Annotated in this window: 55 protein-coding genes (2 of these 55 running past the window's edge); 23 read left to right on the plus strand and 32 right to left on the minus strand. The window is 71.1% G+C overall.

The window, feature by feature from the left end; all coding sequences use genetic code 11:
* The 4 genes in view from ACIGJI_RS03765 to ACIGJI_RS03780 are tightly spaced (at most 41 nt apart) and all read right to left on the minus strand, a layout consistent with a single transcriptional unit that may run on beyond the window.
* Window positions 1-457, minus strand: partial view of a DNA polymerase IV gene (locus ACIGJI_RS03765; RefSeq protein ID WP_363444513.1) — the 5' portion only. It extends 620 nt beyond the left edge of the window; the window shows 457 of its 1077 coding nt (coding positions 1-457); the start codon lies at window positions 455-457; the stop codon falls past the left edge of the window.
* Between the two features lie 39 nt (window positions 458-496).
* Window positions 497-1348 (minus strand): CPBP family intramembrane glutamic endopeptidase, encoded by an 852-nt coding sequence (locus tag ACIGJI_RS03770; protein ID WP_292796729.1) that lies wholly within the window; start codon window positions 1346-1348, stop codon window positions 497-499.
* On the minus strand, window positions 1345-2070 hold the full coding sequence (trmB, locus tag ACIGJI_RS03775) for a tRNA (guanosine(46)-N7)-methyltransferase TrmB (protein WP_187663771.1): 726 nt from the start codon (window positions 2068-2070) through the stop codon (window positions 1345-1347). Before trmB ends, ACIGJI_RS03770 begins: the two co-directional genes overlap by 4 nt.
* Before the next feature lie 41 nt (window positions 2071-2111).
* On the minus strand, window positions 2112-2951 hold the full coding sequence (locus ACIGJI_RS03780; protein WP_363444516.1) for a DUF3097 domain-containing protein: 840 nt from the start codon (window positions 2949-2951) through the stop codon (window positions 2112-2114).
* Between the two features lie 122 nt (window positions 2952-3073).
* Here ACIGJI_RS03780 and ACIGJI_RS03785 point away from each other — a divergent pair, with 122 nt between their 5' ends.
* The 4 genes from ACIGJI_RS03785 (at window position 3074) to ACIGJI_RS03800 (ending at window position 7213) form a co-directional block, all read left to right on the plus strand.
* Window positions 3074-5104 (plus strand): TPM domain-containing protein, encoded by a 2031-nt coding sequence (locus ACIGJI_RS03785; protein WP_363444519.1) that lies wholly within the window; start codon window positions 3074-3076, stop codon window positions 5102-5104.
* A 59-nt stretch (window positions 5105-5163) separates the two neighbouring features.
* Window positions 5164-5907: a PspA/IM30 family protein gene (locus ACIGJI_RS03790; RefSeq protein ID WP_187663768.1), complete on the plus strand. Its 744-nt coding sequence runs from the start codon at window positions 5164-5166 to the stop codon at window positions 5905-5907.
* A gap of 62 nt (window positions 5908-5969) precedes the next feature.
* A complete protein-coding gene (locus tag ACIGJI_RS03795; RefSeq protein WP_363444522.1) occupies window positions 5970-6773 on the plus strand; it encodes an arginase family protein in 804 nt (267 codons plus the stop codon).
* Window positions 6770-7213, plus strand: a complete 444-nt coding sequence (locus ACIGJI_RS03800; RefSeq protein ID WP_363444525.1) for a Fe-S oxidoreductase — start codon at window positions 6770-6772, stop codon at window positions 7211-7213. Before ACIGJI_RS03795 ends, ACIGJI_RS03800 begins: the two co-directional genes overlap by 4 nt.
* 1 nt (window position 7214) lies before the next feature.
* Here the strand turns inward: ACIGJI_RS03800 and ACIGJI_RS03805 are convergent, their stop codons facing one another.
* From ACIGJI_RS03805 to ACIGJI_RS03815, 3 genes are read right to left on the minus strand one after another with little or no spacing between them, the layout of a single operon-like run.
* Window positions 7215-7685, minus strand: coding sequence for a siderophore-interacting protein (locus tag ACIGJI_RS03805; protein WP_259955111.1), 471 nt, complete (start codon window positions 7683-7685; stop codon window positions 7215-7217).
* A 33-nt stretch (window positions 7686-7718) separates the two neighbouring features.
* Window positions 7719-8453, minus strand: coding sequence for a tyrosine-protein phosphatase (locus ACIGJI_RS03810; protein WP_363444528.1), 735 nt, complete (start codon window positions 8451-8453; stop codon window positions 7719-7721).
* Window positions 8450-8926, minus strand: a complete 477-nt coding sequence (locus ACIGJI_RS03815) for a carboxymuconolactone decarboxylase family protein (RefSeq protein ID WP_292796748.1) — start codon at window positions 8924-8926, stop codon at window positions 8450-8452. Before ACIGJI_RS03815 ends, ACIGJI_RS03810 begins: the two co-directional genes overlap by 4 nt.
* Window positions 8927-9103: 177 nt before the next feature.
* Here ACIGJI_RS03815 and ACIGJI_RS03820 point away from each other — a divergent pair, with 177 nt between their 5' ends.
* From ACIGJI_RS03820 to ACIGJI_RS03845, 6 genes are all read left to right on the plus strand, one after another.
* The gene (locus ACIGJI_RS03820; RefSeq protein ID WP_363444531.1) at window positions 9104-10021 is read left to right on the plus strand and encodes an alpha/beta hydrolase; all 918 of its coding nucleotides are present in this window, start codon (window positions 9104-9106) and stop codon (window positions 10019-10021) included.
* 92 nt (window positions 10022-10113) lie between these two features.
* On the plus strand, window positions 10114-11631 hold the full coding sequence (locus tag ACIGJI_RS03825) for an ABC transporter substrate-binding protein (protein WP_363444534.1): 1518 nt from the start codon (window positions 10114-10116) through the stop codon (window positions 11629-11631).
* Window positions 11632-11647: 16 nt separating this feature from the next.
* Window positions 11648-12598: an ABC transporter permease gene (locus ACIGJI_RS03830; RefSeq protein ID WP_363444537.1), complete on the plus strand. Its 951-nt coding sequence runs from the start codon at window positions 11648-11650 to the stop codon at window positions 12596-12598.
* Window positions 12595-13464: an ABC transporter permease gene (locus tag ACIGJI_RS03835; protein ID WP_363444540.1), complete on the plus strand. Its 870-nt coding sequence runs from the start codon at window positions 12595-12597 to the stop codon at window positions 13462-13464. The genes ACIGJI_RS03830 and ACIGJI_RS03835 overlap by 4 nt, the downstream gene beginning before the upstream one ends.
* The gene (locus ACIGJI_RS03840) at window positions 13461-14252 is read left to right on the plus strand and encodes an ABC transporter ATP-binding protein (RefSeq protein ID WP_187663759.1); all 792 of its coding nucleotides are present in this window, start codon (window positions 13461-13463) and stop codon (window positions 14250-14252) included. The genes ACIGJI_RS03835 and ACIGJI_RS03840 overlap by 4 nt, the downstream gene beginning before the upstream one ends.
* Window positions 14249-15037, plus strand: coding sequence for an ABC transporter ATP-binding protein (locus tag ACIGJI_RS03845; RefSeq protein ID WP_363444543.1), 789 nt, complete (start codon window positions 14249-14251; stop codon window positions 15035-15037). Before ACIGJI_RS03840 ends, ACIGJI_RS03845 begins: the two co-directional genes overlap by 4 nt.
* Before the next feature lie 79 nt (window positions 15038-15116).
* On the opposite strand, the gene ACIGJI_RS03850 is transcribed toward ACIGJI_RS03845, so the two are convergent.
* From ACIGJI_RS03850 to ACIGJI_RS03860, 3 genes are read right to left on the minus strand one after another with little or no spacing between them, the layout of a single operon-like run.
* Window positions 15117-15731, minus strand: a complete 615-nt coding sequence (locus tag ACIGJI_RS03850; protein ID WP_366243925.1) for an N-acetyltransferase family protein — start codon at window positions 15729-15731, stop codon at window positions 15117-15119.
* A 4-nt stretch (window positions 15732-15735) separates the two neighbouring features.
* On the minus strand, window positions 15736-16455 hold the full coding sequence (locus tag ACIGJI_RS03855) for a uracil-DNA glycosylase (RefSeq protein ID WP_363444546.1): 720 nt from the start codon (window positions 16453-16455) through the stop codon (window positions 15736-15738).
* The gene (locus ACIGJI_RS03860) at window positions 16452-17234 is read right to left on the minus strand and encodes an SDR family oxidoreductase (RefSeq protein WP_187663755.1); all 783 of its coding nucleotides are present in this window, start codon (window positions 17232-17234) and stop codon (window positions 16452-16454) included. The genes ACIGJI_RS03855 and ACIGJI_RS03860 overlap by 4 nt, the downstream gene beginning before the upstream one ends.
* Window positions 17235-17393: 159 nt before the next feature.
* On the opposite strand from ACIGJI_RS03860, the gene ACIGJI_RS03865 reads away from it, so the two are divergent.
* Together ACIGJI_RS03865 and ACIGJI_RS03870 are read left to right on the plus strand one after the other, a co-directional pair.
* Complete coding sequence (locus ACIGJI_RS03865) at window positions 17394-18716, plus strand: bifunctional o-acetylhomoserine/o-acetylserine sulfhydrylase (protein WP_259955127.1); 1323 nt, start codon at window positions 17394-17396, stop codon at window positions 18714-18716.
* A gap of 106 nt (window positions 18717-18822) precedes the next feature.
* The gene (locus ACIGJI_RS03870) at window positions 18823-20028 is read left to right on the plus strand and encodes a homoserine O-acetyltransferase (protein ID WP_363444549.1); all 1206 of its coding nucleotides are present in this window, start codon (window positions 18823-18825) and stop codon (window positions 20026-20028) included.
* Window positions 20029-20034: 6 nt separating this feature from the next.
* On the opposite strand, the gene ACIGJI_RS03875 is transcribed toward ACIGJI_RS03870, so the two are convergent.
* Genes ACIGJI_RS03875 through ACIGJI_RS03895 form a run of 5 tightly spaced genes read right to left on the minus strand, consistent with a single transcriptional unit; the run spans window position 20035 to window position 24291 of the window.
* On the minus strand, window positions 20035-20640 hold the full coding sequence (locus ACIGJI_RS03875; protein WP_292796774.1) for an NUDIX domain-containing protein: 606 nt from the start codon (window positions 20638-20640) through the stop codon (window positions 20035-20037).
* A gap of 9 nt (window positions 20641-20649) precedes the next feature.
* On the minus strand, window positions 20650-21879 hold the full coding sequence (locus tag ACIGJI_RS03880) for an MFS transporter (RefSeq protein ID WP_187663751.1): 1230 nt from the start codon (window positions 21877-21879) through the stop codon (window positions 20650-20652).
* Between the two features lie 9 nt (window positions 21880-21888).
* Window positions 21889-22221 carry a thiamine-binding protein gene (locus ACIGJI_RS03885; protein WP_292796778.1) on the minus strand — a complete coding sequence of 111 codons (333 nt, stop codon included), beginning with the start codon at window positions 22219-22221 and terminating at the stop codon, window positions 21889-21891.
* A 4-nt stretch (window positions 22222-22225) separates the two neighbouring features.
* Entirely contained in the window at window positions 22226-23464 is a 1239-nt protein-coding gene (locus tag ACIGJI_RS03890) for a hypothetical protein (protein WP_363444553.1), read from the minus strand.
* Window positions 23461-24291, minus strand: coding sequence for an ADP/ATP-dependent (S)-NAD(P)H-hydrate dehydratase (locus tag ACIGJI_RS03895; protein ID WP_363444556.1), 831 nt, complete (start codon window positions 24289-24291; stop codon window positions 23461-23463). Before ACIGJI_RS03895 ends, ACIGJI_RS03890 begins: the two co-directional genes overlap by 4 nt.
* A 56-nt stretch (window positions 24292-24347) precedes the next feature.
* Between ACIGJI_RS03895 and ACIGJI_RS03900 the strand changes: the two genes are divergently transcribed.
* Complete coding sequence (locus tag ACIGJI_RS03900) at window positions 24348-25415, plus strand: NADH:flavin oxidoreductase/NADH oxidase (RefSeq protein WP_187663747.1); 1068 nt, start codon at window positions 24348-24350, stop codon at window positions 25413-25415.
* Window positions 25416-25474: 59 nt separating this feature from the next.
* Here the strand turns inward: ACIGJI_RS03900 and ACIGJI_RS03905 are convergent, their stop codons facing one another.
* From ACIGJI_RS03905 to ACIGJI_RS03915, 3 genes are all read right to left on the minus strand, one after another.
* On the minus strand, window positions 25475-26536 hold the full coding sequence (locus ACIGJI_RS03905) for a hemolysin family protein (protein WP_187663746.1): 1062 nt from the start codon (window positions 26534-26536) through the stop codon (window positions 25475-25477).
* A complete protein-coding gene (locus ACIGJI_RS03910) occupies window positions 26533-27852 on the minus strand; it encodes a hemolysin family protein (RefSeq protein WP_060923227.1) in 1320 nt (439 codons plus the stop codon). Before ACIGJI_RS03910 ends, ACIGJI_RS03905 begins: the two co-directional genes overlap by 4 nt.
* 113 nt (window positions 27853-27965) lie before the next feature.
* Window positions 27966-29420, minus strand: coding sequence for a GuaB1 family IMP dehydrogenase-related protein (locus ACIGJI_RS03915; protein ID WP_363444560.1), 1455 nt, complete (start codon window positions 29418-29420; stop codon window positions 27966-27968).
* Window positions 29421-29581: 161 nt separating this feature from the next.
* Between ACIGJI_RS03915 and ACIGJI_RS03920 the strand changes: the two genes are divergently transcribed.
* Entirely contained in the window at window positions 29582-33265 is a 3684-nt protein-coding gene (locus ACIGJI_RS03920) for a multifunctional oxoglutarate decarboxylase/oxoglutarate dehydrogenase thiamine pyrophosphate-binding subunit/dihydrolipoyllysine-residue succinyltransferase subunit (RefSeq protein ID WP_187663744.1), read from the plus strand.
* A gap of 66 nt (window positions 33266-33331) precedes the next feature.
* Here ACIGJI_RS03920 and ACIGJI_RS03925 read toward each other — a convergent pair whose 3' ends face one another.
* The 3 genes from ACIGJI_RS03925 to ACIGJI_RS03935 are packed head-to-tail and all read right to left on the minus strand — an operon-like array spanning window position 33332 to window position 35588.
* Window positions 33332-34633 carry a GNAT family N-acetyltransferase gene (locus ACIGJI_RS03925; RefSeq protein ID WP_268776523.1) on the minus strand — a complete coding sequence of 434 codons (1302 nt, stop codon included), beginning with the start codon at window positions 34631-34633 and terminating at the stop codon, window positions 33332-33334.
* Window positions 34634-34683: 50 nt separating this feature from the next.
* A complete protein-coding gene (locus ACIGJI_RS03930) occupies window positions 34684-34929 on the minus strand; it encodes a zf-HC2 domain-containing protein (protein WP_025103064.1) in 246 nt (81 codons plus the stop codon).
* On the minus strand, window positions 34926-35588 hold the full coding sequence (locus tag ACIGJI_RS03935) for a sigma-70 family RNA polymerase sigma factor (protein ID WP_025103063.1): 663 nt from the start codon (window positions 35586-35588) through the stop codon (window positions 34926-34928). The genes ACIGJI_RS03930 and ACIGJI_RS03935 overlap by 4 nt, the downstream gene beginning before the upstream one ends.
* 66 nt (window positions 35589-35654) lie before the next feature.
* Between ACIGJI_RS03935 and aroA the strand changes: the two genes are divergently transcribed.
* From aroA to bcp, 3 genes are read left to right on the plus strand one after another with little or no spacing between them, the layout of a single operon-like run.
* Entirely contained in the window at window positions 35655-36971 is a 1317-nt protein-coding gene (aroA, locus tag ACIGJI_RS03940) for a 3-phosphoshikimate 1-carboxyvinyltransferase (RefSeq protein ID WP_259955261.1), read from the plus strand.
* A 3-nt stretch (window positions 36972-36974) separates the two neighbouring features.
* Window positions 36975-38045 (plus strand): ribosome small subunit-dependent GTPase A, encoded by a 1071-nt coding sequence (gene rsgA, locus ACIGJI_RS03945; protein WP_292797962.1) that lies wholly within the window; start codon window positions 36975-36977, stop codon window positions 38043-38045.
* A gap of 9 nt (window positions 38046-38054) precedes the next feature.
* Window positions 38055-38528 (plus strand): thioredoxin-dependent thiol peroxidase, encoded by a 474-nt coding sequence (bcp, locus tag ACIGJI_RS03950; protein WP_259955259.1) that lies wholly within the window; start codon window positions 38055-38057, stop codon window positions 38526-38528.
* A gap of 15 nt (window positions 38529-38543) precedes the next feature.
* Here bcp and ACIGJI_RS03955 read toward each other — a convergent pair whose 3' ends face one another.
* Entirely contained in the window at window positions 38544-38930 is a 387-nt protein-coding gene (locus ACIGJI_RS03955; RefSeq protein WP_187663739.1) for a hypothetical protein, read from the minus strand.
* A gap of 229 nt (window positions 38931-39159) precedes the next feature.
* Here ACIGJI_RS03955 and ACIGJI_RS03960 point away from each other — a divergent pair, with 229 nt between their 5' ends.
* On the plus strand, window positions 39160-39408 hold the full coding sequence (locus ACIGJI_RS03960; protein WP_017203224.1) for a WhiB family transcriptional regulator: 249 nt from the start codon (window positions 39160-39162) through the stop codon (window positions 39406-39408).
* Window positions 39409-39467: 59 nt separating this feature from the next.
* On the opposite strand, the gene ACIGJI_RS03965 is transcribed toward ACIGJI_RS03960, so the two are convergent.
* Window positions 39468-40952, minus strand: a complete 1485-nt coding sequence (locus ACIGJI_RS03965) for a sensor histidine kinase (RefSeq protein ID WP_187663738.1) — start codon at window positions 40950-40952, stop codon at window positions 39468-39470.
* A gap of 24 nt (window positions 40953-40976) precedes the next feature.
* On the minus strand, window positions 40977-41363 hold the full coding sequence (locus tag ACIGJI_RS03970; protein WP_187663737.1) for an Rv3235 family protein: 387 nt from the start codon (window positions 41361-41363) through the stop codon (window positions 40977-40979).
* Between the two features lie 161 nt (window positions 41364-41524).
* Here ACIGJI_RS03970 and ACIGJI_RS03975 point away from each other — a divergent pair, with 161 nt between their 5' ends.
* Window positions 41525-42163, plus strand: coding sequence for a hypothetical protein (locus ACIGJI_RS03975; protein ID WP_363445941.1), 639 nt, complete (start codon window positions 41525-41527; stop codon window positions 42161-42163).
* A 3-nt stretch (window positions 42164-42166) separates the two neighbouring features.
* On the opposite strand, the gene ACIGJI_RS03980 is transcribed toward ACIGJI_RS03975, so the two are convergent.
* The gene (locus ACIGJI_RS03980; RefSeq protein ID WP_363445939.1) at window positions 42167-42445 is read right to left on the minus strand and encodes a helix-turn-helix domain-containing protein; all 279 of its coding nucleotides are present in this window, start codon (window positions 42443-42445) and stop codon (window positions 42167-42169) included.
* Between the two features lie 98 nt (window positions 42446-42543).
* On the opposite strand from ACIGJI_RS03980, the gene ACIGJI_RS03985 reads away from it, so the two are divergent.
* A complete protein-coding gene (locus ACIGJI_RS03985; protein WP_363445937.1) occupies window positions 42544-43164 on the plus strand; it encodes an SAF domain-containing protein in 621 nt (206 codons plus the stop codon).
* Entirely contained in the window at window positions 43161-44441 is a 1281-nt protein-coding gene (locus ACIGJI_RS03990) for a P-loop NTPase (RefSeq protein WP_363445935.1), read from the plus strand. Before ACIGJI_RS03985 ends, ACIGJI_RS03990 begins: the two co-directional genes overlap by 4 nt.
* Here ACIGJI_RS03990 and ACIGJI_RS03995 read toward each other — a convergent pair.
* Window positions 44332-45558 (minus strand): pyridoxal phosphate-dependent aminotransferase, encoded by a 1227-nt coding sequence (locus ACIGJI_RS03995; protein WP_187663733.1) that lies wholly within the window; start codon window positions 45556-45558, stop codon window positions 44332-44334. The genes ACIGJI_RS03990 and ACIGJI_RS03995 overlap by 110 nt on opposite strands.
* Window positions 45559-45625: 67 nt before the next feature.
* A complete protein-coding gene (secA, locus tag ACIGJI_RS04000; protein WP_363445933.1) occupies window positions 45626-48430 on the minus strand; it encodes a preprotein translocase subunit SecA in 2805 nt (934 codons plus the stop codon).
* A 190-nt stretch (window positions 48431-48620) separates the two neighbouring features.
* On the opposite strand from secA, the gene ACIGJI_RS04005 reads away from it, so the two are divergent.
* Window positions 48621-49253 carry a PadR family transcriptional regulator gene (locus ACIGJI_RS04005; protein ID WP_280566171.1) on the plus strand — a complete coding sequence of 211 codons (633 nt, stop codon included), beginning with the start codon at window positions 48621-48623 and terminating at the stop codon, window positions 49251-49253.
* A gap of 72 nt (window positions 49254-49325) precedes the next feature.
* Complete coding sequence (locus ACIGJI_RS04010; RefSeq protein WP_259955246.1) at window positions 49326-50651, plus strand: hypothetical protein; 1326 nt, start codon at window positions 49326-49328, stop codon at window positions 50649-50651.
* A 63-nt stretch (window positions 50652-50714) separates the two neighbouring features.
* Here the strand turns inward: ACIGJI_RS04010 and hpf are convergent, their stop codons facing one another.
* From hpf to mtrA, 5 genes are all read right to left on the minus strand, one after another.
* On the minus strand, window positions 50715-51371 hold the full coding sequence (gene hpf, locus ACIGJI_RS04015) for a ribosome hibernation-promoting factor, HPF/YfiA family (RefSeq protein ID WP_085607163.1): 657 nt from the start codon (window positions 51369-51371) through the stop codon (window positions 50715-50717).
* Window positions 51372-51502: 131 nt separating this feature from the next.
* Window positions 51503-52150 (minus strand): ComF family protein, encoded by a 648-nt coding sequence (locus ACIGJI_RS04020; RefSeq protein WP_363445928.1) that lies wholly within the window; start codon window positions 52148-52150, stop codon window positions 51503-51505.
* A 91-nt stretch (window positions 52151-52241) separates the two neighbouring features.
* Window positions 52242-53960 carry an LpqB family beta-propeller domain-containing protein gene (locus tag ACIGJI_RS04025; RefSeq protein WP_363445926.1) on the minus strand — a complete coding sequence of 573 codons (1719 nt, stop codon included), beginning with the start codon at window positions 53958-53960 and terminating at the stop codon, window positions 52242-52244.
* Entirely contained in the window at window positions 53957-55636 is a 1680-nt protein-coding gene (gene mtrB / locus ACIGJI_RS04030) for an MtrAB system histidine kinase MtrB (protein WP_187663727.1), read from the minus strand. Before mtrB ends, ACIGJI_RS04025 begins: the two co-directional genes overlap by 4 nt.
* Before the next feature lie 7 nt (window positions 55637-55643).
* Window positions 55644-56017: the 3' portion of an MtrAB system response regulator MtrA gene (mtrA, locus tag ACIGJI_RS04035; protein ID WP_025103044.1), read on the minus strand. 307 nt of this gene lie beyond the right edge of the window; only the last 374 of its 681 coding nucleotides appear in the window; the start codon falls outside the window, past its right edge — the gene reads right to left on this strand; the stop codon is at window positions 55644-55646.

A 56017-nucleotide genomic window follows, 5' to 3' on the forward strand; every position in this document is an offset into this window, starting at 1 on the left:
TCGCGATCTTCGCCCGCACCTTGTTGTCGCCGATGCCCACCGAGCAGTGCAGGCCGGTGGCCTCCTCCACCGCCCGCTGGGCGGCCCACGCGACGCCCTCCGGATCATCGGTCGCGACTCCGAGGAAGCACTCGTCCCATCCCACCACCTCGAGCACCACGTCCGGCAGCGCACGCAGCGCGGCCATCACCTCGTCCGATGCCCGCTCGTACTCCGCGTGATCGACGGGCAGGAACACCGCGTCCTCCGGCGCCTTCCGCGCCGCGATCTTCAGGGGCATGCCCGACCCGATGCCGAACGCGCGGGCCTCGTACGACGCTGTCGAGACGACGGCCCGCTCGGTCGGATCACCGCGTCCCCCGACGATGACAGGACGGCCGGCCAGCTCCGGACGGCGCCGCACCTCGACTGCCGCGATGAACTGATCCATGTCGACGTGCAGCACCCACTCGGTCATGCATCGAGTGTGACCGCTGACGACCGCGAAGTCACCCCGTCAGACGAGGAAGATCGGCAGGAGCCCGGGGTTGTGGGCGTGGACGAGGACGGCGAAGACCACCGCATCGAAGAGGAGGTGCACCGTGACGACGTAGGCCAGCGAATGGGTGCGGAGGAAGATGAACCCCTGCAGCAGCGCGAACGGGATGGTCAGCAGCGGCCCCCACTCCCGGTAGCCGAGCTCCCAGAGGAAGGAGACGAAGACGACGGCCTGCAGCACGTTCGCCAGCGCATCGGGGAAATGGCGACGCAGCAGCGCGAAGACGGTGCAGATGAAGAACAGCTCATCCCAGATACCGACCGCGCCGACGCCGACGAACAGCCGCGCGATGAGATCGGGCGTGTCCACCACGGGCCAGTTCTGATAGACGCCGCTGGTGATGAAGTAGAAGGGCAGGATCAGCCAGCCGAGCACCAGCACCGCGACGAGCCAGCCCCAGTGGAGCAGTCCCCAGCGCTGCCCGGTCCGCCAGGGGAACCGGATCGCCCGGTCGCGGAAGACGAACCGCGAGAGCAGATACGGCACGAGCACCGCACCGCCGAGCGCGAGGGTGAAGCGCAGCATGGCCAGGTTGTCGAGCTCCGCCGCGAGCGGGATGACGCTCACGATGAGCATGCCGAGCGCGATCAGCGAGAGGTCACGGGTGAGCGAGGGCCGCCGGGATCCGTCGGCCCCGGTCAGCGGCTCGCCGCGGCGCTCCACGAGCAGGGCGGCACCGACGCCCAGCGCCAGCAGCAGCCAGCCGAGCCAGGGCAGCGCCACGACGAAGAAGGCCGGGGCGGCCGCGCACACCAGCGCCGCGGGGACGAGGCGCACCCCCATGGGCGCACTCGGAGAGGCCTCCGTCATGCACGATCCCGTCGGCGGTACACGAGATCGCGGATGTCGCGGCCCTTCGCACGGCCCTTCCGCTCGAACGCGGTCATGACGCGGCCGTCGAACCGCTCGGCCCAGTCGCCCTCGAAGGCCCGCTCGAACAGAGGCTCGGCGTCGAGCACCTCCCGCATCTGCAGTGCGTAGTCCTCCCAGTCGGTTGCGAGCCGGAGGAGGCCGCCGTCGCGCAGCGCCCTGGCGGCCGTGTCCCCGAACCCCGGGCGCACCAGGCGACGCTTCGTGTGGCGCTTCTTGTGCCAGGGATCGGGGAAGAAGATCCACACCTCGGCCGCCGCTGCCTCCGGCAGGTACGAGGAGAGCACCTCCGGCGCATTGGCCTCCACGACGCGGAGGTTCTGTGCACCCGCGCGGTCGGCGTCGAGCATGGTCCGGGCGAGCCCCGCACGGAAGACCTCCACCGCGAGGAAGTCGTCGTGCGGACGGCTCGACGCGGCGGCGACGATGGCGTGCCCCTGTCCTGACCCGATCTCGACGAAGAGATCGGCCTCCCGGCCGTACTCGGCGGCGACGTCCAGCCGCGCCTCGGGGTGCACGGAGGTCCATGCCACCGCGCGCGGGACATCCAGCAGATAGTGCGGGGCGAGATCGGTGAAGGCGCGCTCCTGCGCCTCGGACATCCGGCCGCTCCGACGCACGAAGGACACCGGTTCGTCGCGGAAGGTACGCGGTTCGGGCATGGATCCAGGGTAGTCGCCGGCGGTCCCGCGGCCGGACGCGGTCACCCCGCGGGCGCGGTGACGAAGTCGATCAACTCCTCCACCCGCCCGAGGAGCGCGGGCTCGAGGTCGCGGTAGGTCGTCACCTTCGACAGGATGTGCTGCCAGGCCCTCGCCGTGTCGGCCTGGGTCTCGTGCGGCCAGCCGAACGCGCGGCAGATGCCGGTCTTCCAGTCGACGCCGCGCGGGATCTCGGGCCATGCCGCGATGCCGAGTGCCCGAGGGGTGACGCACTGCCAGACGTCCACGAACGGGTGGCCCACGATGCGGACGTGCAGGCCGTGCGGGCCGCGGGCGACCGCCTCGGCGATGCGGGACTCCTTCGACCCCGGCACGAGGTGGTCGACGAGGACTCCGTACCGCCGTCGCGCACTCGGGGGCTCAGCGGCGAGGAGCTCGTCGAGCAGATCCACGCCCTGCAGGTACTCGACGACGACGCCCTCGACGCGCAGGTCGGCGCCCCACACCTTCTCGACGAGCTCGGCGTCGTGCCGCCCCTCGACGAGGATGCGGCTGGGCAGCGCCGTTCGCGCCCGCTGATCCGCCACCGCGAAAGATCCGGAGGCCGTACGACGGGGTCCCTGCGCGGACGCCGCCGGGGCGGCGAGGCGGACCGGAGCTCCGTCGATGAGGAAGCCGCCGCCGAGGGGGAACAGGCGCCGCCGGCCGAGCCGGTCCTCGAGCTCCACGGTGCCGCCCTGCACCTTCGTCACGGCCCCGCAGAACCCGTCCGCCGCGACCTCGACCACGAGATCGACCTCCGCGGGCACCTGCGGCACCGGCTTCGCGCCGCGCTCGCGCCAGCCCGCCGCCAGCACGTCCGATCCGTACCTGTCGTCCATGCCTTCCAGCGTATGTGCCTCCGCTGAGGGCGAACGCCGAGACGCGCGCGAGTGCTGTCGCGTGTCGTACCCAGTGCATAGACTCGACACATGGGGCTCGGCTGCCGGTCGGAGGGAACACGATGACGAAACGGTGGCTGACGCTGGGTGCTCTGGCCCTCGCGGTCGCGACGGGTGCGCTGTCCGCCTCGGCGGCGTCCGCGACCGATCCGCTCACGCTCGACTCCGGGTACGTCACCGATCAGGCCGACGTCCTCTCCCCCGCCGAGGAGGAACAGGTCGAGTCGCGCCTGCAGGAGCTCACCGACAACTCCTCCGCCGACCTCTTCGTCGTCCTCGTCGACGACTTCACCGACCCGAGCGACAGCGTCGACTGGGCCGATCAGGTCGCGAACGACAACCGGCTCGGCCCCGAACAGTACCTGCTGGCGATCGCCGTCGAGGGCCGCAGCCTCTACATCTCCGCGGACTCCTCCGGATCGTTGAGCGACGGGCAGCTCGCCACCATCGAGGACGCCATCGCCCCGCTCGCCGGCAGCGGCGACTGGGTCGGCGCCATCACACTGGCCGCGGACGAGATCCAGGGGGACGGCGGCGCCGGAGCGCTCCGCGTCACGCTGATCATCGTCGGGGTGGTCGCGGCCGCCCTGCTGATGTGGCTCGTCGTGGCCCTGGTCCGTCGCTCGCGCCGCAACGCAGCCATCCGCGAGCGGGGCGCCATGCCGGAGACCCCGGACCCCGCCGATCCGTTCTCCACGCTCACCGATGCGCAGGTGGAGCAGCAGGCAGGCGCCGCACTCGTCCGCGCCGACGACGCCATCACCTCGAGCCGGGAGGAGCTGGGATTCGCCGTGGCGCAGTACGGCGAGGGCGCGACCGCGGAGTTCTCTCGCGCCGTCGACGAGGCGAAGGCGAAGATCGCCGAGGCGTTCGACCTGCGGCAGAAGCTCGACGACGAGATCGAGGACTCCATCCACGACCGGCGCGCGTGGCACATCCGCATCATCCGGCTGGCGGACGAGATCGACGACATCCTCGACGACAACACCGAGGCCTTCGATGAACTGCGCAAGCTGCAGGAGAACGCGCCGCAGGAGCTGGAGCGCGTGCGTCGAGAGCGGGACGAACTGATGTCGCTCCTCGCCTCCGCCGCACCCGCGCTCGCTGCTCTCTCCGGAACGTACGACCAGAGCACGCTGGCCACCGTGGCGGACAACCCCGCGCAGGCTCAGGAACGTGCGGCACTGGCGGATCGCTCGATCGATGCGGCGGCTCAGGCCCTGGCCGCCGGCCGCAGCGGAGAGGCCGCCTTCGCGATCCGCACCGCCGAACAGGCGGTCGCACAGGCCGCGCAGCTCGTCCAGGCGATCACCGCCCTCGGCGCCGAGCTGTCCGCCATCGAAGCGCAGGCGCAGGCCCTCGTGGCGGAGCTGGAGGCCGATGTCACCGCAGCCTCGCAGCTCCCCGATCCGACCGGCGCTCTGGCCGCCGCGTCCGGCGCTGTCACCGCGCAGTTGCGGGCGGCGCACCAGGATCTCCTCGGCACGCCGCGGAACCCGCAGCGGGCCCTGGACGCGCTCACCGCTGCGAACGCCCAGATCGACGGCGCGATCGCCCAGGGGCGGGAAGCCGTGGACCGCGCGCGTCGCGCACAGCAGCTCCTCGAGCAGACGCTCGCCCAGGCCGGGTCGGAGATCCGCGCTGCGCGCGACTTCATCGAAACGCGTCGGGGGACGGTGGGTTCCACCGCCCGCACCCGGCTCGCTGCGGCGGACGCCGCCCTCACCCAGGCGCTCACCCTGCGCACGACCGAGGTGGAGCGCGCCCTCGCCGAGGCGCAGCGCGCCCTCGGTCTCGCGCGCGAGGCCACATCCGCGGCGGAGGCCGACCTGCGCGCGTACTCCCCCGGCGCCTACGCGGACGACGGCTGGGGCGGAGTCTTCGGCGGCTCCGGGTCCCGCTCCACCGGCTCCGGCATCGGCGGGGACATCCTCGGCGGGATCATCGGCGGACTGCTCGCCGGCGGCGGGGGCGGCGGCTCCTCGCGGCGCAGCAGCGGCTGGCGCTCCTCGGGCGGCTTCCGCAGCTCCGGGTTCGGCGGCGGCGGATCCCGCGGTGGCGGACGAGGACGGTCCGGAGGTCGACGCTTCTGATCCCTCGCACAGACACATACGCCAAGCTCTCGAAGACGCCCCTCTGAAAGGAACCACGCATGACCAAGCAGTCCATCTTCGGACGGATCTCCACCCTCGTCCGCGCGAACATCAACGCCCTCCTGGACTCTGCGGAAGACCCGCAGAAGATGCTCGACCAGCTCGTCCGCGACTACACCAACAGCATCGCCGACGCCGAGTCCGCCATCGCGGAGACCATCGGCAACCTGCGGCTGCTGGAGCGCGACCACGAGGAAGACGTGCAGGCGGCCACCGAGTGGGGCAACAAGGCCCTCGCCGCCAGCCGCAAGGCCGACGAGATGCGCGGCTCGGGCAACAGCGCTGACGCCGACAAGTTCGACAACCTCGCGAAGATCGCCCTGCAGCGCCAGATCAGCGCCGAGCGGGAGGCGACGAGCGCCGAGCCGCAGATCGCGGCTCAGACCGAGATCGTCGACAAGCTCAAGAGCGGCCTGAACGGCATGAAGGACAAGCTCAACGAGCTCAAGAACAAGCGCAGCGAGCTCCTCGCCCGCGCCAAGGTCGCCGAGGCGCAGACCAAGGTGCAGGACGCGGTCAGCTCGATCAACGTGCTCGACCCCACCAGCGAGCTGGGACGGTTCGAGGACAAGGTCCGCCGCCAGGAGGCTCTCGCCCAGGGCAAGGCGGAACTGGCCGCCTCGAGCCTCGACGCCCAGTTCGAGAGCCTCGAGGACCTCGGGGAGCTCACCGAGGTCGAGGCGCGCCTCGCCGAGCTGAAGGCCGGCGGCAGCGCGCCGCGGCAGGCGCTCGAAGGCAACTGACCCCGTCGCGGATGCCCGGGCGCACGCCCGGGCATCCGCCGTTCCGTCTCCGGGAGGTCTCCATGGTGCGTTTCCTCGTCGTGCCGCAGTGGCAGGGTTCACCCGCCGCCCGCGCGATGCTCCTCATCGACGGCGCGTCGGCCATCGCGGGCGATCTGCCGCGTGCGGCGACGACCGTCCTCGACGTCCCCGTCGAGGCGGGGGAATCGCTGGGCACGGGCGTCCGACGACTCAGCGCGCTCGCGCGGACCCGGGAGCTCGTGGCCGGGCATCTCGGAGCCGGAACCGTGCTGATCGGCGGCGACTGCAGCATCACCGTCGCCGCACTCGACACGCTCCCCGGAGGCACCGACGACCTCGCGGTGGTCTGGTGCGATGCGCACGCCGACCTGCACACTCCGGACACATCACCCTCCGGTGCGTTCTCCGGCATGGCGCTGCGCGCCGTCCTCGGTGAGGGAGAACCGCAGCTCGCCCTCTCCCCCGGCATCCCCCGGGACCGCGTCGTCACCGTGGGCGTCCGGAACGTGGACGACGCCGAGACCGACGAACTGGACCGCCTCCGGGACCTCGGGGTGGCCGACCTGGACGACCCGGGCGCGCTCGCCGACGCCGTGCAGGCCACGGGCGCCCAGCGTGTCTGGGTCCACATCGACGTCGACGTCCTCGATCCCGCGACCTTCACCGGGGTCTCCGCTGCCGTCCCCTTCGGCGTCACCCCGACGTCTCTGAGCACGGCGATCAGAGAACTGCGGGCCCGCGTCCCCTTGGCGGGGGCGACCATCGCGGGCTTCGCGCCCCGTACGCCCGCCGACGCGGTCGACGATCTCGGCGCGATCCTGCGCCTCGTCGGAGCCGTCGCATGAGTCCCAGGGCGGGCTGGGAGAGGATCGCGGCGGAACGCCTCGCCCGCGGGCGCCGGGCGGATCGCCGCATCCCCTCGTTCCTGCTGCGCTCGCCGATCAGCCGACTGGGCTACCTCTGGGGAACGGCCGTCGGCTGGATCTGGGGCACGCTGTGGAGCACCGGTCCGATCGAACGGCGCGGCGGACTCTGGGTCTTCCGCGGCATGCCCCGGTGGACCTTCCACCGCGGCGGCGTCTGCGTCGGCGGGTGCTTCCTCACCGGCGACGCGCGGCCGACCGACGCGGTGCTGCGCCACGAGGCCGTCCACAAGCAGCAGTGGTTGCGCTACGGCTTCCTGATGCCGGTGCTCTACCTGTTCGCGGGACGGGACCCGCTGCGCAACCGCTTCGAGATCGAAGCAGGACTGGAAGACGGCAACTACGTGCGCCCCACCCGCTGACTCAGTTCTCGACAGGAAGCAGACCGAAGCGCTCCGGCACGCGGATGCGGTGCGCGGCGACGCCGAGGCGGTCGGTGAGGTGCTCGACGATGTCGGCCGTGCCGAGGTAGCCGCCGAGCAGTGTGACGTGCGTCTCGACCTCGTCATCCAGCAGCATCTCGTCAGCCCATGCGCACGTGGCTCGGGCCAGCGCCTGACCCGGGGTGCAGCCGCGCCCACTGCCCGGGGCTCCGGAGCGCGCCGAACGCGCGAGCCAGGTGACCGTCATGCGGCCCGGCGCATGGATCACGCCGATGTCGGAGGCATCGGGAACCTCGATGAAGATGCGACCGGACGCACAGAGCGGGAGAGTCGCGAGGAACGCCTCGAGGTCGAGCAGCGAATGCTCGTCGGCGGTGACCAGGTGGTGTGCGCGACGGCGTGCCGCGCGGCGTGCCGCACGCGTGCCCCGGGTGTCGAGCGTGGTGTCCATGGTGATCCCATCGTACACCAAGCGAAGGCTTGCCTAACCTTCGGCGACGGCATCCTCCGACACGGGCTCGACGAGCGCATCGCGCAGAGCGGCGAGCTCGTCATCCGTCATGCCGTTCGCGTGCAGGTAGCCGGCGGCCGACCCCCACCGTTCGTCCACTTCCGCGAGCAGCCGACGCATCACCTCGGCCGGTGAGCGGGTGGCGAGATCCACGGCGTGCACCGCCTCGGGATGCTGGGACCGCAGGTACGCGGCGATGCGCCGTGACCGTTCGGCCGGCAACTGCGACTCGGTGAGAGCGTAATCGGCGATGACGGCTTCCCTGTCGGCGCCGACCGCCGAGAGCGCCAGCGCCACCGTCACCCCCGTGCGGTCCTTGCCCACGGTGCAGTGGACCAGCGTCGGCTCCCCCGCGGCGATCACCCGGACGGCGGCGACCAGCCGCTCGCCGCTCTCCTCCAGAAGATGCAGGTACAGGTCGTCGAGACTCGTGTCGGACTCGAAGAAGGAGCGCACCGACCCGAGGAACAGCGGAAGGTGGGTCGTCTCCGGGCCCTCGATCTCGCTCGGTTCCGCGGCGACCTCCTCGCCGTCGCGGAGGTCGACGATGTGGCGCACCGCCGACCGCAGGCGCGCGGCACCCTTCGTCGTCGCCGTGGAGAGCTGACCGGACCGCAGCAGAACGCCGTGGCGGATGCGTCCACCCGCCGCGGGGATCCCGCCGACGTCCCGGACGTTGGTCACGCCCTCGACGTCGAGGACCGTCACGCGCCCGCCTGAGAGCCGCGCGGGGGCACCGGGTAGCGCCCGGCGATGACGATGCGGTTGAAGGCGTTGATCGACACGCACGCCCAGCTCAGCGCGGCGTACTCCTTCTCTGTGAAGACGCTCCCCACCAGGTCGTAGACCTCGTCCGAGATGCCATCCTCCGCGATGAAGGTGAAGGCCTCGGCCAGCTCGAGCGCGGCACGCTCGCGATCGCTGAACACACCGCTCTCACGCCACACGGCGATCTGGCTGATCGTGTCGGCGTCCAATCCGGCAGCGACCGCGCGGTCCACGTGGATCCGCGTGCAGTAGCTGCACCCGTTCAGCTGCGAGCAGTGGATCATGACGATCTCCTTCAGCCGATCGTCGATCCCGTTCTCGGCACAGATCGTGCCGACCGTCTTCGAGAAGGCGTCGAGGGCCTGATAGGCCGCAGGCTCCGTCTTGGACAGGTGCACGCGCTGTTCGGTCATACCTCCATGATATTCCGGCGATTGCGCGGGAGAGCGGCACCCCGAGGGGAGCTCGAAATGCAGATCGACAAGCATGTTGCGCATAACCTGATCAGAACGCACACCGAATGCCGGTTCTGAATTGTCGATGTGCTCTCGCATTTCCCGTGGTGGCGATTCGGGGCGCAGAATAGCCGCGTGGCGATCGACAGCAGCGAGTTCTCCTATCTTCCCGCACAGGCCGATGCTCTCGGCGTCCCGCTCCCGACGGTGGAGCGACTGACCCTCCCCCTTCCCGACGGCCGGTCCGTGAGCGCGCTGCGCTTCGGCACCGAGGCCCCGCGCATCACGCTCCTGCACGGCGCGGGGCTGAACGCCCACACGTGGGACACGACGGCGCTGGCGCTCGGACAGCCGCTCCTCGCGATCGACCTCGCCGGCCACGGCGACTCCGCCTGGCGTGACGATGCGGACTACTCCCCCCGCACACTCGCCGCGGACGTGGTCGCCGCGCTGGACGCATGGACGTCCCGGCCGCAGGTGCTCGTCGGACAGTCTCTCGGCGGTCTCACCGGCGCCGCTGTCGCCGCGGCCCGACCCGACCTGGTGGCCGCGCTGGTCGTCGTGGACATCACCCCCGGCATCGATGTCTCCGCCGGCCCCGCCGCCCTGCGCGAGTTCTACGCCGGCCCGACGGACTTCGCCAGCCGTGCGGAGCTCGTCGACAAGGCGATGGCCCTCGGATTCGGCGGCACCCGCCCCGAGACGGAGCGCGGCGTCTTCCTCAACACGCGCGTGCGCGCAGACGGGCGCGTGGAGTGGAAGCACCATTTCGCGCACCTCGCGGCGGCCGCGCTGGCCGCTCACGACCCCGGCACCGCGGCGGCCCCCTCGGTGCTGCACGAGACCGGCTGGGATGATCTGGCGGCCGTGGCAGCGCCCGTCACGCTCGTCCGCGCCGAGCGCGGCTTCGTCAGCGCTGCCGATGCGGAGGAGTTCCAGCAGCGGCTCCCCGACGCCCGCGTCGTGGTGCTGGACGCCACGCACAACGTGCAGGAGACGGCACCTCGTGACCTCGCGGCACTCGTCGCCTCCGCGGTCACGGCCGGAATATGACGTTCCGTTCCGCACCCGCCCCGCATACCTCTGCCCGACCCTAGGCTCGTCCCACCGGCACACAGCACCTGCCGCACCGAGAGGAAACACCCATGTTCCGACGTCATCGACGCCTCGCGCTGATCTCCGCGCTCGCGGCCACCGCCGTGATCCTCAGCGCCTGCTCCGGCTCCGCCGCGCCCGCCCCGTCCGCGGGCGGCGAGCCCGACCCCGACGCCACCCTGCACGTCGGTCTCGTGCTCGAACCCACGAACCTCGACATCCGGCACACCAGCGGCGCCGCTCTCGAGCAGGTCCTCATCGACAACATCTACGAAGGACTGGTCAGCCGCACGCAGGAGAACGAGATCGTCGAGCGGCTCGCCTCGGACTACGAGGTGTCCGACGACGGCCTCACCTACACGTTCACCCTCAACGACGGCATCACCTTCCACGACGGCTCGCCCCTCACCTCCGCCGACGTCGTGGCGTCGTACGAGACCGTCCGCACCGACACGACGGTGCAGGGCAACGCGGAGTTCGCGTCCGTCGCCTCGATCTCGGCCCCGGACGCCACGACCGTCCAGATCGTGCTGTCGGAGCCGAACCAGAATTTCCTCTTCTCGCTCACCGGCCCGGCCGGCCTCGTCTTCAAGAAGGGCGACACCACCGACCTCAAGACCGCGGAGAACGGCACCGGGCCCTTCACGCTCACGCGCTGGAACAAGGGCAGCACGATCACCTTCGCCCGCAACGACGAGTACTGGGGCGAGCCGGCCGGCGTCGCCGAGGTCGAGTTCCAGTACATCCCCGACTTCACGGCCGGAGTGAACGCCGCTCTCGCCGGCGACGTCGACGTGCTCACCGCTGTGGACCCCAACCTTGCTCCCCAGCTCGAGGACTCGGGCGACTTCACGCTCACGACGGGCCGCACGACCGACAAGGCCACCCTCGCCTTCAACAACAAGAAGGCCCCGCTGGACGACGTCCGGGTGCGAGAGGCTCTGCGCCTGGCGATCGACCACGACGCGCTCATCGAGGCCGTCGGCGCCGGCACCCCGCTGTACGGTCCGATCCCCGAGCTCGACCCCGGCTACGAGGACCTCTCCGACGTCATCTCCTACGACCCCGACCGGGCGAAGGAGCTGCTCGCCGAGGCCGGCCAGGAGGATCTCGACCTCACCCTGACGATCCCGTCGTTCTACGGCACCACCGTGCCGAAGGTCCTCATCTCGGACTTCGACAAGGTCGGTGTGAACCTCGAGGTCGACTCCGTGGAGTTCCCGACCTGGCTCGAGGACGTCTACACCAACAAGGACTACGACCTCAGCTTCGTCCTGCACGTCGAGCCGCGGGACTTCGGCAACTTCGCCAATCCGGACTACTACTTCGGCTATGACAACGCCGAGGTGCAGGACCTCTACGCGCAGGCGATGGCAGAGGTCGACGCGGACGCCTCCGCGAAGCTCCTCGCCGAGGCGGCCCGCATCGTCTCCGAGGACCACGCGGCCGACTGGCTCTACAACGGCCAGACGATCACCGCCGTGAGCCCGCTCGTCAGCGGCTTCCCTGAGGACTCGATCAACTCGCGCATCGACCTCGCGGGTGTGACCGTCTCCGCGGCGAGCTGACGACGGCCGACTCCCCGTGCTGCGTTACGCGCTCGTCCGAGGGGCCCTGCTGATCGCGGGGCTCCTCGTGTCGAGCGCGCTCATCTTCCTCACGCTGCGGGTCTTCCCCGGCGACGTCGCGCAGCTGATCGCCGGCACGCAGGCCTCGCCCGCCGAGGTCGAGGCCCTGCGGGAGTCACTGGGCCTGAACCAGCCCCTGCTCGAGCAGTACACCGACTGGATCGCCGGCATCCTCCGGGGCGACCTCGGCACGTCGTTGCTGTCCGGCGCATCCGTCGGCGAGGAGCTCCTGCTGAAGGCGCAGGTGACCGTCCCGCTCGGGATCATGTCGCTGGCGATCGCCGTGCTGATCGCCGTCCCCTTCGGGATCCTCGCCGCCCTGCGGCGCGGCCATCGCGACGGTACCGCCCTCAGCGTCGGCGCGCAGGCGCTCGCGGCGGTGCCCGTCGTCTGGGCGGGCATGATGCTGATCGTGGTGTTCTCCGTGTGGCTCGGCTGGCTGCCGCCCCAGGGCTTCCCCCGCACCGGATGGTCCACGCCGGGCAGGGCGATCGAGGCGCTGCTGCTGCCCGCCCTCACCATCGGCATCGTCGAGGGGGCCATGCTCATGCGCTTCGTGCGCAGCGCGACCCTGCAGGCGGCCGGGCAGGACTTCGTCCGCACCGCGGCCGCCAAGGGACTGACCAAGACCCGCGCCCTCATCCAGCACGGCATCCCCGCGGTCGGGCTCTCCATCATCACGGTCCTCGGCCTCCAGGTCGCCGGGATCATCGTCGGCTCGGTCGTGATCGAGCAGTTGTTCACGCTTCCGGGCATCGGCCGCATGCTCGTGACCGACGTCGGCACCAGGGATCTCGTCAAGGTGCAGAGCGAGCTGCTCGTGCTGACCGGCTTCGTGCTGGTGGTCGGCTTCCTCGTGGATCTGCTGCACCGGGCGATCGATCCTCGACAGCGGGAGGCCGCATGAGCGCGCGCTGGTTCCCCCGGCTGTGGCGGACCTCGACCGGTCGCTTCGGGCTGATCGTCATCGCCGTCGTCGCGCTGGCGGCCGTCGTGTCGCTCTTCTGGACGCCGTTCGACCCGCGGGCCTCGAACATCGGCGACCGCTGGCTGCCGCCGAGCTGGCCGCACCTGCTCGGCACGGACGACACCGGTCGCGACATCCTGAGCCTGCTCATGGCCGGGGCGCGGACGACCGTGTTCGTCAGCGTGGGTGCCGGACTCGTCGCGACGCTCGTGGGCATCGCCCTCGCCGCCCTCGGCGCCCTGACCACCCGCCTCGTCCGGGAGACGGTGGCCGTGCTCGTCGACATCCTCATCGCCTTCCCCGTGCTGCTGATCGCGATGATGATCTCGTCGGTGTGGGGCGGTTCGCTCTGGGTCGTGATCTGGGCGGTGGGGATCGGGTTCGGCGTGAACATCGCGCGGGTCACGCGTCCGGAGCTGCGCCGCGTACAGCAGAGCGACTTCGTGCTCGCGGCGCGCGCGTCCGGCCTCACCCCCGCGCAGAACCTCGTCCGTCACCTCCTCCCGAATGTGGCGCCGGTGTTCATCGTGCAGCTGTCGTGGTCGATGGCCGTGGCCGTCCTCGCGGAGGCCGGCCTGTCCTACCTCGGGTTCGGCGCTTCGGTCGTGGAGCCCAGCTGGGGGCTGCTGCTCGCCGATCTGCAGCGTTACATCGGTGTGCATCCCCTCACGGTGATCTGGCCCGGACTCACCATCACCCTCACCGTGCTCGCCCTCAACCTGCTCGGCGACGGGCTCCGCGAGGCCACGGATCCCACGCTGCGGCACCGCGCCGCCGAGACGCACACACCGGCGGTGGTCGCATGAGTCTGACGGTCGAGGATCTCGTCATCGAGATCGACGGACGGCGCGTCGTCGACGGCGTGTCGTTCCAGGTGCCCGACGGCGCGCGCCTCGGCGTGATCGGCGAGTCGGGCTCCGGCAAGTCCCTCACCGCGCTCGCCGTCCTCGGGCTCCTGCCGGACGGGGCGACAGCGCACGGGAGCATCCGGTGGGACGACACCGAGCTGATCGGGATGCCGGACCGCGATCTCGCCCGACTGCGCGGCGACGACATCGGCATCGTCTTCCAGGAGCCGCGGACCGCGCTCAACCCGATCCGCACCGTCGGCCGCCAGATCGCGGAATCCATCCGCATCCACGAGGGCCTCGGGCGGCGCGAGGCGCGCGACCGGGCGATCGCCGAAGCCGCCCGCGTCCGGCTTCCCGACCCGGAGACCATCGTCGACCGGTACCCGCACCAGCTCTCCGGGGGTCAGCGGCAGCGCGTGGCGATCGCGATGGCCCTCGCCTGCCGTCCGCGGCTGCTGATCGCGGACGAACCCACGACCGCCCTGGACGTGACGATCCAGGCGGAGATCCTGTCGCTGCTGCTCCGGCTCGTGGCCGACGAGGGCATGTCGCTGCTGTTCATCACGCACGACCTCGCGGTGCTGTCCCAGGTGGCGACCGCGGGCGTGGTGCTGGAGCACGGTCGCGTCGTCGAGAGCGCCCCGGTGTCGCGGCTGCTGACCGCGCCCTCCTCGCCGGTCACGCAGGGCCTGCTGCGGGACGCGACCGCGACGCTGTGGCGCCCCGACGGAGGCACGGCATGAGCCTGATCGAAGCACGAGGGCTGCGGCGGGACTTCGTCCTGCCGAAACGGACGGCGTTCGAGCGCACACGGCGGCAGACGGCGCTGGAGCCGACCGATCTCGACGTCGCCGAGGGCGCCTCCGTCGGGATCATCGGCGAGTCCGGATCCGGGAAGTCGACCCTCGTGCGGCTCCTGCTCGGGCTCGACCGTCCGACCGCGGGGAGCGTGTCGGTAGACGGCCGGACCGTCGATGCCACTGCCTCCGCACGATCGCTGCACTGGTTGCGCCGGCAGACCGGACTCGTCTTCCAGGACCCCTACGCCTCCCTCGACCCCCGGATGACGGCCGGGCAGATCGTGCGGGAGCCGCTGTGGGCACTCGGCATCGACGGAGATCATCGCGCCAGGGTACGAGAGGTCATCGCCCAGGTCGGCCTCGACCCCGAGATGGGCGACCGCTATCCGCACGAGTTCTCCGGCGGGCAGCGGCAGCGGATCGCCCTCGCCCGCGCGCTCGTCCATCGTCCGCGGATCCTCGTCGGCGACGAACCACTGTCGGCGCTGGACGTCACGGTGCGCGCGCAGATCCTCGAGCTCCTCACGGAGCTGCGGGTCGCGGACGAGTTCACGCTGCTGCTCGTGTCCCATGACATCGGTGTGGTGCAGAACCTCTGCGACACGGTCGTCGTCATGAAGGACGGCCGCATCGTCGAGCGGGGTCCGACCCGCGACGTCCTTCTGCACCCATCGGCGGACTACACCCGCACGTTGCTTTCCGCGATCCCCGTCATCCCCGACGCCTGATCGTCGACCCACCCCCTTGCGTGCCTCCCACCCCGTTGCGCGCGTCCGCAAGGGGCCGGGGCGCACACAAAGGGGTGGGTCAGCGCGGGAAGAGCGAGAGGCGACGGCGGGGGCGGGACGGGCGCAGGGCTCGGCGCAGGTAGACGGTGCCCAGGTCACGACCGAACTTCCGGCCGAGCCGCCCCATGCGCCCGGCCTCCTCGAAGCCGAGCTTCTCGTGCAGCCGGATCGAGGCGTCCGCCCCTTGATCGCTGACGACGGCGACCATCTCGCGCAGCCCGCGCTGTTCGCAAGCGTCGATCAGGGCCTGCAGGAGAGCGGAGCCGAGTCCCTTCCCCGCCGCGCCCGGCCCGAGGTAGATGGAGTCCTCCACCGTGTACCGGTAGGCGTTCTTCCCGGCCCACGGCTGCGCGAGGGCATAGCCGAGGATCGCGCCGGAGGGCGACACCGCCACGAGGAAAGGCAGCCCGAGCCGCTCCAGGAGCGCGAACTTGTCTCTCCAGTACGGGATGCTGCTGCGGCGCTCGTCCAGAGTGACGGCCGAGTTGCTGACGAAGTGGTTGTAGATCTCGCGCACGTGCGGGAGATCTACGGCCCTGGCGGGGCGGATCGCGTACGAGAACGTGTCCGGCGCGGCGGCCGGTCGCAGATGACGCGGGAGAACGCGACGACGGTCCCCGGGCTCGAACTGCATGGGCTCAGCTTAGGGAGCCGGGCCCCTCACCCTCCACCCTCCAGTCCACCGGAGCGCCGCCGAGCTCTTCCAGGAGCGCGTTCGCGCGGGAGAAGGGGCGGGAGCCGAAGAAGCCGCGGCTGGCGGAGAGCGGGGACGGATGCGCCGAGGCGATCACCGGGGTGTCACCGAGGAGAGGCTGAAGGTTCGCCGCGTCACGCCCCCAGAGGATCGCGACGAGCGGCTGGTCGCGCGCGACGAGGGTGCGGATCGCGAGCTCCGTCACCTGCTCCCACCCCCAGCCGCGGTGGGAGGCCGCGGCTCCGGGGCGGACCGTCAGGACGCGGTTCAGCAGCAGCACGCCCTGATCGCTCCACGCCGTGAGGTCGCCGTGCGGCGCGGGCGACAGCCCGAGGTCCGCTTCGCGCTCCTTGTAGATGTTCATCAGGCTCCGCGGCAAGGGGCGCACGTCGCGGTCGACGGCGAACGACAGCCCGATCGGGTGGCCGGGGGTCGGGTAGGGGTCCTGACCCGTGATGAGCACCCGGACATCGGCGAGCGGTCGCTGGAAGGCCCGCAGCACGTTCGGTCCCGCGGGAAGGTACCCGTGACCCGCGGCCTGCTCGGCGCGCAGCCGCTCCCCGAGCGCCGTGATGGTGTCCTGCACCGGGGCCAGCGCCTCCGCCCACCCCGCGTCGATCAGTCCCTCGTCCGCGAGCTCGGCGAGGGCACGTCCTCCGGTCACTCGACGGGCCGGACCCGCAGCGGTCCCCGCGCGAGCAGGTGCTGCGCCGACTGGGCGACCGGCCGCATCGTGATGAGGTCGAGGTTCACGTGAGCGGGGGCCTCCAGGGCATAGGCGATGACGTCCGCCACATCCTCGGCGCGGAGGGGCGCCTCGACGCCCGAGTACACGGCCTCCGCCGCGACGGCGTCGCCCCCGAGCCGGTTCAGCGTGAACTCCTCGGTGTGCACCATGCCCGGAGCGACCTCGGCCACGCGGAGGGGCTCGCCGTTCAGCTCCTGTCGCAGCGCCCGGACGAGCATCGCCTCCGCAGCCTTCGCCGCGTTGTACCCCGCACCACCCGGGTAGGCGGTCTGCGCAGCCGTCGAGGTCACGAAGAGGAGGTCGGCGTGACCGTCCGCGTCCGCGGTGCGACGCAGCAGCGGCAGCAGCCCCGCCACGAGGCGCTGCGTGGCGAGCACGTTCGCGTCGTACATCCACTGCCAGTCGGCGAGCGCGGCGTCCTCGACGCGGTCGGTCCCCCGCGCGCCGCCCGCGACCTGGACGAGGGCGTGGACCGGGCCCGTGCGCTCCAGCTCTCCGACGAGCGCCGTCACCGCGGCGTCGTCGGTCAGGTCGCAGGCGATGGTCGACGCCCCTGTCTCGGCGGAGAGAGCGGCGAGGCGGTCCGCACGGCGCGCGACGCCGACGACGTCCCACCCCCGCGCCCGCAGCACCCGCACCGTCGCCTGACCGATCCCGGAACTCGCACCTGTCACCACTGCACGTCTGTTGGCCATGTCCTCCACCGTACGATGTCCGCGCGGGTTCCGCCCGTTCCGGGCCGCACGCCGTGTTACGTCACATTTCCCGGTCGCTGTTGACACGGCGCGATATTCCGTACTCTCGCTGCAAGGGCACCAGCCCATCCGACCTTCCGACCGTTCCAGGGGGAACACATGTCCGCACCCGAGACCTGGCGTTTCGAGACCAAGCAGATCCACTCGGGCGCCGCCCCCGACCCCGTCACCAAGGCCAGGGCGACACCGATCTACCAGACCACGTCCTACGTGTTCGACAGCGCCGACCACGCCGCGAACCTCTTCGCGCTCGCCGAGTTCGGCAACATCTACACCCGCATCCAGAACCCGACCCAGGACGTCCTGGAGCAGCGCCTCGCCGCGCTCGAAGGGGGCACCGGCGCCCTCGTCCTCTCCAGCGGCCAGGCCGCCTCGACCTTCGCGATCCTCAACATCGCGCAGGCCGGCGACCACTTCGTCGCGTCGAGCTCGATCTACGGCGGCACCTACAACCTGTTCAAGTACACCTTGGCCAAGCTCGGCATCGAGGTCACCTTCGTCGAGAACCAGGACGACCCGGAGGAGTGGCGCCGCGCCGTCCGTCCGAACACGAAGCTCTTCTTCGCGGAGACGATCGGCAACCCGCAGATCAACGTGCTCGACATCCGCACGGTCGCCGACATCGCCCACGAGAACGGCGTCCCGCTGATCGTCGACAACACCATCGCGACGCCGTACCTGATCCGTCCGTTCGAGCACGGCGCCGACATCGTCGTCCACTCGATCACGAAGTTCCTCGGCGGCCACGGCACCACGATCGGCGGCGTCGTGATCGACGGCGGTTCGTTCGCGTGGTCGGAGAACGTCGAGAAGTTCCCCGGGCTCACCGAGCCGGACCCGTCGTACCACGGCGCCAGCTACACGGCCGCAGTCGGCGACCCGCTCGCCTACATCATCAAGGCCCGCGTGCAGCTGCTCCGCGACCTCGGCTCGGCCATCGCCCCGCAGAGCGCGTGGAACCTCATCCAGGGTGTCGAGACGCTGTCGCTGCGCATCGAGCGCCACGTGCAGAACGCCCAGGAGATCGCCGAGTGGCTGGACAGCCGCGACGACGTGGCCGGGGTCAACTACTCCGGCCTTCCCTCCTCGCCCTGGTACGCCACGGCGAACGAGTACGCCCCGAAGGGCGTCGGCGCCGTGCTGTCGTTCGAGCTCAAGGGCGGTGTCGAGGCCGGACGCGAGTTCGTCAACAGCCTCTCCCTGTTCAGCCACCTCGCCAACATCGGCGACGTGCGCTCGCTCGTCATCCACCCGGCCTCCACGACGCACGCCCAGCTCACGCCTGAGCAGCAGCTCACCGCGGGTGTGACCCCCGGCCTCGTGCGCCTGTCCGTGGGCCTCGAGAACATCGAGGACCTCAAGGCGGATCTGGACCAGGCGCTCGCCGCCGCGCGTGCCGTCTCGGAGGCCGCGCGCGCCTGACCCGCACGCCCTCCACGAAGGCCCCGGACCGCACGGCTCGGGGCCTTCGTCGTGCCCGTGTCGTAACCTGCGGGCCGAGACCCACCGGCCAGGCGAGAATGGAGACATGGACTGGCAGACGACCTCCGAGGACACGGTGCCGTCGGCACCGGTGACGGAGGCCGACGTCCGGCTGCTCCGTGCCCGCCCGCCGGCCACCGGCGCCTGGCGGGACGGCGATCCCGTCGGCGGCCGCCGCTTCGCCGCGTTCGGCGCCTTCACCGCGGAGAGCGGAGCACAGCTTCCCGGCATCCGCCTCGCCTACGAGAGCTGGGGCGAGTTGAACGCCGCCCGCGACAACGCGGTGCTCGTCCTGCACGCCCTCACCGGCGACAGCCATGTGCGCGGCGAGGCCGGCGCCGGCCACCCGACCGCCGGCTGGTGGGAGGACGTCGTCGGCCCCGGTGCGCCGCTCGACACCGACGAGTGGTTCGTGATCGCGCCGAACATGCTCGGCGGCTGCCAGGGATCGACGGGGCCGGCAAGCATCGCCCCGGACGGCTACGAGTGGGCGTCGCGCTTCCCCTACCTCACCATCCGCGACCAGGTCGCCGCGCAGGTGCGCCTGGCCGACGCGCTCGGCATCGACAGCTGGGCGGCGGTGATCGGCGGCTCGATGGGCGGCATGCATGCGCTCGAGTGGGCCGTGTCGCAGCCCGACCGGGTGCAGCGGCTCGCGGTGCTCTCCTCTCCCCCGGTCACCACCGCCGACCAGATCGCGCTCAACACCGTGCAGCTGGAGACCATCCGCATGGACCCGCGCTACCAGGGCGGCGAGTACTACGACCTCGCGGACGGCGACGGTCCGCATCGCGGCCTCGCCCTCGCCCGCCGCATGGCTCTGCTGAACTACCGCAGCCCGATCGAGCTCAACCAGCGGTTCCAGCGCTCCTGGCAGTCCGACGTGTCGCCGCTCGGCCACGGCGGGCGCTTCGCGGTGGAGTCGTACCTCGACTTCCATGGCAACAAGTTCACGCGGCGCTTCGATGCGAACAGCTACGTCACCCTCGTCGAGGCGATGAACTCGCATGACGTCGGTCGCGGCCGCGGCGGCGTCGAGGAGGCCCTGAAGGCGGTGACCGCGAAGACCCTCGTCCTCGGCATCGACAGCGACCGCCTCTTCCCCGTCGACGGGCAGCAGCGGATCGCGCGGAGCATCGCGAACGTGCTCGACGGCGAAGCGGTGGTGCTCACGAGCGACTTCGGCCACGACGGCTTCCTCATCGAGACCGAGGCCGTCGGCGCGCACCTACGGCGTCTGCTCGACGCCTGAGCCGCGTCACACCGGATCGAACCGCCACGGCAGGGTGTGGGCGTGGAGGGTCCCCTGTGCCCAGCCGAACGCCCGGCCCTCATCGCGCACCTGTGTCTGGAACAGCTCGACAGCCCCGCCGGAGGCCAGCGCCGCATCGACATCGGCGAAGGCGGAGAGTCGGTGCAGTGTGAGCCAAGTCGGCGGGAAGAGTCGCCACTCTCCTGACGCGTGACGGGCGAGAGCCTCGGCGGGTGACACCCAGGCGAGCTCGACGACCTCGTCGGCGGACGGCGACGGTTCGGCGTCCGGCGCGAGGGCGAGGAAGAACCAGGTGCGGATCCGGACCGGCGCCTCCGCCGGCGGACGCCACTCCGACAGCGGCACCAGATCGCGCGCCGTCAGTCCGACCTCCTCCGCGGTCTCCCTGGCGGCGGCGCGACGCGCGTCGTCGACCTCTGCAGCGCCCGGCTGACGGTCCCCCGGCTCGACCTTCCCGCCGGGGAAGACCCAGGCGTCTGCGAACGAGCCTCGCGACGGACGGCGCAGCAGCAGCACCTGGAAGCCGTCGGCGGCGGGCCGCAGCAGCACGACGGTGCCGGCGAGCGGGAGGTCCTCGTCGGGGGTGGTCACCCCGTCACTCTACGACGCGAGGACCGGCGTCTGCGCGACCCGCCGCGCCTCCACGCGGTAGGACACCAGTGCGATGAGGAGACCGGCCACTGCGAGCACGGCGCCGGTCCACGCCGGCGCCGTGAAGCCCCAGCCGACCGCGATCACGATGCCGCCGAGGAAGGCGCCGAGGCTGTTGCCGATGTTCAGGGCGGAGTGGTTCATGGCCGCCGCGATGGACTGGTTGTCGCCGGCCACGTCCATCAGCCGGGTCTGGATCGTCGGGCTCAGCACGGACGAGACGAACCCGACGAGCACGACGACGAGGCTCAGGCTCACGATCCAGAACGAGAGCACGGCGAGCAGAGCGAACACGACCGCCATCGCGGCGAGACCGAGCAGCAGCGTGCGGCGGAGGTCGATGTCGGCGAGGTGACCGCCGACGAGGTTCCCGCCGGTCATGCCGAGCCCCATGAGCACGAGCACGATCGGCACGACCCAGTCCGGCGATCCGGCGACCTCCGTCACGAGCGGGGCGATGTAGCTGTAGACGGCGAAGAACCCGCCGAACCCGATCGCCCCGACGCCGAGCGTGAACCACACCTGACCGATGCGGAACACTCCGAGCTCGGCCCGCATCGTGCGTCCGGGGTTCCCCGGGTGTGCGGGCACGAACAGCGCGATGAAGACGGTGGCGAGCGCGAACACGAGCGCGACGACGGCGAAGGCCGCGCGCCAGCCCCATGCCTGACCGAGGAAGGTACCCAGCGGCACCCCGATGACGTTGGCGACCGTGAGTCCGGTGAGGATGAACGCGACGCCCTTGGCACGGTTGCCCGGTCCCATCACGTCGGCGGCGACGAGCGCGCCGATGCCGAAATACGCACCGTGCGGGAGCCCGGCGAGGAAGCGCGACACCCCGACGAGCTCGAACGTCGGCAGCACCACGGTGAGCGCATTGAACACCGTCAACGCCAGGGCGAGCACGATCATCACCCGGTGCCGCGGATAGCGGGCGACGAAGCCGGCGATGGTCGGGGCGCCGATGACTACGCCGAGCGCGTACAGCGAGATCAGCCAGCCGGCCTGGCTCAGCGCCTCCTCCTGGCTCGACGCCCAGACGGACGGGAGGAGATCGGCGGCGATGTTCGGCAACAGGCCCATGACGACGAACTCGGTCATGCCGATGCCGAAGCTGCCGATGGCGAGGGAGAGGAGCGCCCACTTCGCCGCACCCCTCGAAGGTGTCGAGGGATTCACCGGTTCAGCTTACCGGTCGTCGGACTCCTCGATCGCCGCCTCCAGGCGCTCGACCTTGGCGTCGAGCTCCCCCGTGTAGCCGGGACGGATGTCCGCCTTGAGGACGAGGGACACCCGCGATCCGTACGGCATGACCGCCTCGGTCGCCCGCTTGACCACATCCATCACGGTGTCCCAGTCGGGCCCCTCGATCTCGGTGAACATGCTCGTCGTGCGGTGCGGGAGCCCCGAAGCGCGGACGACGCGCACCGCGGCGGCCACCGCATCGTGCACGGAGGCATCGCTGCGGTCGGCGCCATCGACGGGCGCGCCGCTGGGGGCGACGGAGAAGGCGATCAACATGGGTTCACTCCTGGGTTCGGGGACGGCGGACGACGGGGACCCGCGCGAGCGCGACGGCGCTCACGACGGCGAGGACGACGAGCAGCGCGTTGCGCATCGTGAGCAGCAGGACCGGGGCGGCTTCGGCCCGCAGCAGCCCGTCGTAGCTCAGCGGATACACGAGACAGGTGAGCAGGCACAGCGCGAGCACGAGCGCCGCGGCGGCCTGCGCGCGGCGGCGGTCGAGCACGAGCCACAGGATCACGGGCGCCAGCAACCAGGTCTGGAACTGCGGCGAGCCGACCTTGTTCAGAGCGATGAGCACCGTCACCAGCAGCAGGGCCAGCGGCGGGAAGAGTCGCGCGAACGACGCGCCTCGCGCGGCCTTGACCCCGCCGACGACGGCGACGACGACCACGGCGAGCGCGAGGAGCGGGGTGAGGACCGTGGAGACGACCTCCGCGCCCGGAGCGACGATCTGGAAGGTGAGGATGTCGTAGCTGTACTCGATGCGGGCGGCCCCTGTCACGGCCATCCAGAGGAACGGCGTCGCGGCGACCGCCTCGATCTGGAGCCCCCGGCCGGTCTGTGCGGTGAGGAAGCCGAGGATCTCGGTGTCGGCGCCGAGCAGCAGGAGCGCCACCACCACACCGGCGGTGACCCCCGCGGCGGCCAGGAGCATCCGCAGCCGCGCCCTCCCGGCCACGACCGCCGCGAGGAGGAGCGCACCGGGCCAGATCTTGATCCAGGCGCCGACCGTCAGCAGCGCCGCGGCGATGGTGGGGCGGCTGACCAGCCACAGACCGGCGACGACGGCGAGGGGCACGGTCACGGCATCGATCCTGTACAGCGCGATGGGTCCGAGGAGCAGCAGCGCCGCACACCAGAACCACGCGGCTGTCCGACGCGCCCGGACGCGTCCGCGCCCGACGAGGACGGCGAACGCCAGGGCGTCGAGCGCCGTCACCAGCAGTGCCCAGCCGATGAGGTAGGCGCCGGAGACGCCGAGCAGCGGGAGGAACGGTGCGGCGAGCCCGGCCGCGAGCATCATCGGCAGGAGCGCGAGCTGCGGATACACCCAGGACTCCGTGACGCCCACGACCTCCCCGCCGCTCCACGCCGCGGTGGCCCAGGGCTCGTACACGAGCACGACGTCCCCCATGGGCTGGCTCGGGTAGACCCAGCCCAGCCACGCGGTCATGAGGTGGACGAGGAGGAAGGCGATCCACAGGGCGAGCGCGCTCCTCCGGGTCGAGGTCCTCACGACAGGAGGTCCGCGACCGCGCGGGGCAGCGTCTCCGCGACGTCGAGCGCGACGATCGGATGGCCGCTCGCGCCCGCGGTCGCCGCGGCGGCGAGGCGGGCGGCGTGCCCGTGCAGCCAGACGGCCGCCGCAGCGGACTCGACGAGCGGGCTGCCCGGATTCGCGGCGATCACGGCGGCGACGATCCCGCCGAGCACGTCGCCCGTGCCCGCCGTCGCGAGCCAGCCCGTTCCCGCCTCGACGGCGATCAGCGTGCCGTCGGGTGCGGCGAGCACGGTGCGCGCGCCCTTGCGCAGCACCACGCCGTCGATCGCGGCGGACACGGCGCGGACGTCTGCGAGATCGTCCGAGGCCCCGTCGATGCCGATGCGCTCCCGCAGCCGCGCGAACTCCCGGCCGTGCGGCGTGGCGACGAACGGGGCGCGTGCGGTCGGCGCCAGATCGAGCGCTCCGGCGTCGATGACCACGGGGACGTCGCCGCCGACGATCTCCCGCAGTGCCTGCGCCTCCGTCGCGCTCCGGTCGTCCGGGTCGGTCCCGGAGCCGATCACCCAGGCACCGACCCGCGTGCGTCCGGCATCCGGCCCGCCGACGGTCTCCGGGCGCCGCGAGAGCACCGCCGCGACCGCCGACGGCGCGCCCACGTAGCGGACGAACCCGGCACCGGTGCGCCAGGCGGCTTCGACGCCGAGCACCGCGGCGCCGGGGTAGGCGGCCGATCCCGTGCGCACCCCCACGACGCCCCGCGAGTACTTGTCGTCCTCGACGGTCGGAGCGCGGAAGAACCGCGCCGCGTCGTTGCGGGACCACTCGCGCACGTCGCTCATGACTCCACGTTAGCCCGACGGCCCTGTCCCGTCCGCGTCGGCGGTACCGTCGAACGGTGAGTCTTCTCTTCTCCCCGCTGACCATCCGGTCCACCACGTTCCGCAACCGCCTCTGGGTGTCCCCCATGTGCATGTACAGCGCCATCGACGGCGTCGCGCAGGAGTGGCACCACACCCACCTCGCGCAGTTCGCTTCGGGGGGCGCCGGACTCATCGTGGCCGAAGCCACGGCCGTCGTGCCGGAGGGGCGCATCTCTCCCCGCGACCTCGGGCTGTGGGACGACGCGCAGCGCGACGCCCTGGCCCCGATCGTCCGGGCGATCCACGACCGAGGGGCGGCAGCGGGCATCCAGCTCGCGCACGCCGGGCGGAAGGCCTCGACCTGGTGGCCGTGGGCGGACGAGCGCGGCACGGTCCCCGCCGCCGAGGGCGGATGGACGACCACCGCACCGTCGGCCGTGGCCTACGAGGGGTTCGCCGCGCCGGTCGCGCTGGACGCGGCGGGCATCGACCGCGTGGTCGACGGGTTCGCCGCCGCGACCCGGCGGGCGCGGGAGGCCGGATTCGACGTCATCGAGATCCACGGCGCCCACGGCTACCTCCTGCACCAGTTCCTGTCGCCGCTGTCCAACCTCCGTGAGGACGAGTACGGCGGCTCGCTGGAGAACCGGGCCCGGCTGCTGCTGCGCGTCGTGGACGCGGTGCGCGAGACGGCCGGCGACGACGTGCCGCTGTTCGTCCGCATCTCGGCGACCGATCACGCCGAGGGCGGGTTCACGCCCGAGGAGGCCGCGACGGTCGGCACCTGGGCGACCGCGCACGGCGCCGACCTCATCGACGTCTCCAGCGGCGGCCTCGTCGCGCACCAGCGCATCAGCGTCTCCCCCGGTTACCAGGTCCCGCTGGCCGAGACCGTCCGCCAGGGCGGGCGGATCCCGGTGTCGGCCGTCGGCCTCATCACCGCGGCCGCGCAGGCCGAACAGGTGCTCGCCGACGGCGCGGCCGACGCGATCTTCGCCGGACGGGAGTGGCTGCGCGACCCGCACTTCGCGCTCCGCGCCGCGCACGAGCTGGGGGCCGAGGTCGCCTGGCCGCCGCAGTACGAGCGGGCGCACTGGCGCTGACGCCCACGACGAAGGCCGCCGGTTCCCGTGGGAGCCGGCGGCCTTCGCGTGTCGCGACGTCAGTGACCGCGGACGCGACGGGTCGCGTCCTGCACCTCGCCGACGAGCTCCTCGAGGATGTCCTCCAGGAACAGCACGGCGGTTGTCTCCCCCCGCGCGTCGCGGACCTTGGCCAGGTGACGGCCCGCACGTCGCATGACGGCGAGGGCGTCCTCCAGGTCGGTGTCCTCCTGCACGGGCACCATGTGATGGATGCGCTTGCCGGGGATCGGCTCGAGCACCTTGGCTTCGGCGTCCGGTCCCTCGGAGGCCCGCAGGATGTCCTTGAGGTGGACGTAGCCGATCGGGACGTCCTCGTCGTCGACGATCACGTAGCGCGAGAACCCGTAGCGGGCCACCGCCTTCTCGATGTCGTCCGGCGTGGTCGTCTGCGGCAGTGTGACCAGGTCGCTCAGCGGCACGGCCACGTCGCGCGCCTTCTTGTCGGTGAACTCCACCGCGGCCGTCACCGTGCCCGCGGTGTCCATGAGCACGCCCTCCCGGCGCGACTGACTGACGATCGTCGCCACCTCATCGAGCGTGAAGGTCGACGCCGCCTCGTTCTTCGGCTCCACCCGGAACAGGCGCAGCACACCGTTCGCCGCCGCGTTCAGCAGCCAGATCACCGGCATGAACACCTTCGACACCCACACCAGCGGCGTCGCCAGGAGCAGCACGGCCCGGTCCGGAATCGAGAACGCGAGGTTCTTCGGCACCATCTCGCCGAACACGACGTGCAGGAACGACACGATGAGCAGCGCGATCGTGAACGACACGACGTCCACCGCACCATCCGACCAGCCCACGGCGTGCAGCGGCACGGCGAGCAGGTGGTGGATGGCGGGCTCCGAGACGTTCAGGATGAGCAGCGAGCAGATCGTGATGCCGAGCTGCGAGGTCGCGAGCATGAGCGTCGCGTGCTCCATGGCGTACAGCGCCGTCTTGGCGGGACGCGAGCCGCGCTCCGCCTTCGGCTCGATCTGCGAGCGCCGCGCGGAGATCACCGCGAACTCGGCGCCGACGAAGAACGCGTTCGCCGCCAGCAGGACGACGAGCCAGGCGAGGCCTCCCCAATCGCTCACAGGGACACCCCCTCGATGATGACGGCATCCGGTCTCGGGACGTAGCGCACCCGATCCACCCGGCGTCCGTCCATGCGGACCACCTGCAGCGTGCCGCTCTCCAGGGGCACCTCGTCTCCGACGACAGGCACACGCTCCAGAACGCTCATGACGTAGCCGCCGACCGTGTCGTACACATCGCCCTCCGGCACCTCGACGCCCGCGCGGCTGCGCAGCTCGTCCGGGCGCAGCTCGCCGGGGAAGGTCACCCCGTCGCGGTTGCGGATGATCCCGGCCCTCGTCCGGTCGTGCTCGTCGGAGACCTCGCCGACGAGCTCCTCCACGAGGTCCTCCAGGGTCACGATGCCGGCGGTCCCGCCGTACTCGTCGACGACGACCGCGAGCTGGTAACCCCGGCCGCGGAGGTCCGAGATGAGCGCGTCGACATGCGCGGTCTCCGGCACGCGGAGCGGATCGGTCGCGAGAGCGCCGACGGGCACCTCGGCGCGACGCTCCCGCGGCACCGAGATGGCGGCCTTGAGGTGCACGACGCCGGTGATGTCGTCGAGGTCCTCGTCGAACACCGGGAAGCGGCTGTGGCCCGTGCGCCGGGCGAGCTGGATCACGTCGTCCACGGAGTCACCGGCGGCGATCGCGTGCATGCTCGGGCGCGCCGTCATGACGTCCGCCGCCGTGAGCCGGGAGAAGGTGAGCGTGCGGTCCAGCAGCGTGGCGGTGTCGGCCTCCAGAACTCCGGCGCTCGCCGACCGTCGCACGAGCGACGACAGCTCCTCCGCGCTGCGGGCGCCGGAGAGCTCCTCCTTGGGCTCGATGCCCATGCTGCGCAGCACGCCGTTGGCGCTGCCGTTCAGCACGACCACCGCCGGCTTGAACACCGTCGTGAAGGCGATCTGGAAGGGCACGACGAGCTTGGCCGTGGCCAGGGGCAGCGCCAGCGCGAAGTTCTTCGGGACGAGCTCGCCGAGGATCATCGAGAGCACCGTCGCGACGAACATCGCCACCACGGTCGCGATGGGGGCGACGGCGGCTTCCGGGATGTTCCAGGCGACCAGCGTGGGACGCAGGAGGTTCGACAGCGCCGGCTCCATCGTGTATCCCGTCAGCAGCGTGGTCAGCGTGATGCCGAGCTGTGCAGACGAGAGATGCGTCGACGTGTGCCGGAGAGCGCTGATCGTCAGGGAGAGGCGGGACTCCCCGCGCGCCTGCCGCGCCTCCAGATCCGCGCGGTCGAGGTTCACGAGGGCGAACTCGCTCGCCACGAAGAGGCCGGTGCCGACCGTGAGCAGAAGCCCCACGCCCAACATGATGTAGTCCATCAGATCTTCCTCTCCGGGGAGAGAACGGGACGGTGGGGCGATGTTCGGCAACTGGGAGGGTCGTCCATAGTGCGCTCGATTCTACAGAAGCGGACTGTGGACGCGGCAGGCGATCACCAACTGACCGGCAGCGCCTTGCCCTCCTCATATCCCGCCGCGGACTGCAGTCCGACGAGGGCGCGCTCGTGGAACTCCGGCACGGTCGCAGCACCGGCGTACGTGAAGGACGACCGCACGCCCGAGGTGATCATGTCGAGCAGGTCCTCCACTCCCGGCCGCAGCGGGTCGAGATAGATCTTCGAGGAGGAGATGCCTTCGGCGAACAGCTCCTTGCGCGCCCGCTCGTACGCGTCGAGCCGACCGAACCGCGCCTGCACGGCCTTCGTGGACGCCATCCCCCACGACTCTTTGAACAGCCGCCCGTCCGCGTCGCGCTGGAGCTCCCCCGGGGCCTCGATCGTCCCGGCGAACCAGGAGCCGACCATGACGGAGGCGGCACCGGCCGCGAGCGCGAGGGCGACGTCGCGGGGGTAGCGCACCCCGCCGTCGGCCCAGACGTGCGCTCCGGCCTCGGCGGCGGCCGCGGCGGTCTCCAGCACCGCGGAGAACTGCGGACGACCGACCGCCGTCATCATCCGGGTCGTGCACATCGCCCCGGGGCCGACGCCGACCTTGAGGATCGAGGCGCCCGCGTCGACGAGATCCCGGACGCCGTCTGCGGTGACGATGTTTCCCGCGACGATCGGGAGCCCGAGGCCGAGGGACGCGACCTCCTGCAGCGCCCGGAGCATGCCCTCCTGGTGACCGTGCGCGGTGTCGACGACGAGCACGTCCACGCCGGCGGCCGCGAGCGCCTTCGCCTTGGCCGCCACATCGCCGTTGATGCCGACCGCCGCGGCCACCGCGAGGCGGCCGTCGGCGTCCACGGCGGGGCGATACAGGGTGGCGCGCAAGGCGCTGCGCGCGCTCAGCGTCCCGACGAGGTGGCCGTGGTGCACGACGGTGACGATCTCGACGTCCGCCTCGGTGATGACGTCGAAGGCGTGACGCTCGGAGCCGATGTCGTCCGCGTCGATGGACGGCGTCCCCCGGTGCACGAGGTCGCCGAGCTGTGCATCGGGCAACGCGGTCGCCAGACGCGTCGCCGGAAGGACGCCGACGATGCGGTCCACAGCGATCGGCGCCGCCCCGTGTGCCACGACGATCCCGTGTCCCACGGCGGCCGGAAGCAGGCGGAGCGCGTCGGCGACGGTCGCCTCCGGGGGCAGCACGAGCGGCGTGTCCCAGAGCACCGGCTGCCCCTTCACGTCGCGGATCGCGGCGTCGAGCTCCTGGAGCGGCAGGTCCTGCGGGAGCACGCCCAGCGCCCCGCGGCGTGCGAGCACGGCGGCGATGCGCGGCCCTGTCACCGAGTTCATGTTCGCGGCGACGAGCGGCAGCGTCGCGGGCGTGCCGTCGTGCGGGGCGAGATCGACCTGCAACCGACTGGTGACGGCCGAACGGCGCGGCACCAGGAAGACATCCGAGTAGGTCAGATCGACGGTCGGCTGCGCACCTGAGAACTCCATGCCTCCACGGTACCCAGATCGGCGCGGCGCGGGTCGCTCTCTTCGACGTCTCCCCGGTCGAAACAGGTTAGGCTTGGTGGTCGAGAGTGTGCGGGCCCGAGCGCATCCTGCGTCGTGCGTCCGCATCGGAGATCTTCAGCGATGAAAGAGGGCGATAGAGCGTGTCGAACCAGGTGACCGGCGTCGGTGGCGACGGGGGGTTCGGAGCCAATTCCTGGCTCGTCGAAGAGCTCTACGAGCAGTTCAAGGAGAACCGCGACTCGGTCGACAAGGAGTGGTGGCCCATCCTGGAGAAGTACCACTCCGAGACCACCGCAGGCGGAGGCGCTGCTGCTCCCACCGCGACGACGGCCCCGGCACACCCCGTGACCGCGCCCATCCCGGTGATCGGCTCGCAGCCCGTCGCCCGCACCACGGCGAAGCCCGCGGCGTCCGCCCCGATCCCCGCCCAGGCGCCGAAGCCGAAGCAGGAATCCAAGGAGGCGCAGCCGCCCTCCGAGGAGGACAAGGTCACCCCGCTGCGCGGTCTGCCGAAGACCCTCGCCGCGAACATGGACGAGTCCCTCACCGTCCCCACCGCGACGAGCGTGCGCACGGTCCCCGCCAAGCTGATGATCGACAATCGCATCGTCATCAACAACCACATGGCCCGCACCCGCGGCGGCAAGGTCAGCTTCACCCACCTCATCGGCTGGGCGCTCATCCGCACCCTCGACGAGTTCCGCAGCCAGAACGTCTTCTACGCCGAGATCGACGGCAAGCCGTCCGTCGTCGCCCCCGCGCACGTCAACCTCGGCATCGCGATCGACCTGCCCAAGCCGGACGGCACCCGCGCCCTCATGGTCCCGAGCATCAAGCGCGCCGACACCATGACCTTCACCGAGTACCTCGCCGCCTACGAGGACCTCGTCACCCGCGCACGCTCCAACAAGCTCACCGCCGCCGACTTCCAGGGCACCACGGTCTCGCTGACCAACCCGGGCGGCATCGGCACGGTCCACTCGGTCCCGCGTCTCATGAAGGGCCAGGGCTGCATCATCGGCGCCGGTGCCCTCGAGTACCCGGCCGAGTTCCAGGGCGCGAGCGACAAGACGCTCAACGAGCTCGCGATCGGCAAGACGATCACGCTCACCAGCACCTACGACCACCGCGTCATCCAGGGCGCCGGCTCCGGCGAGTTCCTCAAGAAGGTGCACGAGCTGCTGATCGGCCAGCGCGGCTTCTACGACGACATCTTCGCCGCGCTGCGCATCCCGTACGCGCCCATCCGCTGGAACCCCGACATCGCGGTCGACCTCGCCGAGCGCGTCGACAAGCAGTCGCGCGTGCAGGAGCTCATCAACTCCTTCCGCGTGCGCGGTCATCTCATGGCCGACATCGATCCGCTCGAGTACCGGCAGCGCTCGCACCCGGACCTCGAGATCGAGAGTCACGGGCTGACGTTCTGGGATCTCGACCGCGAATTCGTCACCGGCGGCTTCGGCGGGCGCCGCGTCGCGAAGCTCCGCGACATCCTCGGCGTGCTGCGCGACTCCTACTGCCGCACGCTCGGCATCGAGTACATGCACATCCAGGACCCGGAGCAGCGCCGCTGGTTCCAGGACAAGGTCGAGGTCAAGTACCAGAAGCCCGGCCATGACGAGCAGCTGCGCGTGCTGCGCAAGCTCAACGAGGCCGAGGCCTTCGAGACCTTCCTGCAGACGAAGTTCGTCGGTCAGAAGCGCTTCTCCCTCGAGGGCGGCGAGTCGCTGATCCCGCTCCTCGACGAGATCCTCCAGGGCGCGGCCACCGCCGGTCTCGAGGGGGCCGCGATCGGCATGGCCCACCGCGGCCGCCTGAACGTGCTCACCAACATCGCCGGGAAGACCTACGGCCAGGTCTTCCGCGAGTTCGAGGGCACGCAGACCCCCGGCAACCAGCGCGGCTCCGGCGACGTGAAGTACCACCTCGGCACCGAGGGCACCTTCGTCGCCGACGACGGCTCCTCGCTCCCCGTGTACCTGGCCGCCAACCCCTCGCACCTGGAGACGGTCGACGGCGTGCTCGAGGGCATCGTCCGCGCCAAGCAGGACCGCAAGCCCATCGGCACCTTCGCCTGGCTGCCGATCCTCGTCCACGGCGACGCGGCCTTCGCCGGCCAGGGCGTCGTCGTCGAGACGCTGCAGATGTCGCAGCTGCGCGGCTACCGCACCGGCGGCACGATCCACGTGGTCGTCAACAACCAGGTCGGCTTCACCACGACGCCGAGCGACGCCCGCACCTCGGTCTACGCCACCGACGTCGCCAAGACGATCCAGGCACCCGTGTTCCACGTGAACGGCGACGACCCCGAGGCGGTCATCCACGTGGCCCAGCTCGCGTTCGAGTACCGTGAGCGCTTCCACCGCGACGTCGTGATCGACCTCGTCTGCTACCGCCGACGCGGTCACAACGAGGGCGACGACCCCTCGATGACGCAGCCGCTGATGACCGACCTCATCCAGGCGAAGCGCTCCGTCCGCCGCCTCTACACGGAGTCGCTCGTCGGTCGCGGTGACATCACCGAGGAGGAGTACGACGAGGCCAAGGCCGACTTCCAGAACCGCCTGGAGATCGCCTTCGCCGAGACGCACGCCGCCGAGACCGGAGCCACCCCGATCGCCCCGGAGGAGGCCCCGCAGGTCGAGGACCAGGTCGGAGCCCCCGAGGTCACCGGTGTCCCCGCGGAGGTCATCCGCCTCATCGGCGATGCATTCGTGAACAAGCCCGAGGGCTTCACCGTGCACCCGAAGATCCAGCAGCTGCTGGAGAAGCGTCTCGACATGAGCCGCAACGGGAACATCGACTGGGGCTTCGGCGAGCTGCTCGCCTTCGGGTCGCTTCTCGTCGAGGGCACTCCGGTGCGCCTCGCCGGCCAGGACTCGCGCCGCGGGACGTTCGTACAGCGTCACGCCGCGCTCCATGACCGGGCGAACGGCCAGGAGTGGCTGCCGCTGTCGAATCTGTCCGACGCCCAGGGCCGCTTCTTCGTCTACGACTCCCTCCTCAGCGAGTACGCCGCACTCGGCTTCGAGTACGGCTACTCCGTGGAGGCTCCCGAGGCCCTGGTGCTCTGGGAGGCGCAGTTCGGCGACTTCGTCAACGGCGCGCAGTCGGTCATCGACGAGTACATCTCCGCCGCGGAGCAGAAGTGGGGTCAGCAGTCCAGCGTCACCCTCCTGCTCCCCCACGGCTACGAGGGTCAGGGGCCGGACCACTCCTCCGCACGCATCGAGCGGTTCCTGCAGCTGTGCGCACAGGACAACATGATCGTGGCGCGTCCGTCGACGCCGGCGTCGCACTTCCACCTGCTGCGCCGTCAGGCCTATGCGCGCCCGCGCAAGCCGCTGATCGTGTTCACCCCGAAGGCGATGCTGCGCCTGCGGGGAGCGACGAGCCCGGTCGAGGCGTTCACCGGCGGTCGGTTCGAGCCGGTCATCGACGACGACCGCGGTCTCGATCGTTCCGCCGTGAAGCGCGTCCTCGTGCACAGCGGCAAGGTGCACTGGGACCTCCGCGCCGAGCTGGAGAAGAACCCGAACCCGGAGATCGCCCTGGTGCGTCTGGAGCAGCTCTACCCGACACCCATCGACGAGCTGAAGAAGATCACAGACTCGTACCCGAACGCCGAGCTCGTATGGGTGCAGGAGGAGCCGGAGAACCAGGGCGCCTGGCCGTTCCTGGCCCTCGCGTTCGCGGATGTCCCCGGCGACCGCTCCTTCCGCCCCGTGTCGCGTCCGGCTTCGGCGTCTCCGGCGACGGGCTCGTCCAAGGTGCACGCCACCGAGCAGGCCGCTCTGATCCGCGCGGCGGTGACCCTCGGCTGATCCGCTCTCGGACGACGAGAAGGGCGCCCCGGCTTCGGCCGGGGCGCCCTTCTCGTCGTCCGGGGATCAGTACCAGATGTCGAGGGACGGAGCCGGGAAGGCGACGAACGCGCGGTCCAGGGCCTCGACGGCCGCGGGCGCGCCGGCGATCCGGCCCGCACCGTGCAGCGCGGCGACACGGATACTGCCTGCGTAGATCGACGAGAGCGCGGAGACGTCGAGGACGAGGTCCGCCCCGGTATCCGGAGCCGCCTCGACGCGCGCCCGCCCCTCGGCGTCGATGCGCAGACGCCACGTGCCCGCGGCGAAACCGAGCGCGTCCTCGATGCGGAGCACCGTGTCCAGGGGCGCGGCGTAGGACCGGGCCGTGAGCGCGGCGGGGACGTCCAGGACGCGGAGCCAACCGTGGTCGTGCACCTCCTGGGTGACCCCGCGCGGGTCTCCGACGAGCCACGGCAGCGGGTCGTCGAGAGGACGGAGGTCGGCGGTCACCTCGTCCACGAGATCGTGCTGCAGCGCGAATCGCCACAATGCGGCCGTCGCCTCCGCCGTCTCGCCGACGAGCAGACGCACGTGCAGCGCGAACCGGAAAGTGCCCCCGCGCTCGGCGAGGTGGAACGCCATCACGCCGCGCACCTGCCCGGACTCGTCGCGATAGCGGATACCGCGCACCCGGTCCCGGTCGGTGTCTGTGCTCGCGAGCCCGCTGATGCCCGCCCAGCGGGCCGGCCATCCGGGGACCTGCCCCGATCGGGCGATACGCGCCCGCTCGTGCGCCTCCGCCAGCGCGGCCGCGAGCTCTTCGCGCTCGAGGTACTCGACGCCGCCCGCGGGACCGGGCCCCGCCCATCCGGCGCGGCGGACGTCGACGGTGAACCGCGACACCGGGACGGCAGAGCCGAAGCCGTACCGTCCGTAGATCGTCGCCTCGGATACCGTGAGCCCGGCGACCGGGAGACCGGCGTCGGAGGCGGCGCGCAGCTCCCCCTCCAGCAGCGCCCGCGCGATGCCACGACGACGATGGGTGCCGGCCACCGTGACTCCGCTGATCGCCCACATGCCGATCTCACCGCCGGGGATCGTCAGCGGAGTCACCCAGGAGTCGATGGTCGCCACGGGGAAACGGTCGGCCGGGGTGTCGGGCTCGTACACGCCGATGTTGCGCCGGCTCCTCAGGGTGCCGACGCCTTCCTCGCGAGCCGCCTCCGAGGGGTCGGCGCCGAGGAACCCGCGCGCCATCGCTCGCTGGAAGGCGGCCACCCGCGCCGAGTCCGTCGTATCGAGGACCCGGTAGTCGAGGTCCTGTGCCGCGAGGCGGTCGACGGATGTCTGGTCAGCGGGGATCCCGCGCGCATCGATGAGGGCCATGCACACAGCCTACGGGCGGTCTCCGACGCCCCGCACGCGCTCGCAGCGCCTCAGTGCTGTGCGGCCTGGACCTCGCGCAGCCGGGCGAACACCTGGTCGCGCAGCTCCTCGGGAGCGGTCTCCTTGCAGGCACGGGCGATGACCTCGGTGAGGGTCGTCGCCACCAGAGCCTCGTCCCGGCACGCCGGGCAGTTCTCCAGGTGCTCGCGGATCTCGGCGTGCTCCGTCTTGCACACCTCGTTGCGGAGGTACTCCTCCAGATCCTGACGGGCCTTGTCGCAGCCGCAGTCGCTCATTTCTTGCTCCTCGGGTCAGCCGCGGCGATTCCCCGCTCCGCGGCGTAGTCGGCCAGCAGCTCCCGCAGCATCCGCCTGCCACGGTGCAGACGGCTCATGACGGTGCCGATGGGGGTCTTCATGATGTCGGCGATCTCCTGGTACGCGAAGCCCTCGACGTCGGCGAGGTACACCGCGAGACGGAAGTCCTCCGGGACCGCCTGCAGCGCGTCCTTGACGACCGACGCCGGCATGCGGTCGATGGCCTCGGCTTCGGCCGACCGGCTGTGCGAGGCCGTCGTCGACTCGGCGCCGCCGAGCTGCCAGTCCTCGAGCTCGTCGATGGTGCCCTGGAACGGTTCGCGCTGCCGCTTCCGGTAGATGTTGATGTACGTGTTGGTGAGGATCCGGTACAGCCACGCCTTCAGGTTCGTTCCCTGCGCGAAGGTCGACCACGACCCGTAGGCCTTGACGAAGGTCTCCTGCACGAGATCGGCGGCGTCCGCGGGATTGCGCGTCATGCGCATCGCGGCGGCGTAGAGCTGGTCCATGAAGGGGAGCGCCTGCTCCTCGAACTCGCGCCGAGGGTCGCCGACGGTGGCTGCGGTTGCGGTGTCGTCCATCACCGGCCAGTCTAGGCGGCTGAGGTCGATCACCTCGCGTTCCAGCGTCGCAGGCATCCTCTTCCCTTCGCACCGAAGCCGCCTCTCACGAGGACGGCGTTGCGTTTACTAAGGTGAGAACCGATGAGCGCCAAAAGGTATTCCCCCACCCGTGTGCAGGGCGCCTACCCCGCGCCCACGATCGACGGCCCGGTCCACGCCGAGCTCACGATCCCCGGGTCCAAGTCCCTCACCAACCGCGAACTCCTCATCGCGGCCATCGCGGACGGCCCCGGCCGCCTGATCGCGCCGCTGCACTCTGACGATTCGCAGCGCATGGTGGAGGCCCTCCGCGCGCTCGGCGTCGGCATCGAGGAGGTCGACGCCGGCCACGAGTTCGGTCCCGACCTCGTGATCACGCCCGGCAAGCTCCGCGGCGGCACGACGATCGACTGCGGCCAGGCCGGGACCGTCATGCGCTTCATCGCGCCGCTGGCCGGCCTCGCCGAGCAGGACGTCCACCTCACCGCGCACGAGACGGCTCTGCACCGACCCATGGGCGGGCTCATCAGCGCCCTGCGCGACCTCGGCGTCGACATCGACGACGAGGGAACCTGGGCCCTCCCGTTCACCATCCGCGGCCACGGTCACATCCGCGGCGGTCGCGTGGAGATCGACGCGTCGGCCTCCAGCCAGTTCGTGTCCGGGCTGCTTCTGGCCGCTCCACGCTTCGACGTCGGCCTGCACCTCGTGCACACCGGCGAGCGGCTGCCGAGCCTGCCGCACATCGACATGACCATCGAGGCCCTCAGCCGCCGTGGCATCCGCATCGAACGCCCCGCGGTCGGCGAGTGGCTGGTGGAGGCCGGGGTCCCCCGCGCCAAGGAGATCCCCATCGAGCCGGATCTCTCCAATGCGGCACCGTTCCTCGCGGCCGCGCTCGTCACCGGCGGCTCCGTCGCGATCACCGGCTGGCCGGCGCACTCGACCCAGCCCGGGGCGCTGCTGCCCGAGATCCTGCAGGCTGCAGGCGCCCACGTCAGCCGTCACGGCGGGGTCCTCACCGTGCGCGCCGGTTCCGGCATCCGCGGGCTCGATCTCGACCTCTCCGCCGCCAGCGAGCTGACGCCGACCCTCGTGGGTCTCGCGGCCTTCGCCGACGGCCCCACGACGATCCGGGGCATCGGCCACATCCGCCTCCACGAAACCGATCGCATCGCGGCGCTCGTCGGCAACCTGCGCGCTCTGGGCGGGACCGCCGAAGAGCTCCCCGACGGCATCCGCATCGTGCCGGGCCCGCTCCGCGGTGGCTCCTGGGCGGCGCACCACGACCACCGGATGGCGACGACCGGCGCGCTCATCGGCCTCCGCGTCCCCGACGTCGTGATCGACGACATCGGCACCACCGCCAAGACCCTCCCGGAGTTCACCACGCTCTGGGAGCGGATGCTGCGAGGCTGACGGGTGAGCTGGCTGAGCGACGCCGACGACCTCGAGGACGACTTCGAGGACTACGACGAGAGCAGCATCCGGACCCGCCCGAACCCGAAGGCCAACCGACCGCGCACCAAGCGGCGCCCCGCGCACGAGGACGCGCAGGTCGGCCGCGTCCTGGGTGTGGACCGGGGCCGGTACTCCGTACTCCTCGACGAGGACACCCCGCAGGAGCGCACGATCACCGCCGCCCGCGCCCGCGAGCTGCGGCGCACGCCGATCGTCACGGGCGACCAGGCCCGCGTCGTCGGCGACACCTCGGGAGACGAGGGCACGCTCGGGCGGATCGTGGGGATCGTCGAGCGGACCTCGCTCCTGCGTCGCAGCGCCGACGACACCGACGAGGTCGAACGGGTGATCGTGGCGAACGCGGACCAGATGCTCATCGTCGTCGCCGCGGCCGATCCCGAGCCGCGTGCCCGCCTGGTCGACCGCTACCTCGTGGCGGCCCTCGACGCCGGGATCCGCCCCCTCCTCGTGGTGACGAAGACCGATCTCGCCGACCCGGCCCCCTTCCTCGCGCACTTCGACGGCCTCGACCTCCGCGTCTTCACGAGCGCACAGGACGAGATGCCCGTCGACGAGATCGGCGCGGCGCTCATCGGCCACTCGACCGTCTTCGTCGGGCACTCCGGCGTGGGCAAGTCGACCCTCGTGAACGCCCTGGTCCCGACCGCGGGCCGCGCCACCGGACACGTGAACCAGGTCACCGGCCGGGGACGCCACACCTCCTCGTCCACCGTGTCCCTCCGCTACGAGGGCCCAGGCGGCACGGGCTGGGTCATCGACACCCCCGGCGTGCGCTCCTTCGGGCTGGGGCACGTCGAGCCCGCGAACATCCTCGCCGCCTTCACCGAGCTCGCCGTCATCGCGGAGGACTGCCCGCGCGGCTGCACGCACCTGCCGGACGCGCCGGACTGCGCCCTCATCGAGGCAGCGGAGCGCGGCGAGCTGAGCGAGACGGGGCGGGCGCGGCTGGACTCGCTGCAGCGGCTGCTGCAGACCTTCGCCGACAAGGCGGAGCAGCCGCCCGGACGGTAGGCTGGGGGCGTGACCGAACGCCTGGAAACCGGAACCGCCGCCCCCGACTTCGCTCTGCTCGACCAGGACGGGAACACCGTCCGGCTGGCCGATCTGCGCGGCACGAAGACCGTGCTGTACTTCTACCCCGCGGCGATGACCCCGGGGTGCACGACCGAGGCCTGCGACTTCCGCGACAGCATCTCTTCGCTCCAGGGCGCCGGGTACCAGGTCGTCGGCGTCTCGAGGGACGAGCCTGCGAAGCTGGCCGCCTTCCGCGACCGCGACGGTCTCACCTTCCCGCTGCTCAGCGACCCCGACCACGCGGTGCACGAGGCGTACGGCGCCTGGGGCGAGAAGATGAACTACGGCAAGGTCGTCGAAGGCGTCATCCGCTCGACCTTCGTCCTCGACGAGGACGGCATCATCACGAGTGCCCAGTACAACGTGAAGGCCACCGGCCACGTCGCGCGTCTGCGCAAGCAGCTCGGCATCGACGCCTGACGCGTCGCGGCGGAGTCACTCCGCTTCGCGCCTCGTCCCCTCACGGCGTGCGCTCGCGATGAGGAGGGCGAAGCCGGCGACGGCGGGAACCCCGAGGCCGAGCACGAACACCCACGGGATCGGCGGCAGCGTGAGGGCGCCGAGCGCCAGGGCGATCGCGAGGACCTGGAACACCACCCCGCCCGATCGCGCCCAGGAGCGCCCGGCGCGGGTGCCGAAGGCGAAGGCTCCCAGTGCCGCGGCACCGATCAGGGTCAGGACGATGAGAGCGATGGCCGTCGGCAGCGATGCGGCGTCCCCTGCCCCGAGTCCCGCCATCTCGATGGCCGCGAAGACGAGCAGGGCGACCGCTTCGACGGCCAGGACGGCGGCGGCGGCGCGGGCGATTCCCGGTGCGCGCACGTGGTCCTCCCGGGGATCGAATGACGAGAAAACCCTTGATTTCAGGGTATTCATGTAACAGAATAGAGAAAGTCATGTGCTCCCACAGCGGCGTGGGGCGAACGTTCGCGTTCGCATCACAATCAGCGGGCATCCGCCCGTATCTCAACAGGGTAGCGGAACCCGAACCGTCGCCCGAATCGAGAGGTCGCATCGCGACATCTCATGAAATCCACACCGAGGAGCCCCCATGGACTGGCGTGACAAGGCCGCCTGCCTGACCGTCGACCCCGAACTGTTCTTCCCGGTCGGCAACACCGGCCCGGCCGTCGACCAGATCGAGAAGGCGAAGACCGTCTGCGCGACGTGCACGGTCACCGAGATCTGCCTGCAGTACGCCCTGGAGACGAGCCAGGACTCGGGCGTCTGGGGCGGCCTGTCCGAGGACGAGCGCCGCGCGCTCAAGCGCCGCGCCGCCCGCGCCCGCCGCGCCTCCTGAGACTCACGAAGCGGCCTGAGACACCGTCTCAGGCCGCTTCTGCGTGTTCCGACGAGGCGTCAGCGCTCGAGCCAGCGCAGCGGGATGTCGATGACCACCTCGGTCCCCTCACCCTCGCTCCCCCGCCAGTCGATCGTGCCGCCGAGCTCGCCCTGGATCAGCGTGCGGATGATCTGCGTGCCGAGGCCCTGACCGATCCGGCCCTCCGGGAGCCCGTGGCCGGTATCGCGAACCGTCACCCGGAGGTTGTCCTCGGTGCGCTTCGCGTCGATCGTGACGACGCCCTCCTGCCCGGCGAGGCCATGCTCCACCGCGTTCGTGACCACCTCCGTCAGGGCGAGGGCGAGCGGCGTGGCGTATTCGCTCGGGAGCACGCCGAAGTGTCCCGTCGACTGCGTGCGGGCCCGCGTGTTGGGAGCCGACGCCACCTCGGCGACGAGCTTGAGGACACGATGGAAGACCTCGTCGAAGTCGACCTTCTGCGTGAGGCCCTGAGCGAGGGTGTCGTGGACGACCGCGATCGCATCGACGCGGCGCATAGCCTGCGTGAGAGCATCCCGCGCCTCGTCGGAGTGCGTGCGTCGCGCCTGGATCCGGAGCAGGGACGCCACCGTCTGCAGATTGTTCTTGACCCGGTGGTGGATCTCGCGGATCGTCGCGTCCTTGGTGATGAGCTCCTGCTCCTGGTGGCGCAGCTCCGAGACGTCGCGGCAGAGCACGATCGCCCCGATGCGGGTGCCGTGATCCTTCAGGGGGATGGCACGGAGGGAGACCGTCACCCCCCGCGCCTCGATGTCGGTCCGCCAGGGCGCCCGCCCCGTGACCACCACGGGCAGCGACTCGTCCACCTGGCGGGACGGCGGTACGAGCCGGGTGGTCACCTCGGCCAGGGACTCGCCCTCCAGCTCGTCGTCGAAGCCCATCCGATTGAACGCGGACAGGGCGTTGGGGCTGGCGAAGGTCGTGATGCCGTCCACGTCGATCCGGATGAGACCGTCCGATGCCCGAGGCGCACCGCGGCGCGGCGATGTCGGCGCTGCAGGGTCGGGGAAGCTGCCGTCCGCGATCATGCGGAACAGGTCGTTGGCACACTCGTCGAAGGTGATCTGCTGACGCGACGGCGTGCGGACCTCCCCGAGGTTGGTGTGCCGCGTCACCACCCCGATCACGCGCGGAGCCTTGTCCTCGCCGCGCCGCTCGATCACGATCGGGACCGCGCGCACCCTGGTCGGTGTCTCCTCGAACCAGTCGGGCGAGGACGAATCGACGATCTCCGCCGACTCGAAAGCGCCGTGCACCTGCGTGCGCCACTGCGGGCGCACCCGCTCCCCGACGATGTCCCGGTAGAAGAGCGTCGCCGCACCGCTCGGTCGCGCGTGAGCGACGGCGACGAACGAGCCGTCGTCCGTCTGGATCCACAGGACGATATCGGCGGAGGCGAGGTCCGCGAGGAGCTGTCCGTCACCGGCGAGCCGGTGCAGCCACTCCACGTCGTCGTCGGTCAGAAGGCCCTGGGCCTGGGCGAGATCACTGAGGGTTGACACCTCACCAGCCTAGGCTCCCCCGCCTCAGAGGATGGCGAGCGACGTCGCGCGCCACCGTCGGTCCAGCCCCTCGAGTCGGATGGCCACGGCACGGGTGCGCCCCGGGCCCGCGACCACGACGACCGCCTCGACGATGCCGTCCCGCGGGTGCGTCACCCGCACCGTCCGGATGACGAAGGTGGGTCGGGTCGGCGCGACACCGCGAGCACTGCGCGCGCGGGCGGCGAGGTTGGCCCTGGTGACGACGCTGCGGTACGCCTCCTCGCTGAACCAGCGGGCGAGCTGATCCACCTCCCGCACTCCGGCGAGGGCCTCGAGAGCCCCCTGGGTGAGGCTCCGCACGAGGAGCACGGGGTCCGGAAGCTCATCGGCCGGAGTGGGCTGCGGTCCGAAGTACTCGGCCAGCATCATCTCGATCTCCCCTCGGAGGCGTCGGCGAGCCGTCAGTAGAACACGTTCCCGGTACGGCACTGTCGGCGCAGGAGGAGGTCTGTGGACAACCCGTAGATTCCGCGCTTCGGGCGAGGGCCGGGGCGACCGTCCGCGCGGATGTGGATAACTCGGACGACACGATGTCCGCCCCTACGCTCGGTCGGGTGCACTGGGATTCCCTCTTCGACGACCTGGAAGGACAGCTCGCCGCGGAGTGGGAGGCGGAACGCGCCGCCCGCGACGCCGAGTCCGAGCGACTCCGCATCGCTCGACTCGACCTGCGCGCTCGATTGCGCCATCTGTGCGCCGCGAACATCGAAGCGACACTCCACCTCGTCGACGGGGCTCACCTGCCCGTCGGCCTGCGGTCCCTGGGCGTGGACTGGCTCGCCGCCGTCTCGCGCGTGCCGCAGGGCGCGCGCGTGCCGGGCTCCATGCTGCTGATCCCGATGACATCCGTGCTCGGACTCACGCTCGACCACGGATCGATGCTGGGCAGCCTCGCCGACGACACGAACGGTGGAGCGACCACGCTCCGCGAACGGATGACCTTGGGGTTCGCCCTCCGCGACCTCGCGCGTCGCCGTCTTCCGGTGCAGCTCCGCCTCCTCGTCGGCGACGATCTCCACGGGACCATCGATCGCGCCGCCGCCGACCACCTCGATCTCGCCGAGCACGACAGCGGCGCCACCCGCCGGGCCGACGCGGTACGGGGCTTCCGGATCGTGCCGTACGCCGCCCTCGCCGCGATCCGCGTGCAGGGAGCTCCGACTCTCTGACGCTCAGGGACGCCGTGACACGGCGGGTCCCCACAGCTCGGGGAAGCTCGCGGCCTGCGACTGCCGCCACAGGGCCATCCGCCGCGCCTCCTCCACCTGCGCGGCCAGGTACTCCTCGATGCTCGACTCCTCGATGCGCCAGCGCGCGGGCGCACCGAGGGGGGCGCCGCGAAGGTCTCCGGCGTGGACGAGCGCGATCACCTCGTCCACATCGATGCTCAGCAGCTCTGCCACCTGCGCAGGCGCGAGGAAACGGGGGGTGTGCGGGTGTGGGGGTGTCATGCCCTCATTCTGGGCGCGCAGGGCGGAGGAGGTGCGGGGTGGCGAGACCTTGTGGATAACTCGACGGCCCTGGTGGCCGCTTCTGTGACCATATCGCCATGGCCCCGCTCTCCCGTTCCCCTCGTCGCTTCCGCGGAGATGCCCGCTTCGCGGTGGGCATCGTGCTCGTCCTGGCGTCGATGGCCGGCGTCTGGTTCGTGCTCACCTCCTCGGACCAGGCGACGCCGGTGCTCCAGGCGCAGCGCACGATCGTCCGCGGAGAAGTGCTCCGCGCCTCCGACTTCGCGACCGTCGATGTGGCGCTGGGGGCCGTGTCCGACGAGTACGTCCGGCCAGGCCAGCTCGACACGGGCCAGGTCGCGGCCCGGACGCTGTCGGAGGGCGAGCTGGTGCCCAGGACGGCGATGACGACGGCAGCGGACAGCCGTACGACGACGGTCGTCGTCGCGAGCAGCGTGGGCCTTCCCGAAGACGTGGAGGCCGGAACCGAGGTCGAGATCTGGCAGGCGCCCCTGCGCGAGGACGGGCGCTCCTATGACGAGCCCCGCATCCTCGTCGGAGACGTCGTCGTGCGTGCCGTCCTCGAGCGGGAGGGGCTCCTGGCGGACACCACCGCGGAGCTGGAGATCGTGATCGACCGGAGCGATGTCGCCGCGGTCCTCGCCGCGGTCACCGGCGGTGCGGCACTCTCCGTGGTCCCGGTCGGGGCAGGGTCGTGAGCGTCGTCCTCATCGCGGTGGCCGCGCCGCGGGCCGACGAGCTGGTCGCCGAACTGGAGTGGGAGGGCGTCTCGGCCGCCAGCATCCCCTCCGCCTCCGCCGCGATGATCACATCTCGTCTGCATCCGGAGGTGGAGGCCGTCGTCGTTCCCGCGAGCAGGGCTGTGCTGACCACCGAACTGCTGTCCACGTGCGACCGCGCCGGCGTCCGCGTCCTCACACTCGGAGGCGCGGACGGTCGCGCCGCGATACGGATGGGCCTCGCCCCTCCCCTGCGCGCGGACGCAGCGGGGTGGGAGATCGCGGCGGCACTGTCCGCCGACCTTCAGCCCGTCGCCCCGGCTCCGTCGGCTCCGCCCCGGGTCATCGCCGTCTGGGGTCCGCACGGGGCGCCGGGGCGGTCGACGGTCGCCGTCCAGCTCGCCGTGGAGCTGGCGCGCCGCGGACGCCGGACGGCGCTGGTCGATGCGGACACCGTGGCCCCCGCTCTCGCGCTGCTCCTCGGGATGGACGATGACGCCCCGGGCCTCGCCGCCGCCTGCCGTCGCGCCGAGGCCGGCGCGCTCGATCCGGCGGAACTGACCCGCCTCTCCACCCGCCTCGCAGCCGGAGGTGCCGAGGTCGATGTGCTGGCCGGGCTCAACCGCCCCAACCGCTGGCCGGAGCTGTCCGATGCGCGGGTCCGGGCGACGCTCTCCCTCTGCCGGACATGGACGGAGGAGACCGTCGTGGACGTCTCGGCCGCCGTCGACGCGGACGAGGAGGCGACCTACGACGTGGTCGGCCCGCGGCGGCACGCGGCGACCGTCGCAGCGCTGAGCGAGGCGGACCGGGTCGTGGCGGTGGCGGCAGCGGATCCGTTGGGGATCAGCCGATTCCTCCGCGACCACGCCGAGCTCCGGCGCCTCGTTGGTCAGACGCCGGTGACGGTGGTCGTGAACCAGGTCCGTCCCGGCCCCCTCGGCCTCGATGCCCGGAGTCAGATCCGTCGCACGCTGGAGCGGTTCGCCGGGCTCACCGACATCGTCTTCCTTCCCCTGGATCGGCGCGCCGTCGACGCGGCTCTCCTCCATGCCCGGCCGATCTCGGACGTCGCGCCGCGGTCGGCGCTCGTCGCTGCCGTCCGTCGGCTCGCGGCCGGTCTCGAGCCGTCCGCCCCTCCGGCGACTACTGGCGGTAGCTCGACAGGAAGTTCCCGAGGCGCTCGACGGCTTCGCTCAGCACTCGCGGCTCTGGCAGGGTCACGAGCCGCAGGTGATCAGGCGTCGGCCAGTTGAACCCGGTGCCCTGCACGAGGAGGATGTGCTCCGAGACGAGCAGGTCGTAGACGAGTTTGGCGTCATCGCGGATCTCGTGCACGTTCGGGTCCAGTCGGGGGAACGCGTAGAGAGCGCCCTGGGGCTTCACGCAGGAGACGCCGGGAATGGCCTCCAACCCTTCCCAGGCGATGTCGCGCTGCTCGTGAAGACGCCCCGTCGGGGCGATGAGGGCGTCGATCGACTGGACTCCGGACAGCGCCGCCTGCACGGCATGCTGGGCAGGGACGTTCGGGCAGAGCCGGGTCGACGCCAGCAGGGTGATCCCCTCGATGAACCCCTTGGCATGGTCCTGGGGACCCGTGACGACCATCCACCCGGAGCGGTAGCCGGCGACGCGGTAGGTCTTGGACAGTCCGTTGAAGGTGAGGCAGAGAAGATCAGGGGCGAGAGTCGCCGTCGGGATGTGCACCGCGTCGTCGAAGAGGATCCGGTCGTAGATCTCGTCGGAGAGGATGAGGAGCTGGTGCTCCCGCGCGATCTGCACGAGTCCCTCCAGCACCTGCCGCGAGTAGACCACGCCGGTGGGGTTGTTCGGGTTGATGATCACGAGCGCTTTGGTGCGCGGGGTGATCTTCGACCGGATGTCCTCGAGGTCGGGCTGCCAGTCGTCGTCCTCGTCGCAGAGGTAGTGCACGGGGGTGCCGCCGGCGAGGCTCGTCATGGCCGTCCAGAGCGGGTAGTCGGGGGCGGGTATGAGGACCTCGTCCCCCTCGTCCAGCAGCGCCTGCATGGTCATGGTGATCAGCTCGGAGACGCCGTTGCCGAGGTAGACGTCGTCCGGATCGAAACGGGGGAACCCGTCGATCTCCTCGTACCGGCTCACGACGGCGCGGCGAGCCGAGATGATGCCCTTGCTGTCGCTGTAGCCGTGGGCCGTGGGGAGCGCGGCGAGCATGTCGTGCACGATCTGATGCGGGGCGTCGAACCCGAAGATCGCCGGATTGCCGGTGTTCAGCTTGAGGATCCGGTGGCCCTCTGCTTCCAGTCGCGCCGCCTCGACGAGGGCGTTTCCGCGGATCTCGTACAGGACGTTCTTGAGCTTCGACGACTGGTCGAAGGTGCGCGATGGTGTCATCGATCAAGCCTACAGGGACGAAAGGAGGGCCAATCCGCACGGACTGGCCCTCCTTCTCACCCGGGGGCTACTTCTTCTTCTTGCTCTGCGCGCGGCGCTGCTCGCGGTTGCCCGCGGCCGGGGCGCTCTGCTCCGTGCGCTGCCCGAAGGCCCCGCGCGGAGCCTCCTCGGGCTCGGCCGGCTGCGGTGCCTGAGCGCGCGCGGCGGCCTGACGCATCCGGTCGGTCGCGGCCTGCTGCACCTGGCCCCGGTCGTTGCGGACCTCGACCTCTCCGGCGTCGTTGGCGGCCGAGTACTCCAGCCGCTGCTCTCCGCCGTCGTTGGCGAGGCCCTTCGCCTCGACCTCCGCGGTCTCGGCGTCGCCCGCGCGACGGACCTCGACCTCGAGGTTGTAGAGGTAGCCGACCGACTCCTCCTTGATCTGGCCCATCATCGACTGGAACATCGCGTAGCCCTCGCGCTGGTACTCGATGAGCGGGTCACGCTGCGCCATCGCTCGCAGGCCGATGCCGTCCTTGAGGTAGTCCATCTCGTACAGGTGGTCGCGCCAGCGGCGGTCGAGCACCTGCAGGACCACGCGACGCTCGAGCTCGCGGGTCGCGGCCTCGCCGAGCGACTCCTCGCGCTTCTCATACGCGATCTTCGCGTCCGAGAGCAGCTCGCGCGTGAGACCCTCGGCGGTGATGCCGCCCTTGCGGCCTGCGGCCTCGGAGACGACCTCGTCGATCGTGACGCTCACCGGGTAGAGCGTCTTCAGCTCGGTCCAGAGGGCGTCAAAGTCCCAGCTCTCGTTGTGTCCCTCGCCGGTGTGGTCGCGCACGACGCCGCTGATCGCGTCCTCGATGAAGTGCTGCACCCGGTCGGCGATGTCGTCGCCCTGGAGGATCTGACGACGGTCGGCGTAGATCGCCTCACGCTGACGGTTGAGGACGTCGTCGTATTTGAGGACGTTCTTGCGCATCTCGGCGTTGCGGGCCTCGACCTGCGACTGCGCGCTGCGGATCGCGCGGGACACGAGGCCCGACTCGATCGGCACATCGTCCGGGAAGTTCGTGCGGGCCAGGATCGCCTCGGCGGCACCCGACTGGAACAGCCGCATGAGGTCGTCGGTGAGGCTCAGGTAGAAGCGGCTCTCGCCCGGGTCGCCCTGACGGCCGGAACGACCGCGCAGCTGGTTGTCGATGCGGCGCGACTCGTGGCGCTCGGTGCCGAGCACATAGAGGCCACCGGCCTCGATGACCTTCTCGGCCTCCTCCTCGACGACCTTCTTCATCGCCTCGTAGGTCTCGTCCCAGGCGACCTCGTACTCCTCCGGCGTCTCCACCGGGTCGAGCCCCTTCGCCTTCAGCTCCTGCACCGCGAGGAACTCGGCGTTACCACCGAGCATGATGTCCGTGCCTCGACCGGCCATGTTCGTCGCGACCGTCACGGCACCGAGCCGACCGGCGCGGGCGACGATCTCCGCCTCGCGCGCGTGGTTCTTCGCGTTGAGGACCTCGTGCTTGACGCCCTTCTTCGCGAGCAGCCGCGACAGGTATTCGCTCTTCTCGACGCTGGTGGTGCCCACGAGTACGGGCTGACCGCTCGCGTGGCGCTCCGCGATGTCCTCGACGACCTGCGCGAACTTCGCCGCCTCGTTCTTGTACACGAGATCCGGCTGGTCCTTGCGGATCATCGGCCTGTTCGTGGGGATCGGGATGACGCCGAGCTTGTACGTCGACATGAACTCGGCGGCCTCGGTCTCGGCCGTACCGGTCATGCCGGCGAGCTTGTCGTAGAGGCGGAAGTAGTTCTGCAGCGTGACGGTGGCGAGGGTCTGGTTCTCGGCCTTGACCGGCACGCCCTCCTTCGCCTCGATCGCCTGGTGGATGCCCTCGTTGTAGCGGCGGCCGACGAGGATGCGGCCGGTGTGCTCGTCGACGATCATGACCTCGTCGTTCATGACGACGTAGTCGGTGTCCTTCTTGAAGAGCGCGAGCGCCTTGATGGAGTTGTTCAGGAACGAGATCAGCGGCGTGTTGGCCGACTCGTAGAGGTTGTCGATGCCGAGGTAGTCCTCGACCTTCTCGATGCCGGGCTCCAGGACGCCGACGGTCCGCTTCTTCTCGTCGACCTCGTAGTCCTCACCGGCGACGAGCGTGCGCGCGATCTTGGCGAACTCGGCGAACCAGCGGTTCGCCTCACCGGACGACGGCCCGGAGATGATCAGAGGCGTGCGCGCCTCGTCGATGAGGATGGAGTCCACCTCGTCGACGATCGCGAAGAAGTGCTCGCGCTGGACGAGGTCCTCCTTGCGCCAGGCCATGTTGTCGCGGAGGTAGTCGAAGCCGAACTCGTTGTTCGTCCCGTAGGTGATGTCGGCGGCGTACTGCTCGCGGCGCACGGCGGGCGTCTGCCCGGACACGATGATGCCCGTCGTCATGCCGAGCGCGCGGTAGACACGACCCATGAGCTCCGCCTGGTAGCTCGCGAGGAAGTCGTTCACGGTGATGACGTGCACGCCCTCGCCCGCGATCGCGTTCAGGTAGGCGGGGAAGGTCGCGACGAGGGTCTTGCCCTCACCGGTCTTCATCTCCGCGATGTTGCCGAGGTGCAGGGCCGCGCCACCCATGATCTGCACGTCGTACGCGCGCATGCCGAGCGTCCGCTTCGCGGCTTCGCGCACCGCGGCGAACGCCTCCGGCATGAGCTGGTCGAGCGTCTCGCCCTTCTCGTACCGGGCGCGCAGCTCGGCGGTCTCGTTGCGCAGCTCGTCGTCCGTGAGCTGGGAGATGTCCTCCTCGAGGGCGTTCACCGCCTTCACCACCTGGTTCAGACGGCGGATGATCCGCCCCTCACCTGCACGCAGCAGCTTCTCAAGAGGATTCGCCACGGATGTCATCTCCCTGTCATTGGGTCATTCGCCGGTCGTCGCGAGGCGAGCGACAGGCATGCTTTGCCATGTTACCGGGCTGTGACCTCCACGTCGCCTGCAAGGGCGGCCGCCGCGCCGCGTCAGTGAAATTGCCGGGTATGCATATACTCGGCACTGCTTTCCATCCACCATCCTCGGGAGACCGGCCATGTCCGTACGCCAGAGCCTGCTCGCCATCCTCGATCAGGGCCCCTGTTACGGCTACCAGCTGCGCCACGAGTTCGACCGCCGGACCGGGTCGACCTGGCCCCTCAACGTCGGCCAGATCTACAACACCCTGGAGCGACTCGAGCGCGACGGCCTCGTCCAGCGCGGGGAGGCCGACGACCACGGCCATGTCTACTGGCACATCACCGCAGCGGGCTCGGCCGAGGCGGCGCGCTGGCTCGCCGCCCCGGTGCTCCGCGCTCCGGCGACGCGCGAGGAGCTCGCCGTGAAACTCGCGGTCGCCGCCACGCTGCCCGGAGTGGATGCCGCGACCATCCTCCGCAGCCAGCGGGACGCCTCACAGCAGCGGCTGGACGAGCTGCGCCGCACGCCCTCCCCCGGGCTCGCGGCGGGCAGCCCCGAGGACCTCGCGTGGTCGCTCGTCCTCGACTCCCTCATCTGCGCGGCGGAAGCCGAGCTCCGCTGGCTCGATCAGGCGGAGGCCCGGCTCGCGCAGCACCCGCACCCCGAGATGGCGCTGGAACTGACCACCGAACGGCCCAAGAGGGGACGTCCGGCGAAGGCGACGCCGTTGGCCGTCGGCGGCGAGGACGCCGTCGCGGTGCCCGCCTGAGCTCCGCGGCGGGCCGTTCGCCTGGAGCGGATGCTCAGCCCGCGCGGGTGCCGGGGAAACTAGGATCAGCACATGGCTGGATTTTGGGGTAGACGCAAACGCGAACAGGAAGAACTCGCCGCGCAGGACGCGGACCTCGCCCGACGCGCGGAGCAGGCACTCGTCGCCGCCGACGAGCGGATCCGCACCACCTCCGACGAGCTCGTCTTCGCGGAGGCCGAGCTCGGCGAGTCCCTGACGTCCGACCTCAAGGCCGCGCTGCTGTCGGTCCGGACGCACCTGCGGGAGGCGTTCCAGCTCCACCAGCTCAACCACGACGAGATCCCGGACACCGATGAGGAACTGCGCACGCGGAACGCGCGGATCCTGCAGCTCTGCGACTGGGCCCAGGACCTGCTCGACGAGAAGACCACCGTGCTCGCGGAGTCGGTCGCGAAGGTGCGGCGAGCGCCCGAGATCATCGCGCAGGTGCGCGCCGACGCGGAGGCTCTGAGCGCCCGCATCCCGCAGACGGACGAGACCGTGTCCCGGCTGTCCGCCCGCTACTCCGACTCCGCCATGCATCAGATCACCGCGAGCGCCGCCGAGGCGGAGCAGCTGATCCGCTTCGCCACCCACAGCGCCGACATCTCGGAGCGCCGCCGTGCCGCGAAGCAGAACGAGGAGGCGAACCTCGCACTGGAGACGGCCACAGAGGCGACGCGCCGCGCCGGCGCCCTGCTCGATGCCGTCGAGGACTTCGAGATCGAGGCGCTGCGCGCCGAGTCGACGCTGGCCGAGGTCATCGCCGACTCCCGCAACGACCTCATCGCCGCGCGGACCGCTCCTTCCACGCCCGCCGTGGCGGAAGCCGTCGCGCGGCTGCAGGCGGCTCTGGCCGCGCTCACCCCCTCGGGGCAGCCCAACGATCCGTTCGCGGAGCTCTCCCAGCTGCGCGAAGCGAACGCGGGCCTCGACCACGCCATCGCCACGGCGCGACACCGGGCCGAGAACCCCCTGCCGTCCATCGCACAGGTGCAACACGCGATGGACGACGCCGACCGGCAGCTCGGCGTCGCCCGCGGCCTCATCGCCGGCCACCGCGGATGGATCGGCGCCGACGCCCGCACGCGTCTGGCCGAGGCCGAGCGGCTCCGGGTCGACCTGCCGGCTCTCCTGCCCGCCGAGGAGACGCGCGAGGCGGCCCTGGCGCAGGCCCGCAGGGTGGCCCACCTCGCCGCGGAGGCTCTCCAACTCGCACAGCGGGACATCGACTCCTCGCGCCCGCAGGATCAGGACTGGGGCGGGGGCTGGGGCGGCGGCCCCCGTCGCGGCGGAGGCATGGGCGGCGGCGACCTCGCCTCCGGTATCCTCGGCGGGCTCGTCATCGGCAGCCTCCTGGACGGCATCTTCGACTGACGCCCCCGAGCTTCACACGGGAACGGCCCGATCCCCGCAGGGATCGGGCCGTTCCCGGTCCTGTCAGGAGGCGAGCGCCTCAGCGGGCGGAGCCTGCGTGCTGAGGGCGATGACACCGTAGTCCCAGCCCTTGCGGCGGTAGACCACGCTCGGGTGGTCGGTGCGCGCATCGACGAAGAGGAAGAAGTCGTGCCCGACGAGCTCCATCCGGTCGACGGCCTCCTCCACCGTCATCCACTCCGCCTCGAAGCTCTTCGTGCGGATGACGACCGGGGAGTAGTCCTCCTCCTCCTCGCTCTGCACGGGGATGCTCCCCGTCGCCACGGCGTGCAGCACCTCGGCGGAGGCGGGCTGCACGTCGATGCCCTCGAGCGAACCGCTGCCCTTCTCGAAGTGCGGGCCTCGCGGATGCTGTCGTCCGTCGACGCGCTTCTCCTTCGCGCGGCGCAGCTGCTCGGTCATCTTGTCGATCGCGAGGTCGAGCGCCACGAACTTGTCGCCGTCGACCGCTTCGGCACGGACCACGGGGCCCTTCCCGACGAGCGTCAACTCGACCGTCTCGTCCGGGACCCGACCGTTGCGGTAGACCCGGTGCGTGACCTTCACGTCCAGGCGTTGCGCCTTGGCGGCGAGTGTCTGGATCTTGGCGATCTTCTCTTCGACGACGGTGCGGAAGCGATCGGTGATGCCCACTCCGACGCCCACGATGCTCGTTTCCATTGCTGCCTCCTTGTCCCGGTCCACCCGGCCAAGGGCGGACCGTGGTCGCCTTGTGACACCCCACCGTAGTCCGACCCGCGGCCGATGTCACGGCCCGAGGCCCTGTGTCTCCGGTGAGTCTGCAATGAACCTCATCCGGATCGGGCCGACATCGGCGTGGCGGCGAGCGCGACGACCCCGGCGACGACGAATCCGGCGGCGACGAGGGCGCGGCTGGCCTCGTCGAGCGTGGCCCCCGTGGTCACGACGTCGTCCACCACGATCGCGGGTGCGCCGAGCCCTCGTCGGCGTGCGCGCATCGCGCCCCGGAGATTGTCGGCCCTCGCGACGGCAGACAGCTCGCGCTGGTCCCGCACCTGACGGGTGAGAGCGAGGACGCGCTGCGGCTCCGCACCGGCGGACCGGACGAGGAGCTCAGGCACGCGGTAGCCGCGCCGACGGAAGGCTGCCCGCGAGGTAGGGACGGGGATCACCCAGACTCCCGGTCCGACAGCAGGGAGGAGGACGACGGAGAGGGCGGCGCCCAGCGGTCGTCCCAACGCGGTCTGCCCCGCTCCTTTCAGACGCCGGATGCAGGAAGCGGCCGGACCGTCCAGGTCGAGGGCGGCGCGGACCCGCAACCCGCCCGGGGTCCGCACGTCGCGCGGCCTCGCGGTGAGCGCGACCCGGCAGCTGTCGCAGAGCACGATGCCGGGCCGGTCGCATCCGGCACAACTCGCCGCGAGCAGCAGCGCCCCGGTCTCCGCGGCGAGCGCGCCCACCCGTGTCGTGAACCCCATGTCGAGATCCTGCCGTCAGGCGCGTGCCCCCGAGAGCCATCCCCTTGTGGCGGGACTCGATCGGCGCCGAGGCCGTTCCGTGCAGGAGAGGTCATTCGCCGGTTCGTGTGGCCAGGACGGAGACGCCTTCCGTCACCTCCCGCCACGCCGATCCCGCGTGCGCGAACAGCTGCCCCGAGGTGTCCAGGATGCGCACACCCGCCGGAGTGCGGGCACCGGCGATCGACGCCGCATTGCTGGGTGCACTCTCGGCCGAGCCCGGTCCGCCGACCGGCTGCACGATCAGACGGGGCGTCGTGGAGTCTGTGAGCACGGCCAGCCGATCGGGCCCCAGCCAGACGAGCCCCGTCGACGGCTCGGTGAGCTGGAGCAGCTGTCGCACCTCACCGAGCTCTGTGGGCACACCGGCGCCGTCCCGGACGACCGCCGCGACGACCACCCAGAGCTGGCCGCCGACCCGGACGACAGCCGCGAGCCTGGCGCCGTCGGCGGCGACCCGCAGATCGGAGATGGACGAGGCGTTCGGCCACGCGCCGGCGACCTCGTGTCCGACCACATCGGGGCCGACGGCGAGCACCGCCTGCGGGGCTGACGCGGGCACCGACCACACGTAGCCGTAGGGGTCGAGGGACGGCTGCACGAGGCCGGACCGGGCATCCAGCTCGTTGCGTCCGTTCTCGGTCGCGAGGTACACGTGGCCGTCGTCGAGCTGCAGCGCTGCGGTCGCGTCGTCCGCGGCCACGTCGATCGCCTCGATCGGCTGCGTGACCGCCTGGATCTGCGCGCTGATCCCGGGGATCGACGCGATCTCGTCACCGACGATGCGACCGAACCTGCCGTCCTTCAGCACGAGCGTCCCCGGCTCCGACGGGGTGCTGATGACATCGACGACCCCCGCGTCGAGCGCGCGGCCGTCGACGCTGAAACGCACCTGCGTGACGTTCACGCCCGCGGCCTTCAGCGTGGCCTGCAGCTGGGTGCGCATCCGGGCCAGCGTGGTCTCGTCCAGGCTCGCCGCGGGTCGGGTCAGCGCCACCTCGGCCGCCTGCCCCGTGATGAGCACCGCGTCCTGTGCCAGTTGGACGTCGGCGGGGAACGCCGTCTGCACGGCCGGATCGAGCCACTCCGCCGGAGTACCGCTGACGAGGGCCTGCGTCACGGTCGTCGCCGGGCTCTGGCGTCGCGGGAACCACCGCATATCCGGGACGAGTCGGGACCAGCGCGCGTCGAACCACTGCAGCGAGTACCCCTCGAACACATTCGGGAACCGGCTCTGGTCGATCACCACGCCGTCGGGCGCCTCGGTGATCCGCCACTCGCCGTCCTCCCCCCTCGCGAGCGCGAACGGCACGCTCGAGTCGCCGGGGGCACCGCTGTACGCCCCGGAGTCGTCCACGCTGGCGACCAGCTCGAGGAGGACCTGCACCTCGGCCTCCTCAGCGTCCTCCACCTGGTCGTCGGAGACGTTCGAGCTGAGGGTGCGGGCCTCGGGACCAGCGTCGATGGAGACCCCCGCCGATGGTCGCCAGCTGCGCTGCAGAGAAGGCGCCAGGAACTCCCGAGCCGTCGCCCAGTTGTCCGATGTCGTGATGCCGGCTTCGAGGAACCCCTCGACGATCTCCTCGGGGCCCGCCCCCGCGACGGGACCGGAAGCCACGGGGAGCACGTCGACGTCGTCCGGGGACTCCCCCAGCTGGAGACCGACCGCGACGTCGCCGCTCGTCGGCAGACCGGCGCACGCGGGAAGCAGCAGCGCGACCAGCGCCAGTGCGGCGCCACGGACGAATCGGCTCCTCGCGCGCGGGCTCATGACTGGTCCTTCCCGTCGAGCAGATCGGAATAGGTCTCGGCGATCGAGATCGGCTGCGTCGCGTCGCCGAGTTCTGTGAGGGGCTCCTGCGGCTCCACCGGGATCGGGCTCGGGCCGTCCAGCACCCGGTCGTGGCGGGGAATGGTCAGCACGAAGTGCGAGCCCACCCCCAGCTCCGACCACACGGCGAGGGTGCCGCCGTGCAGGGTGGCGTCGCCGAGGGCGATCGACAGGCCGAGCCCCGTGCCCCCGATGGTGCGCTGCCGCGACGGGTCGGCGCGCCAGAAGCGATCGAACACGCGTTCCGCGTCTCCGGGGTCCATCCCGAGCCCGAAGTCGCGCACGCCCGCGGCCACCGCGTGCTGGTTGCTGTCGACCGTGACGACGACCGGACGCCCTTCTCCATGCTCGATCGCGTTGCCGATCAGGTTCCGCAGCACGCGCCGCACACGACGCGGGTCCATATCCACCGGCGAGTAGCCGCCGGGCGCCACCAAGCGGATCTCCGTGCCATGCCCTTCCGCAAGAGGTCGCATCTGCTCGATGATGTCCTCTGCGAGTTGGGCGAGACTCGTCGCCTCCAGCTCGAGCTGCACGGACCCCGCGTCGTACCGACTGATCTCCAACAGGTCGGCCAGCAGCGTGTCGAACCGCTGCACCTGCGCGTGCAGGAGCTCGGCGGTGCGGGCGGTCGTGGGGTCGAACTCGTCGCGCTGGTCGTTGAGCATGTCGGCGGCGAGGCGGATCGTCGTCAGCGGGGTCCTGAGCTCGTGCGAGACGTCGGACACGAAGCGCTGCTGCACCATGGAGAGCTCGCCGAGCTCCTTGATCTGCGCCTCGATGCTGTCGGCCATGGCATTGAAGGAGCGCCCCAGCGTCGCGAGCTCGTCCTCGCCGTGCACCTCCAGCCGCACGCCGAGATCGCCCGCCGCGAGCCGCGCACTCGTCTCGGCCGCCTGGACGATCGGGGTGGACACGGTCCGCAGCACGATCCAGGAGATGGCCGCGACGATGGCCACCAGCCCGATGCCGGCGATCCAGAGGGTGCGCTGCACGAACACGAGGGTCTGGTCGGCGTCGGCGAGGTCGTAGGCGAAGTAGATCTCGAAGGTCCCGGCCTGCGGCACCTGGAGCTGCTGCCCCACGACGATGCCCGGCACGACGCCGCCGTCCTCCGTGGGCAGGGCGACGGACTGCCAGGCCTGCCGGTCGTCGAACTCGCGGACCCTGGCCTGCAGCTCGGGGCTCAGCAGATCCGGCGTGAGCCCGGCGGTGAAGCCGTTGAGCCGGACCGTCCCCGAGCCGTCCTGGATCTTGAAGCCGGCGAGCAGGTCGGCGCTCGACGTGCGCGAGAGGGTGTCGGGGATGCCGTTCCACAGATCGGTGAGCGCGGCGGGGTCATCGCCCACCTCCGCCACGTCCAGCAGGGACTGCGCCTGGTCCACCGCTCGGCGGGCATCCTCCAGCGCGACGTTCTTCCGCGACACGAAGAGGTCGTTCTGGATGACCAGCGCCATCGTGACGCACGTGATGAGGATCGCCAGCGACGTGGCGACGAGGGTGATCGCGAGGGTGCGGAACCGGAGTGAGCGCCGCCACAGCGCCGCCAGCACGTCCGGCCAGCCGCGCCAGTCGCGGAGGACGGCGACGGCCGTGGTCGCAGTCGTCGCGGCCATGGGGTCCCTAGGTGACGCTGCCGGCGCGGTAGCCGACGCCGCGGACCGTCATGACGATCTTGGGGTTGTCCGGGTCGAGCTCGACCTTCGCCCGCAGCCGCTGCACGTGCACGTTCACGAGCCGGGTGTCCGCCTTGTAGTGGTAGCCCCAGACCTGTTCGAGGAGCATCTCGCGGGAGAACACCTGCTGCGGCTTGGAGGCGAGGGCCACGAGAAGCTGGAACTCGAGCGGCGTGAGGGCGATCGGGGTCGTCCCGCGGCGCACCTCGTGCGCGTCCACGTCGACGGTGAGGTCGCCGATCCGCAGCTGCTCGCTGGAGGCCTGCGGCGTCGGGCGCAGCCGGGTGCGGATGCGGGCCACGAGCTCCTTCGGGTTGAACG

Origin of the sequence: Microbacterium sp. NPDC064978 (assembly GCF_044543605.1) — a bacterium.
GTDB lineage: Bacteria > Actinomycetota > Actinomycetes > Actinomycetales > Microbacteriaceae > Microbacterium > Microbacterium meiriae.

Bases quoted from the DNA above. Each gene is read 5' to 3' on its own strand.
- ACIGJI_RS03770 (WP_292796729.1), bottom strand. From the start codon at position 1,348: ATGACGGAGGCCTCTCCGAGTGCGCCCATGGGGGTGCGCCTCGTCCCC.
- trmB (WP_187663771.1), bottom strand. From the start codon at position 2,070: ATGCCCGAACCGCGTACCTTCCGCGACGAACCGGTGTCCTTCGTGCGT.
- ACIGJI_RS03780 (WP_363444516.1), bottom strand. From the start codon at position 2,951: ATGGACGACAGGTACGGATCGGACGTGCTGGCGGCGGGCTGGCGCGAG.
- ACIGJI_RS03785 (WP_363444519.1), top strand. From the start codon at position 3,074: ATGACGAAACGGTGGCTGACGCTGGGTGCTCTGGCCCTCGCGGTCGCG.
- ACIGJI_RS03790 (WP_187663768.1), top strand. From the start codon at position 5,164: ATGACCAAGCAGTCCATCTTCGGACGGATCTCCACCCTCGTCCGCGCG.
- ACIGJI_RS03795 (WP_363444522.1), top strand. From the start codon at position 5,970: ATGGTGCGTTTCCTCGTCGTGCCGCAGTGGCAGGGTTCACCCGCCGCC.
- ACIGJI_RS03800 (WP_363444525.1), top strand. From the start codon at position 6,770: ATGAGTCCCAGGGCGGGCTGGGAGAGGATCGCGGCGGAACGCCTCGCC.
- ACIGJI_RS03805 (WP_259955111.1), bottom strand. From the start codon at position 7,685: ATGGACACCACGCTCGACACCCGGGGCACGCGTGCGGCACGCCGCGCG.
- ACIGJI_RS03815 (WP_292796748.1), bottom strand. From the start codon at position 8,926: ATGACCGAACAGCGCGTGCACCTGTCCAAGACGGAGCCTGCGGCCTAT.
- ACIGJI_RS03825 (WP_363444534.1), top strand. From the start codon at position 10,114: ATGTTCCGACGTCATCGACGCCTCGCGCTGATCTCCGCGCTCGCGGCC.
- ACIGJI_RS03835 (WP_363444540.1), top strand. From the start codon at position 12,595: ATGAGCGCGCGCTGGTTCCCCCGGCTGTGGCGGACCTCGACCGGTCGC.
- ACIGJI_RS03840 (WP_187663759.1), top strand. From the start codon at position 13,461: ATGAGTCTGACGGTCGAGGATCTCGTCATCGAGATCGACGGACGGCGC.
- ACIGJI_RS03845 (WP_363444543.1), top strand. From the start codon at position 14,249: ATGAGCCTGATCGAAGCACGAGGGCTGCGGCGGGACTTCGTCCTGCCG.
- ACIGJI_RS03850 (WP_366243925.1), bottom strand. From the start codon at position 15,731: ATGCAGTTCGAGCCCGGGGACCGTCGTCGCGTTCTCCCGCGTCATCTG.
- ACIGJI_RS03860 (WP_187663755.1), bottom strand. From the start codon at position 17,234: ATGGCCAACAGACGTGCAGTGGTGACAGGTGCGAGTTCCGGGATCGGT.
- ACIGJI_RS03865 (WP_259955127.1), top strand. From the start codon at position 17,394: ATGTCCGCACCCGAGACCTGGCGTTTCGAGACCAAGCAGATCCACTCG.
- ACIGJI_RS03870 (WP_363444549.1), top strand. From the start codon at position 18,823: ATGGACTGGCAGACGACCTCCGAGGACACGGTGCCGTCGGCACCGGTG.
- ACIGJI_RS03885 (WP_292796778.1), bottom strand. From the start codon at position 22,221: ATGTTGATCGCCTTCTCCGTCGCCCCCAGCGGCGCGCCCGTCGATGGC.
- ACIGJI_RS03895 (WP_363444556.1), bottom strand. From the start codon at position 24,291: ATGAGCGACGTGCGCGAGTGGTCCCGCAACGACGCGGCGCGGTTCTTC.
- ACIGJI_RS03910 (WP_060923227.1), bottom strand. From the start codon at position 27,852: ATGGACTACATCATGTTGGGCGTGGGGCTTCTGCTCACGGTCGGCACC.
- ACIGJI_RS03915 (WP_363444560.1), bottom strand. From the start codon at position 29,420: ATGGAGTTCTCAGGTGCGCAGCCGACCGTCGATCTGACCTACTCGGAT.
- ACIGJI_RS03925 (WP_268776523.1), bottom strand. From the start codon at position 34,633: ATGGCCCTCATCGATGCGCGCGGGATCCCCGCTGACCAGACATCCGTC.
- ACIGJI_RS03930 (WP_025103064.1), bottom strand. From the start codon at position 34,929: ATGAGCGACTGCGGCTGCGACAAGGCCCGTCAGGATCTGGAGGAGTAC.
- ACIGJI_RS03935 (WP_025103063.1), bottom strand. From the start codon at position 35,588: ATGCCTGCGACGCTGGAACGCGAGGTGATCGACCTCAGCCGCCTAGAC.
- aroA (WP_259955261.1), top strand. From the start codon at position 35,655: ATGAGCGCCAAAAGGTATTCCCCCACCCGTGTGCAGGGCGCCTACCCC.
- ACIGJI_RS03960 (WP_017203224.1), top strand. From the start codon at position 39,160: ATGGACTGGCGTGACAAGGCCGCCTGCCTGACCGTCGACCCCGAACTG.
- ACIGJI_RS03970 (WP_187663737.1), bottom strand. From the start codon at position 41,363: ATGATGCTGGCCGAGTACTTCGGACCGCAGCCCACTCCGGCCGATGAG.
- ACIGJI_RS03975 (WP_363445941.1), top strand. From the start codon at position 41,525: ATGTCCGCCCCTACGCTCGGTCGGGTGCACTGGGATTCCCTCTTCGAC.
- ACIGJI_RS03980 (WP_363445939.1), bottom strand. From the start codon at position 42,445: ATGACACCCCCACACCCGCACACCCCCCGTTTCCTCGCGCCTGCGCAG.
- ACIGJI_RS03985 (WP_363445937.1), top strand. From the start codon at position 42,544: ATGGCCCCGCTCTCCCGTTCCCCTCGTCGCTTCCGCGGAGATGCCCGC.
- ACIGJI_RS03995 (WP_187663733.1), bottom strand. From the start codon at position 45,558: ATGACACCATCGCGCACCTTCGACCAGTCGTCGAAGCTCAAGAACGTC.
- ACIGJI_RS04005 (WP_280566171.1), top strand. From the start codon at position 48,621: ATGTCCGTACGCCAGAGCCTGCTCGCCATCCTCGATCAGGGCCCCTGT.
- ACIGJI_RS04010 (WP_259955246.1), top strand. From the start codon at position 49,326: ATGGCTGGATTTTGGGGTAGACGCAAACGCGAACAGGAAGAACTCGCC.
- hpf (WP_085607163.1), bottom strand. From the start codon at position 51,371: ATGGAAACGAGCATCGTGGGCGTCGGAGTGGGCATCACCGATCGCTTC.
- ACIGJI_RS04020 (WP_363445928.1), bottom strand. From the start codon at position 52,150: ATGGGGTTCACGACACGGGTGGGCGCGCTCGCCGCGGAGACCGGGGCG.
- ACIGJI_RS04025 (WP_363445926.1), bottom strand. From the start codon at position 53,960: ATGAGCCCGCGCGCGAGGAGCCGATTCGTCCGTGGCGCCGCACTGGCG.
- mtrB (WP_187663727.1), bottom strand. From the start codon at position 55,636: ATGGCCGCGACGACTGCGACCACGGCCGTCGCCGTCCTCCGCGACTGG.